Source organism: gamma proteobacterium symbiont of Axiagastus rosmarus (assembly GCF_059730925.1).
On the sequence record NZ_AP035926.1, the window covers coordinates 515,171 to 570,702 of the forward strand.

55 protein-coding genes, 1 pseudogene and 1 riboswitch (2 of these 57 running past the window's edge) are annotated in these 55,532 nt (G+C 59.6%); of the genes and pseudogenes, 17 read left to right on the forward strand and 39 right to left on the reverse strand.

The features are described from left to right. From AC6I8F_RS21730 to AC6I8F_RS21745, 4 genes are all read right to left on the reverse strand, one after another. Nucleotides 1-536 carry the 5' portion of an LLM class flavin-dependent oxidoreductase gene (locus AC6I8F_RS21730; protein ID WP_498028868.1) on the reverse strand. Its footprint begins 826 nt before the window's first position, so the window shows 536 of its 1,362 coding nt (coding positions 1-536); the start codon lies at nt 534-536; its stop codon lies off the left edge, out of view. Next, nucleotides 533-1,735: an SfnB family sulfur acquisition oxidoreductase gene (locus AC6I8F_RS21735; RefSeq protein WP_498028869.1), complete on the reverse strand. Its 1,203-nt coding sequence runs from the start codon at nt 1,733-1,735 to the stop codon at nt 533-535. Before AC6I8F_RS21735 ends, AC6I8F_RS21730 begins: the two co-directional genes overlap by 4 nt. 9 nt (nt 1,736-1,744) lie before the next feature. Beyond that, complete coding sequence (locus tag AC6I8F_RS21740; RefSeq protein ID WP_058776055.1) at nt 1,745-2,950, reverse strand: SfnB family sulfur acquisition oxidoreductase; 1,206 nt, start codon at nt 2,948-2,950, stop codon at nt 1,745-1,747. Nucleotides 2,951-3,290: 340 nt separating this feature from the next. Then, a complete protein-coding gene (locus tag AC6I8F_RS21745; RefSeq protein ID WP_104093393.1) occupies nt 3,291-4,715 on the reverse strand; it encodes a hypothetical protein in 1,425 nt (474 codons plus the stop codon). Nucleotides 4,716-4,899: 184 nt separating this feature from the next. Between AC6I8F_RS21745 and AC6I8F_RS21750 the strand changes: the two genes are divergently transcribed. Next, a complete protein-coding gene (locus AC6I8F_RS21750) occupies nt 4,900-5,787 on the forward strand; it encodes an alpha/beta hydrolase (RefSeq protein ID WP_282995495.1) in 888 nt (295 codons plus the stop codon). An 8-nt stretch (nt 5,788-5,795) separates the two neighbouring features. On the opposite strand, the gene AC6I8F_RS21755 is transcribed toward AC6I8F_RS21750, so the two are convergent. Then, nucleotides 5,796-6,998 (reverse strand): lactonase family protein, encoded by a 1,203-nt coding sequence (locus AC6I8F_RS21755; RefSeq protein WP_420799935.1) that lies wholly within the window; start codon nt 6,996-6,998, stop codon nt 5,796-5,798. Nucleotides 6,999-7,278: 280 nt separating this feature from the next. Between AC6I8F_RS21755 and AC6I8F_RS21760 the strand changes: the two genes are divergently transcribed. Beyond that, complete coding sequence (locus AC6I8F_RS21760; protein ID WP_058770305.1) at nt 7,279-7,917, forward strand: LysE family translocator; 639 nt, start codon at nt 7,279-7,281, stop codon at nt 7,915-7,917. A 114-nt stretch (nt 7,918-8,031) separates the two neighbouring features. Here the strand turns inward: AC6I8F_RS21760 and AC6I8F_RS21765 are convergent, their stop codons facing one another. The 4 genes from AC6I8F_RS21765 to AC6I8F_RS21780 all read right to left on the reverse strand — a co-directional run bounded on the left by AC6I8F_RS21765 (nt 8,032) and on the right by AC6I8F_RS21780 (nt 13,245). Next, nucleotides 8,032-8,832 carry an inositol monophosphatase family protein gene (locus tag AC6I8F_RS21765; protein WP_021508951.1) on the reverse strand — a complete coding sequence of 267 codons (801 nt, stop codon included), beginning with the start codon at nt 8,830-8,832 and terminating at the stop codon, nt 8,032-8,034. A 14-nt stretch (nt 8,833-8,846) separates the two neighbouring features. Beyond that, nucleotides 8,847-9,908 (reverse strand): ABC transporter ATP-binding protein, encoded by a 1,062-nt coding sequence (locus AC6I8F_RS21770; protein ID WP_498028870.1) that lies wholly within the window; start codon nt 9,906-9,908, stop codon nt 8,847-8,849. Next, a complete protein-coding gene (locus AC6I8F_RS21775; protein WP_058781082.1) occupies nt 9,905-12,127 on the reverse strand; it encodes an ABC transporter permease in 2,223 nt (740 codons plus the stop codon). Before AC6I8F_RS21775 ends, AC6I8F_RS21770 begins: the two co-directional genes overlap by 4 nt. 89 nt (nt 12,128-12,216) lie before the next feature. Continuing rightward, nucleotides 12,217-13,245 carry an ABC transporter substrate-binding protein gene (locus AC6I8F_RS21780; protein WP_058759035.1) on the reverse strand — a complete coding sequence of 343 codons (1,029 nt, stop codon included), beginning with the start codon at nt 13,243-13,245 and terminating at the stop codon, nt 12,217-12,219. Between the two features lie 217 nt (nt 13,246-13,462). Here AC6I8F_RS21780 and AC6I8F_RS21785 point away from each other — a divergent pair, with 217 nt between their 5' ends. Further along, nucleotides 13,463-14,497, forward strand: coding sequence for a LacI family DNA-binding transcriptional regulator (locus AC6I8F_RS21785; protein ID WP_125310855.1), 1,035 nt, complete (start codon nt 13,463-13,465; stop codon nt 14,495-14,497). Between the two features lies 1 nt (nt 14,498). Here the strand turns inward: AC6I8F_RS21785 and AC6I8F_RS21790 are convergent, their stop codons facing one another. Further along, nucleotides 14,499-15,401 carry a LysR family transcriptional regulator gene (locus AC6I8F_RS21790; protein ID WP_278427236.1) on the reverse strand — a complete coding sequence of 301 codons (903 nt, stop codon included), beginning with the start codon at nt 15,399-15,401 and terminating at the stop codon, nt 14,499-14,501. 131 nt (nt 15,402-15,532) lie between these two features. Between AC6I8F_RS21790 and AC6I8F_RS21795 the strand changes: the two genes are divergently transcribed. Beyond that, entirely contained in the window at nt 15,533-16,225 is a 693-nt protein-coding gene (locus tag AC6I8F_RS21795) for an SDR family NAD(P)-dependent oxidoreductase (RefSeq protein WP_125310858.1), read from the forward strand. Between the two features lie 5 nt (nt 16,226-16,230). Here the strand turns inward: AC6I8F_RS21795 and AC6I8F_RS21800 are convergent, their stop codons facing one another. Beyond that, nucleotides 16,231-17,136: a LysR family transcriptional regulator gene (locus tag AC6I8F_RS21800; protein ID WP_275029481.1), complete on the reverse strand. Its 906-nt coding sequence runs from the start codon at nt 17,134-17,136 to the stop codon at nt 16,231-16,233. Nucleotides 17,137-17,240: 104 nt separating this feature from the next. On the opposite strand from AC6I8F_RS21800, the gene AC6I8F_RS21805 reads away from it, so the two are divergent. Then, on the forward strand, nt 17,241-18,062 hold the full coding sequence (locus tag AC6I8F_RS21805) for an MBL fold metallo-hydrolase (RefSeq protein ID WP_127834988.1): 822 nt from the start codon (nt 17,241-17,243) through the stop codon (nt 18,060-18,062). 3 nt (nt 18,063-18,065) lie between these two features. Beyond that, nucleotides 18,066-19,427, forward strand: a complete 1,362-nt coding sequence (locus AC6I8F_RS21810; RefSeq protein WP_104187535.1) for an amidase — start codon at nt 18,066-18,068, stop codon at nt 19,425-19,427. Here AC6I8F_RS21810 and AC6I8F_RS21815 read toward each other — a convergent pair. The 4 genes from AC6I8F_RS21815 to AC6I8F_RS21830 all read right to left on the reverse strand — a co-directional run bounded on the left by AC6I8F_RS21815 (nt 19,402) and on the right by AC6I8F_RS21830 (nt 23,017). Then, complete coding sequence (locus tag AC6I8F_RS21815; protein WP_058770312.1) at nt 19,402-19,809, reverse strand: DUF2000 family protein; 408 nt, start codon at nt 19,807-19,809, stop codon at nt 19,402-19,404. The genes AC6I8F_RS21810 and AC6I8F_RS21815 overlap by 26 nt on opposite strands. Nucleotides 19,810-19,844: 35 nt before the next feature. Continuing rightward, nucleotides 19,845-20,702 carry an AraC family transcriptional regulator gene (locus tag AC6I8F_RS21820; RefSeq protein ID WP_104187537.1) on the reverse strand — a complete coding sequence of 286 codons (858 nt, stop codon included), beginning with the start codon at nt 20,700-20,702 and terminating at the stop codon, nt 19,845-19,847. A gap of 27 nt (nt 20,703-20,729) precedes the next feature. After that, nucleotides 20,730-22,025: an SLC13 family permease gene (locus tag AC6I8F_RS21825; protein WP_498028871.1), complete on the reverse strand. Its 1,296-nt coding sequence runs from the start codon at nt 22,023-22,025 to the stop codon at nt 20,730-20,732. A gap of 92 nt (nt 22,026-22,117) precedes the next feature. Continuing rightward, complete coding sequence (locus AC6I8F_RS21830) at nt 22,118-23,017, reverse strand: LysR substrate-binding domain-containing protein (protein WP_498028872.1); 900 nt, start codon at nt 23,015-23,017, stop codon at nt 22,118-22,120. A 97-nt stretch (nt 23,018-23,114) separates the two neighbouring features. On the opposite strand from AC6I8F_RS21830, the gene AC6I8F_RS21835 reads away from it, so the two are divergent. Next, nucleotides 23,115-23,885 (forward strand): HalD/BesD family halogenase, encoded by a 771-nt coding sequence (locus AC6I8F_RS21835; protein ID WP_498028873.1) that lies wholly within the window; start codon nt 23,115-23,117, stop codon nt 23,883-23,885. On the opposite strand, the gene AC6I8F_RS21840 is transcribed toward AC6I8F_RS21835, so the two are convergent. Then, nucleotides 23,870-24,952 (reverse strand): DUF2817 domain-containing protein, encoded by a 1,083-nt coding sequence (locus AC6I8F_RS21840; protein ID WP_498028874.1) that lies wholly within the window; start codon nt 24,950-24,952, stop codon nt 23,870-23,872. The genes AC6I8F_RS21835 and AC6I8F_RS21840 overlap by 16 nt on opposite strands. Before the next feature lie 38 nt (nt 24,953-24,990). Beyond that, a complete protein-coding gene (locus AC6I8F_RS21845) occupies nt 24,991-25,761 on the reverse strand; it encodes a transporter substrate-binding domain-containing protein (RefSeq protein ID WP_021508935.1) in 771 nt (256 codons plus the stop codon). Between the two features lie 267 nt (nt 25,762-26,028). Between AC6I8F_RS21845 and AC6I8F_RS21850 the strand changes: the two genes are divergently transcribed. Both AC6I8F_RS21850 and AC6I8F_RS21855 read left to right on the forward strand, forming a co-directional pair. Beyond that, on the forward strand, nt 26,029-26,703 hold the full coding sequence (locus AC6I8F_RS21850) for a heavy metal response regulator transcription factor (RefSeq protein WP_059009258.1): 675 nt from the start codon (nt 26,029-26,031) through the stop codon (nt 26,701-26,703). Beyond that, complete coding sequence (locus AC6I8F_RS21855) at nt 26,700-28,079, forward strand: heavy metal sensor histidine kinase (RefSeq protein WP_498028875.1); 1,380 nt, start codon at nt 26,700-26,702, stop codon at nt 28,077-28,079. Before AC6I8F_RS21850 ends, AC6I8F_RS21855 begins: the two co-directional genes overlap by 4 nt. Nucleotides 28,080-28,116: 37 nt before the next feature. Here the strand turns inward: AC6I8F_RS21855 and nfsB are convergent, their stop codons facing one another. Together nfsB and AC6I8F_RS21865 are read right to left on the reverse strand one after the other, a co-directional pair. After that, entirely contained in the window at nt 28,117-28,770 is a 654-nt protein-coding gene (gene nfsB / locus AC6I8F_RS21860) for an oxygen-insensitive NAD(P)H nitroreductase (RefSeq protein WP_021508932.1), read from the reverse strand. Nucleotides 28,771-28,874: 104 nt separating this feature from the next. After that, nucleotides 28,875-29,876, reverse strand: a complete 1,002-nt coding sequence (locus AC6I8F_RS21865) for a zinc-binding alcohol dehydrogenase family protein (protein WP_166710514.1) — start codon at nt 29,874-29,876, stop codon at nt 28,875-28,877. A 136-nt stretch (nt 29,877-30,012) separates the two neighbouring features. Here AC6I8F_RS21865 and AC6I8F_RS21870 point away from each other — a divergent pair, with 136 nt between their 5' ends. From AC6I8F_RS21870 to AC6I8F_RS21880, 3 genes are all read left to right on the forward strand, one after another. Further along, nucleotides 30,013-30,930 (forward strand): LysR family transcriptional regulator, encoded by a 918-nt coding sequence (locus tag AC6I8F_RS21870; protein WP_021508930.1) that lies wholly within the window; start codon nt 30,013-30,015, stop codon nt 30,928-30,930. Between the two features lie 500 nt (nt 30,931-31,430). Further along, nucleotides 31,431-31,802, forward strand: a complete 372-nt coding sequence (locus AC6I8F_RS21875) for a type II toxin-antitoxin system RelE/ParE family toxin (protein ID WP_498028876.1) — start codon at nt 31,431-31,433, stop codon at nt 31,800-31,802. After that, complete coding sequence (locus tag AC6I8F_RS21880) at nt 31,786-32,085, forward strand: helix-turn-helix domain-containing protein (RefSeq protein ID WP_498028877.1); 300 nt, start codon at nt 31,786-31,788, stop codon at nt 32,083-32,085. Before AC6I8F_RS21875 ends, AC6I8F_RS21880 begins: the two co-directional genes overlap by 17 nt. 77 nt (nt 32,086-32,162) lie before the next feature. On the opposite strand, the gene AC6I8F_RS21885 is transcribed toward AC6I8F_RS21880, so the two are convergent. From AC6I8F_RS21885 to AC6I8F_RS21920, 8 genes and pseudogenes are all read right to left on the reverse strand, one after another. Continuing rightward, nucleotides 32,163-32,630 carry a hypothetical protein gene (locus AC6I8F_RS21885; protein WP_021508925.1) on the reverse strand — a complete coding sequence of 156 codons (468 nt, stop codon included), beginning with the start codon at nt 32,628-32,630 and terminating at the stop codon, nt 32,163-32,165. Nucleotides 32,631-32,815: 185 nt separating this feature from the next. After that, complete coding sequence (locus AC6I8F_RS21890) at nt 32,816-33,745, reverse strand: ABC transporter substrate-binding protein (protein ID WP_498028878.1); 930 nt, start codon at nt 33,743-33,745, stop codon at nt 32,816-32,818. A 9-nt stretch (nt 33,746-33,754) separates the two neighbouring features. Further along, on the reverse strand, nt 33,755-34,489 hold the full coding sequence (locus AC6I8F_RS21895) for an ABC transporter permease (protein WP_498028879.1): 735 nt from the start codon (nt 34,487-34,489) through the stop codon (nt 33,755-33,757). Next, nucleotides 34,473-35,108: pseudogene (locus AC6I8F_RS21900) on the reverse strand (ABC transporter ATP-binding protein); the annotation flags it as partial. The pseudogene AC6I8F_RS21900 and the gene AC6I8F_RS21895, both read right to left, overlap by 17 nt. A 77-nt stretch (nt 35,109-35,185) precedes the next feature. After that, the gene (locus AC6I8F_RS21905; protein WP_498028880.1) at nt 35,186-36,154 is read right to left on the reverse strand and encodes a HesA/MoeB/ThiF family protein; all 969 of its coding nucleotides are present in this window, start codon (nt 36,152-36,154) and stop codon (nt 35,186-35,188) included. Between the two features lie 10 nt (nt 36,155-36,164). Beyond that, entirely contained in the window at nt 36,165-36,923 is a 759-nt protein-coding gene (locus AC6I8F_RS21910) for a thiazole synthase (RefSeq protein ID WP_498028881.1), read from the reverse strand. A gap of 3 nt (nt 36,924-36,926) precedes the next feature. Then, a complete protein-coding gene (thiS, locus tag AC6I8F_RS21915; protein ID WP_010615679.1) occupies nt 36,927-37,124 on the reverse strand; it encodes a sulfur carrier protein ThiS in 198 nt (65 codons plus the stop codon). Then, a complete protein-coding gene (locus AC6I8F_RS21920; RefSeq protein ID WP_125310227.1) occupies nt 37,108-38,052 on the reverse strand; it encodes an FAD-dependent oxidoreductase in 945 nt (314 codons plus the stop codon). Before AC6I8F_RS21920 ends, thiS begins: the two co-directional genes overlap by 17 nt. Before the next feature lie 127 nt (nt 38,053-38,179). After that, nucleotides 38,180-38,299, reverse strand: a riboswitch (TPP riboswitch). A 165-nt stretch (nt 38,300-38,464) separates the two neighbouring features. Between AC6I8F_RS21920 and AC6I8F_RS21925 the strand changes: the two genes are divergently transcribed. Beyond that, the gene (locus AC6I8F_RS21925; protein WP_088517394.1) at nt 38,465-38,902 is read left to right on the forward strand and encodes a 6,7-dimethyl-8-ribityllumazine synthase; all 438 of its coding nucleotides are present in this window, start codon (nt 38,465-38,467) and stop codon (nt 38,900-38,902) included. Between the two features lie 155 nt (nt 38,903-39,057). On the opposite strand, the gene AC6I8F_RS21930 is transcribed toward AC6I8F_RS21925, so the two are convergent. Together AC6I8F_RS21930 and AC6I8F_RS21935 are read right to left on the reverse strand one after the other, a co-directional pair. Then, complete coding sequence (locus tag AC6I8F_RS21930) at nt 39,058-39,267, reverse strand: YMGG-like glycine zipper-containing protein (RefSeq protein WP_031279978.1); 210 nt, start codon at nt 39,265-39,267, stop codon at nt 39,058-39,060. 253 nt (nt 39,268-39,520) lie between these two features. Continuing rightward, entirely contained in the window at nt 39,521-40,246 is a 726-nt protein-coding gene (locus AC6I8F_RS21935; protein ID WP_021508917.1) for a pirin family protein, read from the reverse strand. Between the two features lie 123 nt (nt 40,247-40,369). On the opposite strand from AC6I8F_RS21935, the gene AC6I8F_RS21940 reads away from it, so the two are divergent. Continuing rightward, complete coding sequence (locus AC6I8F_RS21940; RefSeq protein WP_278427230.1) at nt 40,370-41,251, forward strand: LysR family transcriptional regulator; 882 nt, start codon at nt 40,370-40,372, stop codon at nt 41,249-41,251. A gap of 1 nt (nt 41,252) precedes the next feature. On the opposite strand, the gene AC6I8F_RS21945 is transcribed toward AC6I8F_RS21940, so the two are convergent. From AC6I8F_RS21945 to AC6I8F_RS21985, 9 genes are all read right to left on the reverse strand, one after another. Then, nucleotides 41,253-42,002, reverse strand: a complete 750-nt coding sequence (locus tag AC6I8F_RS21945; RefSeq protein WP_104093413.1) for an anti-sigma factor family protein — start codon at nt 42,000-42,002, stop codon at nt 41,253-41,255. Further along, on the reverse strand, nt 41,999-42,502 hold the full coding sequence (locus tag AC6I8F_RS21950) for a sigma-70 family RNA polymerase sigma factor (protein ID WP_058781060.1): 504 nt from the start codon (nt 42,500-42,502) through the stop codon (nt 41,999-42,001). The genes AC6I8F_RS21945 and AC6I8F_RS21950 overlap by 4 nt, the downstream gene beginning before the upstream one ends. After that, entirely contained in the window at nt 42,502-43,056 is a 555-nt protein-coding gene (locus AC6I8F_RS21955; protein WP_058781059.1) for a cytochrome b, read from the reverse strand. Before AC6I8F_RS21955 ends, AC6I8F_RS21950 begins: the two co-directional genes overlap by 1 nt. Beyond that, nucleotides 43,053-44,102, reverse strand: coding sequence for a catalase family peroxidase (locus AC6I8F_RS21960; RefSeq protein ID WP_288423539.1), 1,050 nt, complete (start codon nt 44,100-44,102; stop codon nt 43,053-43,055). Before AC6I8F_RS21960 ends, AC6I8F_RS21955 begins: the two co-directional genes overlap by 4 nt. A gap of 71 nt (nt 44,103-44,173) precedes the next feature. Beyond that, nucleotides 44,174-45,397, reverse strand: coding sequence for an MFS transporter (locus tag AC6I8F_RS21965; RefSeq protein WP_498028882.1), 1,224 nt, complete (start codon nt 45,395-45,397; stop codon nt 44,174-44,176). 186 nt (nt 45,398-45,583) lie between these two features. Continuing rightward, entirely contained in the window at nt 45,584-46,531 is a 948-nt protein-coding gene (locus AC6I8F_RS21970) for an ROK family protein (protein ID WP_498028883.1), read from the reverse strand. Further along, the gene (locus AC6I8F_RS21975; RefSeq protein WP_021508909.1) at nt 46,528-47,394 is read right to left on the reverse strand and encodes an ABC transporter permease; all 867 of its coding nucleotides are present in this window, start codon (nt 47,392-47,394) and stop codon (nt 46,528-46,530) included. Before AC6I8F_RS21975 ends, AC6I8F_RS21970 begins: the two co-directional genes overlap by 4 nt. Continuing rightward, on the reverse strand, nt 47,394-48,314 hold the full coding sequence (locus AC6I8F_RS21980; protein WP_021508908.1) for an ABC transporter permease: 921 nt from the start codon (nt 48,312-48,314) through the stop codon (nt 47,394-47,396). Before AC6I8F_RS21980 ends, AC6I8F_RS21975 begins: the two co-directional genes overlap by 1 nt. An 18-nt stretch (nt 48,315-48,332) precedes the next feature. Next, nucleotides 48,333-49,868 (reverse strand): ABC transporter substrate-binding protein, encoded by a 1,536-nt coding sequence (locus AC6I8F_RS21985; RefSeq protein WP_059009281.1) that lies wholly within the window; start codon nt 49,866-49,868, stop codon nt 48,333-48,335. Between the two features lie 285 nt (nt 49,869-50,153). On the opposite strand from AC6I8F_RS21985, the gene AC6I8F_RS21990 reads away from it, so the two are divergent. From AC6I8F_RS21990 to AC6I8F_RS22000, 3 genes are read left to right on the forward strand one after another with little or no spacing between them, the layout of a single operon-like run. Next, on the forward strand, nt 50,154-51,287 hold the full coding sequence (locus AC6I8F_RS21990) for an ROK family transcriptional regulator (RefSeq protein WP_136545479.1): 1,134 nt from the start codon (nt 50,154-50,156) through the stop codon (nt 51,285-51,287). 11 nt (nt 51,288-51,298) lie between these two features. Next, on the forward strand, nt 51,299-52,741 hold the full coding sequence (locus AC6I8F_RS21995; protein WP_264444184.1) for a M81 family metallopeptidase: 1,443 nt from the start codon (nt 51,299-51,301) through the stop codon (nt 52,739-52,741). Next, the gene (locus AC6I8F_RS22000) at nt 52,738-54,534 is read left to right on the forward strand and encodes an ABC transporter ATP-binding protein (RefSeq protein WP_498028884.1); all 1,797 of its coding nucleotides are present in this window, start codon (nt 52,738-52,740) and stop codon (nt 54,532-54,534) included. The genes AC6I8F_RS21995 and AC6I8F_RS22000 overlap by 4 nt, the downstream gene beginning before the upstream one ends. Before the next feature lie 17 nt (nt 54,535-54,551). Here the strand turns inward: AC6I8F_RS22000 and AC6I8F_RS22005 are convergent, their stop codons facing one another. Next, nucleotides 54,552-55,532, reverse strand: partial view of an ROK family transcriptional regulator gene (locus tag AC6I8F_RS22005; protein WP_349844637.1) — the 3' portion only. The gene runs 189 nt beyond the window's last position; only the last 981 of its 1,170 coding nucleotides appear in the window; its start codon lies off the right edge, out of view; the stop codon is at nt 54,552-54,554.

Below are 55,532 nucleotides of genomic sequence, written 5' to 3' on the forward strand. Positions count from 1 at the left end.
TCCTGCCAACTGCCTTCCCACAGCTGATAAGTGACATCGAGAAATTCATCGGCCTGGTCGTAGCGCCGATCGTGCGCCAGCAGTTGCTGCTGCCCCATGGCGCGCGCCGCGCTGTCGAGATAGCCGGTCACGATGTTCCAGCCGATGCGGCCATTGGTCAGATGGTCGAGCGTCGACAGGCGGCGGGCAAAAGGATAAGGGGCTTCGTAGCTGAGATTGGCGGTCACGCCAAAGCCCAGATGCTGCGTCACACTTGCCATGCCGGAAATCAGCATCAGCGGATCGTTCACCGGCAGCTGAATGGACTCGCGCGCCGTCAGGCCGATACCCTGCTGATACACATCGTAAACGCCGAGAATATCGGCAATGAACAGTCCGTCGAACAGGCCACGCTCCAGCAGACGCGCTAAATCCAGCCAGTACGCCAGCGAATTGAACTCCACCGAGCGGTCCTGCGGATGGGTCCACATGCCATGGTGAATATGCCCCACGCAGTTCATGTTAAAAGCATTGAGCAGAATCTGTTTGCGGCTCATAGCGTTCCCCGTCGCGGCGGCAGCACGCCGTTAAGCAAATAGTTGCCGATGACCGGATATTTCCAGCGTACCGGGTCATGCAGCGTGTGGGTACGCGCGTTGCGCCAGTGGCGATCGAGATTGTGCTCGCGCAGGCTGGCGCGCGATCCGCCCAGCTCAAACAGCAGGTTGCCGGCTTCCAGCGCCACCTCAGTGGTCCAGGCACGCGCTTTCGCCACTTCAACCGATGCCAGCGCGACGTGTTCAGCGCTCGGGTTGCGTTGGGCGATATCGACCGCCTCCCCGGCGACATCCAGCAACGCATCACCGGCGCTGAGTCGTGCGGCAAGCCGCCCGGCGCGATCCAGCGTCAGCGGATCGTCACAGGCTCGCTTAACGCCGCTGTCCGGCCACGGTCGCGCGCGCTGCTGCACAAAGGCCAGCATGTCGTTGAAGGCCGCGCGGGCAATGCCCTGGTCGATGGCCGCATGCATAATCTGGGCAAACGGTCCGACGGTGGTCGGCCGCTCAAACGCGCTGTGAAACGGCACCACATCGTCCGGCGCGATCGCCACATCACGAAACTGCACGCTGCCGCTGCCGGTGGTGCGCTGGCCGAAACCGCTCCAGTCATCAATCACCGTCACGCCCGGCTGATGGCGCGGCACAAACACCAGCTGTTCTTTGCCGTCATCGGCGATGGCCAGCGTCGGGATGCGGTCGGCAAACAGCGCCCCGGTGCAGTAAAATTTGTCGCCGTTGAGGCGCAGCCCGCTGGCGGTCTGGCTGAAGGCGGTGGTGCGCTGATGCGCCGCCGCAGAGCCGAACTCCGCCAGCGCGTTGCCATAGTGAACGCCCGCCAGCACTTCGTTGTACAGCCGCTGTTGCTGGGCATCGCTGCCGTTAACGCGCAGCACTTCCAGCGCGTAGAAGTGGTTTTGTGGCACCTGACCGATCGATGCATCGGCAGCGCTGAGCATGACAAAAATCTGCGCCAGTTCTGCGCTGGAAATCTCAATACCGCCCCACGCACGCGGCACGGTAATGGCGCCCAGGCCAGACTGGAAATAGTGCTGAAGTTCAGCATGTGGCAGCTCACGCTGCCGATCGCGCTGCGCTGCGCCGCTGCGAAAGCGTTCAGCCAGCTCTTCTGCCACCTGCAGGGCCTGCTGCGCACTGCGGATGCGTGCTGCCGGCTTTTTAGCGAAAACCTGCGTCATTATCGCTCCTTAAATCCACGCATGACGCGCGGGCAGAACATCATTGAGGTAATAGTTGCCGATGGCGTGCGTTTTCCAGCGCACCGGATCGTGCAGCGTATGGGTGCGCGCGTTGCGCCAGTGGCGATCCAGCCCATGCTTCAGCAATGTGCCGCGGCTGCCGCTCCACTCCAGCAGCTTTTCGCTGGCTTTCAGCGCAATTTCGGTGGTCAGCACTTTGGCTTCTGCAACCGCGATGGAGGCGCGCGCGCAGTGCGCAGCGGTAAGCGCGTGCGGGTCAATGCTGTCCAGTACGCGCGCCGCCCGCACCAGCAGCGCGTTGGCGGCGCTCAGTTCGGTGCTGATACGCCCGACATCGGCGAGAATGTAAGGATCGTCTGCGTTGCGGCTCACGCCCGCGTCCACCCACGGACGCGAGCTGCTGTGAATAAACGCCAGCGCCTCATCCAGCGCGCCCTGGGCGATCCCGGCGTCAATCGCGGCCTGGATCAGCTGCGATACGGCACCGCGCAGCGTTGGCTTATCGGGCGACGGTAGCGCGATGGTCAAACCGGCATCGACCGCCACCTGCTGGAGCTTCACCGTGCCGCTGGCGGTGGTGCGCTGACCGATACCCGACCAGTCATCGATAATCTCAACGCCCGCTGCCGGCAGCGGAATGAACGCCATTACCGGCTGGCCCTCCTGCTGCGCGGTGGTCACCAGAATGTCGGCAAACAGTGCACCGGTGGAATAGAACTTTTCACCGCTGAGCCGTAACCCCTCCGGGCCTGACACCAGCTGCGCCTGCATATCACGCGTGTGTTTGCTGTTCTTTTCCGGACCGCCGTTGCCCAGCCGCTGGCCCTGTACCACCGCGCTGAGCAGGCGCTGCTGCTGTTGCGCGCTGCCTTCCCCCAGGATGAACTGGATCAGCCCGAAGTGGTTTTGCGGAATCTGGCCAAGCGACGGATCGCTGGCGGAGATCAGGCGGAACACCTCCGCCACGGTACCAAACGACAAACCGCCGCCGCCAAACTGGCGCGGCACGCTGATACTGCCCAGCCCCAGCTGGGTGAACTGATCGAGCAGTTCACGCGGATAGATACGCTGTTGGTCGCGTTCGGCTGCCCCGGCTTTCGCCTGTTCCGCCAGGTGGCGGGCGGCGTCGATTGCCGCCGCGTCAGACGTAATCACCGCCGCGCGCTGAAGTTGTTGAGCCCTGATTTGCGTCATCGCTGGATTCACTTTTTATTTTGCTGTGATTCACAGGCTCATTCTGCCAGGGCAGAGAGCCGTAATTTAATAACAGATTGAGCGCGATGATAATCAGCGGGAATAACAGCGGTAAAGAGCACGGTTATGCTATATCCGGCAAACGGCATGCAGAAAGAGAATAAAGAATTTATCAGGGATAAGAAGGCGTTAGCGGGCGCGGAGATGCAGGGTTATTACGCTGAGTGACACGGGCGAATTATCTTAAGTATTAATTCCGCTATCGATAGTGATAAATGACATTATTGTTTTATTGCGCCATGGGCTGGCGCAATAGAGTGGGCATTACGTTATCCCGGTATTACGCCTGCGCCAGATACATCGCCGGGGAATAGTGGCGCGTCGATTCACTCTTCTCACTGTGCGGTGTGCTGGTACTGTCGATCAGCTTCGCCAGCTGATAAGTCTTCACCGTTTCCTGCTGCGTCAGCTGCTGGGCGAAACGGGCGGTGAGGTTACCCTGCGCATCCTGCGTCACCTCAGTGGTGCTGCGCGTTTCATCGTGAATCTGGTGGTAGTGATAGTTTTGTGACTCTTTGGTTTCATTGAGCGCCAGCGGCGAACTGGCGCTTAGCGCGGTATGAAAACTGGCGTTTAGCTTAAACAGGGTTTCCTGCGTCATGCGCTGCGTATCGCCGTTCTTCTGCTGGCTGCTGCGCTGCGCCACATCCAGAGCGAAAGTATCTTCTTCTTCCGGCTTCAGCGGATTGCTGGAGCGCGCCGTCTGGTGATAGCTGGCCGAGAAATCCGCCAGGCCGCTGATGGCACCGGCCTGCGCCGCATGCGCGCCTACGGTGATCGCCTGCGGGGTGCGCATCGCCACGCCGGCCGCCGCGCTGGTGCTGTTTAAGGTCTCGAAACCCTGCTTAAACAGTGCCAGCGCCGCGCGATCGCCGTGACCGCGCGAAGCGGCCTGATCAAATTTCGCGCTCCACTGCGCCAGGGCGCTCTGCTGCTGACCGGCGTTGCTGGCCTGCGCCAGGCTGCGCATGTCCGTCGTCAGTTTGAAACTGGCGTCGGCATTATGGAAACCCAGCCAGCGTGAACCCGGGTCGGCATGCAGATTCAGCGACTGCATCACTTCGCCGCTGCGACGCAGGTCGGTTTTCAGATCAACGCTGGCCAGCTGGTTACTGTCAAAACTGAGCAGGTCACCGACATCCAGTTTACCGTTGCCGTTATCCAGCCCGCTCAGGGTTTTCTCCAGCGCGCCAGAAAGTTTGGCAATTGCCGCAGCTTCGTCATCGCTCAGCTTACCGTGAGTGGTTTTCAGTGCCACCGCTACGCCATCCTGCTGCCGCGTCATCTGCAGAGTCAGGCTCACGCCGGACTGAGTGGTAATCTCCAGTGCCACCGCGCTCTGCGTGTCAGTTTGCGCGCCGCCGCTGGCCGGTACGCTGATGGTGACATCGTCACGCTGCTGCGTCAGTGCGCTCAGCAGCGCGCTGCCAATACCGTTCATGCTGACGCCCGAGCTGCGCAGCGCACCCATCGCCTGCGTCTGCATATCAGGCGAAAGAGGCGTGCTGGCGGTGACGCGCGCCGGCGTCATTTGGTACACCGCAGAGATGGCGTCGGTGGCTTCGCTAAAGGTGACTTTCGCTGAGGCGTCTGCCGTCAGACTATTTTGCCGGGTCGCATTGCTTGCCGTGCTGCTGGTCACGCGTGCGCTGGCGCTGCTGAGATGGAGCGGTGAGAAACTACCCGGTCCGATACCGTTAATCATCCTGACTATCCTCGCTGGTATTATACCGCTACGTTATCGGCGATCCTGACGAAATCTTTACACTTCCGCACGGCGCATGACGGTGCAAAATGGTTGTTGAAATTAATAATCATTATCACTAATCTGTCTGGCGCTTTCGCTGTGACACGGAAGTAATTGACTCGCCAGCTAGTAAGGAAGCGCCATGATTTATCGCTTTATCATTCCGCTGTTCACCCTGCTGAACCTGCTGCTCAGCCCCGCTGTCGGTTTCGCCCGGCCTGATATGACGCCGCTCGGACCCAATATTGCCGACAAAGGCTCTGCCTGGTATCGCTTCACTGTTAACACGTTTGATTCCGCTGACGGCCAGCGCCACTACAAGGTGTGGACGGCGGTGCCACGTAAACCGGCACCGGCCACAGGTTACGCGGCGCTGTATATGCTGGATGGCAACGCGGTGATGAACCATCTCAGCGAAGCACTGTTGCAGAAGCTGGCAGCAGGCAACCCGCCGGTGCTGGTGGCGGTAGGCTATCAGACCCCGCTGCCGTTCGATCTCGCTGCGCGCACGCTGGATTACACCCCGCCGCAGCAGGTGCAGGATCGTCGCGGCCGGCCAGCCGGCGGCAGTGCCGCATTCCGCCAGCTGCTGGAACAGACTATCGCGCCGCGTGCCGAACAGCATCTGCCGATCAATGCGCAGCAGCGTGCGCTGTGGGGCCACTCTTACGGCGGGCTGTTTGTGCTGGACAGCTACTTGACCTCCGGATTTTTCCAGCGCTATTTTGCCGCCAGTCCTTCCCTGCGCGGCGACGCAACGCTGTTGCAGCAAATGGCAGCGGTGACGCCCGCATCGTTTAAGCAGAAGCAGCTGGTGCTGATGGAAGGCAACGGCGAATCACGTCCCGGCGTCATCGATGTGCTGAGCCGGATTAGCACCACTCTCGACGGCATGCATGAAAAAGGCCTGGCGGCTCGCTTCCAGCTGTTTCCCGGGCTCAGTCACGGCCAGATGTTTCCGGCTTCGCTGGAAAGCGCGCTGTCGGCTATGGCGGAAGACGGTGCGCCGTCACGCGCACCGGATGAGTGAAAGGGCAGCTAGTTAAAGAATTTGATGTCGGTTGGCGTTGCCAGCTTCGCCGCCACACCGCGCGCGCTCAGCTTGCCGCTGTGCGCATCAAAATCAAACAGCGTAATGGTGTTGGTAAACACGTTGGTGACATAGAGGTGTTTACCGCTGTTATCAAACGCCAGCGCGCGCGGCTCAATACCGTCGGCGGCATAGCGCTGTGGATCTGTCAGGCTGCCATCGGCGGCAATCTTAAACACCAGCAGATGATTGTCAGATCCGCGGTTAGCGGCAATCAGGAATTTACCCTGCGGGCTGAGAATGATGCCGCCACCGCTTTTATAGGCGGCGCTGCTGTTTTGCGTATTCAGCGCCACCTGTGCCTGCCGTTCCAGCCGGTCATCAGTGACGCGGAACACCACGATTTCGCCCGCCATTTCAGTAATCACATAAGCGTGTTTACCGTCGGCGGAGAACACCATGTGGCGCGGACCCGCACCTGGCGCAAAGCTCACATCACGGCTGGTATCCGCCTGCAGCGGCTCTCGCCGATCCGCGTGGTAGCGATAGGCGTGCAGTTTGTCGTCACCGAGATCGGCCGCATACAGATAGCGGCCATCATGGGTAAAGGTGGTGGAGTGCGCATGGCCGCCATCCTGCCGATCTTTTACCACGCCGCTGCCTTCGCTGAACGCGAAATGCTGGACCTGTTCGCCCAGCTTGCCGTCCGACGCAATCGGGAACACCGTCACCCCTGCTCCGCCTTTCGCCACCGAATAGTTGGCGACAAACAGGAATTTGCCGTCCGGGCTGAGAGTGGCGTGCGTCGGCTGCTCGCCGTGGCTGTCGACCTGATTCAGCACCCGCACTGCGCCCTGTTTATCGATCGCCAGCGCGGTAACGGCACCGGCATTCTCTTCATTGGTGGTATAAGCAAACCGCCCGTCGCGTGATTTAACGATCCACGACGGGCTTTTCATCCTGATCACCTCTAGCGGCTTGAGCGTCCCGTCGCTGTTGACCTGCATGCGATACAAACCTTCACTGGGTCGATCCGGCTTTTGTACCGCAGGGGCATCCGGAATACTGGTCCAGGTGCCGACTAATGCTGTTTGATGATGTTCCGTGTTCTGCGCCATAGCACTCCCCGCCAGCGTCAATAGAGCCAGTGATATTGCCACGGTTAAGTTAGTTGCTAAACCGCCAGTTGCCGGTTTTGGGTATCCACTCATTGTCTTTCCACCATAATCGGAATTTTCACGGGCCTGCGCCCAAACCAGGTTGATTTTTTTGTATTGAAACGGACGTTGTTAACGTCTCGTTAACGACTATAGTGGCATTCGCTGCGCGCAAAGCTGCGCAGGCCGATCAGCTTCACAAATCGGTTTATTTAATTGTGCCTTTGCTAATAGGTCATAGCGTTTGGTTATGGATGGCAGGAAGCAGTGTAAAAAGCCCCGGCACGCATGCTTTAATCTTTCCTTTACCGAACTCAGGGATGGTCACGACGTTATGCTGCCGTTTTCTAATGGTTTTTTATTGAGTTTATCGCTGTGTCTGGATATCGGACTCGCCAACATCGCCATGCTGACGCTGGCGATGCAGCGCGGTTATCTGCACGGTTTCTGGCTGGGCATGGGCACCTGCGTGGGTGATTTAATTTACGCCTTACTGGCGATGGCTGGCATGGCGGTGGTACTGCAGTTTACGCCGGTGCGCTGGTTGCTATGGATTGGCGGCGGCATCTTGCTGCTGTGGTTTGCCGCTAAAATGCTTTACGCCGCGCTGGCCAAAAAAATCGACATTCCCACGGCTGAAACCCAGCCTTATCGTTCACTGCTGCGCGAATTTCGGCGCGGCATCGTGCTGGCGATGTCGTCACCGACGGCGATTCTGTGGTTCGCCAGCGTGGGCGGCGCGCTGATAGCCCGCATCGGCCACAGTGATGCCGGTGCAACTTCGTGGTTTCTCAGCGGGTTTTTCCTCGCCGGGGTGGTGTGGACCTGTGTAATCTGCCTGATCGGCAGCATGGGCGGAAAGCTGTTAGGCGAGCGCCTGCTGAAGTATTCGTATCTCGCCTCAGCGCTGATTTTCTGTTATTTCGCGGTGTATGTGATTTGGTCGGGATACCGCGAGTTCGTGGCGGTTTAAGTCACCACGTAATCGTTTGAAATCATGCGATTATCCAGTTACGACAGCGCAAGCGTAGTAAGGTCGCCATGGATGGCGACCCGGAAAACGCCGCGCGGCCGTGAAATGCACCACTTAAACGCCGGCAATCCGCCTCAGCTCTGCCTGCGCACCCGGCGCCACCGCCAGCACCTGCGCGCCTTTTAACAGCCGATCGCCCTCGGTGTTAAACGGGTGATACCAGCCGCCGGCCTCTTTCACCAGACAGTAACCGGCCAGGCAATCCCACGCGTGCATGTAGGGTTCGAAATAGCCCACCACGCGTCCGGCTGCCACCCACGCCAGCATCAGCGCACCAGATCCGATACGGATAAAGTTGCCACCCGCTGCCAGCAGTGACGCCAGCAGGCGGCCCACCTCTTCCGGGCTGACATAGCTATTAGCGCCAAAGCCGGTAACGTGATTTTGCAGCGTACGTGACGGATCCACCTGTAAACGGCGGCCATTCAGCGTTGCGCCCTGGCCGAGCGCGGCGACGTAGCACTCCTGATAAGTCGGCGCAAAGATCACGCCAATCACCGGTACGCCGTCATGCAGCACCGCAACGGAAACACACCAGTTTGGCATACCGTTGAGGAACGGGCTGGTGCCGTCAATCGGATCGACCACCCAGGTGTAGCCTGACGTGCCCGGCTGCAGGCCGTACTCCTCGCCAAGAAAACCGTCGTCCGGGAAGCTGGCGCGAATCTGCTGGTCGATCATCTGTTCCACCTCGCGGTCAGCGCGTGATACCACATCCTGCAGGTCGTGCTTGGTTTCGACCACCAGCGTGTCACGCTGATTGAAGTAGGCCAGCGCCTTCTCCCCGCCCGCCCGCGCGACGCGTTCGGCCAGCAGCAGACGCGATTGCAGCGCGTCATTTTTCGTATCACTCATGCGTTATCCTTAAATTAACCGGCAATCAGGGCCAGACCCTGAGGTTTAAAATCAATCGCCACCCGGGCGTCCAGCGGCAGCTGCTGCTCCATCTGCGCATCGACGATGAACAGCGAGCCCAGTTCCGTGTTGACCTCGTATTCGATGTGATCGCCCAGCCAGGTGGCGTGCGTCACCTCACCGCGCAGTGCGCCTTCAGCACCGCTGTGCAGGGTAATGAACTGTGGTCTGACCGACAGCTGCGCGGAGCCGGTCGTGACGCCGTTACCACGCACGCGATAGCGCTGCCTGCCGAGTCGCACCAGCGCTTCACTGCCTTCTACCTGTTCGACTTCGCACGGCAGAATATTGGCTTCGCCCATAAAGTCAGCGATGAACACCGAATTGGGCGCGTGATACAGGCTTTCCGGCGCGCCCTGCTGAGCAATATCGCCCTCTTTCATGACAATAATTTTATCCGACACCGCCAGCGCCTCTTCCTGGTCGTGCGTGACATACACCGCCGTGAAGCCCAGCCGCTGCTGCAAATCACGAATATCCGTGCGCACCCGGCGGCGCAGGCGCTCGTCGAGATTGGAGAGCGGCTCATCCAGCAGCAGCACCTGCGGCTCCAGCACCAGCGCGCGCGCCACCGCAATGCGCTGCTGCTGCCCGCCGGAAAGTTCGGACGGCAGCCGCTGCCCCTGACTCTCCAGCCCGACCAGTTTCAGCCCTTCGCGCGCACGATCCTGCGCTTCCTTTTTGCTCATGCCGGACGATTGCAGGCCGTACATGATGTTGTCGAGCGCACTCATATGCGGAAACAGCGCGTAGGATTGAAACACCATCGCCACGTCGCGCTCGTTGGCTGGCAGATGCGTTACGTCTTTGCCACCAATTAAAATACGCCCCGAAGTCGGATGTTCCAGGCCGGCCAGCAGGCGCAGCGTGGTGGTTTTACCGCAGCCGGAAGGCCCCAGTAGCGTCACCAGCGTACCTGGCTCCACCGTCAGCGATAAATCCGGCAGCGCGGTAAAACCGGCAAAGCGTTTTTCGACGTGTTCAAACACCACGGAACCAGCAGTAATCGCGGTCATACGGCACTCTCCTGAGTTAACGAAGGGGAAGCAGGTGGCGCGGCGACGTCCACCGGGCGCGCCACGCGGCGCAGGCGACGTTCGCCCACCAGCCACTGGAACACGCCAATGATCAGCAGCATCACCACAATCAGCACCGTGGAGTAAGCGATGGCGACGCCGTATTCGCCATTCTCTACCAGCCCGACGATGTAGGACGTCGCCATGTTGTACTGAGCGCTGACAAGGAAGATTACCGCGCTGATCGAGGTGATGGCGCGGACAAAGGCGTACACCAGCGCCGCGCTGATTGCCGGTTTCAGCAGTGGCAGCACCACTTTGCGCAGCGTGCGGAAACTGCTGGCACCCAGCGTCAGTGACGCTTCATCAAGGCTTTTATCCAGCTGGCTCATCGCTGCGATACCGCCGCGCACGCCGACTGGCATATTGCGGAACACAAAGCAGGCAATCAGGATCATTGCGGTGCCGGTAATCTCCAGCGGCGGCAGGTTATAGGCCATCACGTAACTGACGCCGATCACCGTGCCGGGAATGGCAAAGCTCAGCATCAGCAGGAACTCAAACGTCTGACGACCGGCAAATTTCTGCCGCACGATGAGCCAGGCGGTCAGCAGGCCCACCACGGCGGTGAGCGGTGCGGCAATCAGGGCAATTTCCAGCGTGGTCCAGAACGAGTTCCACGCCACGCCGCTCCACAGCAGATGACCGTCACTGACGCTGACGCGGAAAGCGCGCACGTAGTGTTCGATGGTCAGCGCATCGTTCAGGCCCCACGACTGCACAAAGCCGCCCACCACAATCATGCCGTAGATCACCAGGGTAAACAGACCCCATGGAATCACCATGCCGTATACGCCGTAGCGCAGCAGACGCGGCAGCTGACCATGTTTGCCGCCGTCGCCCTTGCCGGTCACCGTGGCGAAGTTTTTGCCACCCAGCCACAGCCGCTGCAGCACAAAGGCGGCCAGCGTGAAGCACAGCAAAATCATCGCCAGCACCGCGGCGCGACTCGGATCGTTTTGCGCGCCTACCACCGAGAAGAAAATTTCGGTAGAGAGCACGCCGTGACTGCCGCCCAGCACCATCGGATTACCAAAATCGGCCATGCTTTCGATGAAGCTGATTAAAAAGGCATTAGCCAGACCCGGCGCCATCAGTGGCAGCGAAACGCGGCTGAAGGTGCGCCAGCGGTTAGCGCGCAGCGTTTGCGACGCCTCTTCCAGCGACGGACTGACGCCCTCCACCACGCCAATCAGCACCAGAAAGGCAATCGGCGTGAACGACAGCACCTGAGCAATCCAGATACCGGTCAGGCCATACAGCCAGCGGCCGGGCTCGATGCCAAACAGCGCCGCCAGATGCTCCGTCACCACGCCCGAGCGACCGAACAGCAAAATCAGCGCCAGACCAATCACGAACGGTGGCGTGATGATCGGCAGAATGGTCAGCATGCGCAGCGCTTTTTTGCAGGGCAGCGGCGTGCGCGTTGCCGCCAGGGCAAAGGCCAGACCCAGCAGCGTCGAACCGCTGGCAGTCATCAACGCCAGCCACAGCGTGCGCCACGCGGTGCCGCAGGTGCCGCCTTTCAGACAGGCAAGGCTCCAGATCGACGGATCCTGTAAATTGCTGATCAAACCGTCCGGTTTGAAACTGCCGTCAACGTCCTGCACCGACACCACAAACATGCTGAGCACCGGATAGAGTACGAAGATGCTGACCAGCGCAGTCAGCAGCACCAGCGACGCCACCACAAAGGCATCGCCTTTCAGCACGCCGCGTTCGGCCAGCGCAAACGAGAACAGCAGCAAAAACACGGTCAGCAGCAGGAGCGCGCCAGCGCCCATCGCTGGCTGTCCCTGCGGCAGCGCGCCGAAGCGATTTTCCAGCCATAGCCAGCTCCAGCCGCTGTAACCAATCGCGTGCCCTTCCACAATCAGGAAGATCACGCCCAGCGCGCTGAACAGCAGCAGCAACCGGCTGCGTGCGCTGCCGGGCAGTAAACCACAGGCGGCGCACAGCGCCAGCAGCGCCACGGCGAGCGCCAGCCATGGATGGCTGCCGATCTGCCACAGTGCCGGCGCGCTGGCTTCATCACGCCACAGGTTAAGCAGCCAGCCGCTATCGAAAAAGCCTGCTTCCAGGCTGTACCACGGCAGCAGCAACAGCGCGACGGCGCCCAGCAGCAGCGCGCCCGTCAGACGGCGATTATTTGCGTTCATGTGTTACCTCAATGCGGAATCATCGCGCCATCCTTAGCGCTGTCGGAACCGGCAAGCCGCCGCCAGCGGCAGCGTCCGGCGATGCGGCATTACTGCGCGCTGGCGCCGATCTCTTTATCCCAGCGGCTCAGCAGCGCTTTACGTTTGGCGGAATCGCCGTAGGTTTTGAAGTCATAATCAATTAGTTTGATGTTCTCGAAGCGCGGCGCGTATTCGGAGATCTCAGCACTGCGGTTTGACGGCAGCTGGAAGGATTTGGCCTCTTTCATGTGCGACTGCGCTTCGGCGCTAAGCGCCCAGTCGTACCACACTTTGGCATTGGCCAGATTGCGTGCCCCTTTGACGATCGACATTGAGCCAATCTCATAGCCAGTGCCTTCACAGGGCGCGACGGTTTTGATCGGGAAGCCGTCGACTTCCATCGCCACCGCGTCGTGCATAAATACGATGCCCACGGTGGTTTCGCCCCGCGCCGCTGCCTTCACCGGCGCCGAGCCGGATTTGGTGTACTGGGAAATATTGGCGTTGAGCTTTTTCAGGTAATCGAACGCTTTGTCCTCGCCCATGATCTGCACCAGCGTCGCCAGGGTGTTATAGGCGGTGCCGGACGAGTTCGGATTGGCAATCTGAATTTCGCCTTTGAAGGCCGGATCGAGCAAATCAGCCCAGCAGGCTGGCGCTTTGAGCTTTTTATCCGCCAGCAGTTTGGTGTTGTAGCCCCAGCCGAGCGCACCGGCATAAATCCCTACCGTACGGTAACCTGAGTTTTCCGCCTGCTTCTGCGCCCAGTCCTGCTGCTGGTCGAGCAGCGGCGATTTATACGGCTGCGTCAGCCCCTCTTCCGCCGCCTGCATATGCGGATCGCCGGTGCCGGCCCACCAGATGTCGGTGCGCGGGTTACGCGCTTCGCTGCGCAGGCGGGCATAGGCTTCACCCGCTGACAGGCGCACCATGCTGACTTTAATATCCGGATGTGCCTGGCTGAAAATGCGCGTCATATGTTCGCACACCACCACGTCCGCCGAGCAGACCATATTGAGATTGCCAGCGGCCGTCGCGGCAAACGGCAGCGCGGTGCAACTGAGGGACAGCGCGATGGCCAGTGAGGTGTAGCGCATGATGTTCTCCTTGGTTGGCAGGGTTCCGTGCTTAACAGAGGTTTTTATTTGCACGTGTGTGCAAATTAGTAATGAACAGAAAATAGCCTGTCAAATAGCGCAATCTGCAATTGACAGGCTGTGTCACAAAAATGCAACAAATGTGATCGCAGACAAATTGCACAGCTTTGCAATTTACGGCAGACTGCTTTTCAGCCGTAATTGTGAGGAGTTGAAGATGCAGAATGACAAAGCCGGGGTGAGCGCGCAGGATGTGGCGGATCGCGCGGGCGTGTCGCGTTCGGCGGTGTCGCGCGCCTTTACGCCCGGTGCCAGCGTTTCTGCAGCCACCCGTGCCCGGGTGATGAAAGCGGCGCAGGAGCTGGGCTATCACGTTAACCACCTGGCGCGCGGGCTGGTGCGCAACCGCAGCGGCATCGTCTGCCTGATCGTCTCTGAAATCGCCACGCCTTACCGCGCCACACTGGTGCGCTGGCTGACACAGTTTTTACAGGAAGCGGGCAAAGTGGCGATGCTGATTAATACCGATCGTTCCGACAACAGCGTCTCCGCCGCGCTGCTACAGGCGATTAATTTTCGCGCCGACGCCTCCATCATCCTTTCCGGCATGCCGGATCGCACCATCACCCGCCAGTGCTATCAGCACGGTCAGCGTATCATCCTGATCAACCGCGACGAAGCGCTGCCGGGCTCGCTCAGCATCAACCTCGACGCGCAGGCGGCGGCCGAAACGGCGGTGATGGCGTTTCAGCGCGCCGGCTGCCGTCAGCTGGCGTTCGCCAATTCGCTGGCCGGTACGCCGAGCCTGATCAAACGTGAAGCGGCGTTTATCGCCGTGGCGGAGCGCGCCGGACTGACGGTCAGCGTGGAGCGATTCGGCACCACCTCGTATGAGAGCGGTCAGATCCTGGCGCATCGCCTGCTGACGCGTCATCAGCGCCCGGACGCAGTGTTCTGCGTCACCGACCTGATGGCCTGCGGTTTCATGGATGAAGCGCGCCACCGTTTCCAGCTGCGCGTACCGGAGGATTTGTGCCTGATTGGCTACGACAATATCGCGCAGGCTGGCTGGTCATCTTACAATCTCACCACCTTCGCCCAGCCGGTGGAGCGCTTTGCCCGCGACGCCATCGCCTGGCTGACGCAGACCGAGCAGGCGGAAAGTGGTTTTACGCCGCAGAGTGAGCAGCAGCACGACATGCTACTGTATCAGGCTGATGTGGTATGGCGCGGATCGGTGCGTGGCGGCTGATCTAAGCGCGGCATACCTGCCGTACCGTGTCACGCAACCAGCGGTGTGCGGCATCCTGCTCCAGCCGCGGATGCCATAGCTGTGACACCGTCACCTCTGGCGTGGCAAACGGTAATTCAAACATCGCAAACGCCGGATTATGTTTGATTAGCGGATGGTGCAGGCACAGCGTATGCGGCACCAGCGCCAGCCAGTCGCTGTGCAGCGTGAGCGCGACGGCAGTGGAAAAAGCGGGTACCACGGCCGCCACCTGGCGGGTAAAACCGGCGGCGAGCAGCGCCTCATGCACCGGCCCGCCCAGCTCACCGCGCCTTGACGCCACGATGTGACCATATGCGGCCAGCTGCGCCAACGTCACGTCCGCGAGTAACGGATGCCCTGCGCGCACCACGCCGACGAAGCGATCGCGAAACAGCGCCTGCAGCCGAATCTCCGGTCCCATATTGCCCAGTACGCCAATCTCCAGATCAACGTCGCCGCTGCGCAGCGGTCGATCATTTTTCTCTGCTTTCGGCATGAAGCGCAGCTGCACGCCGGGCGCCTGTGCGCGGACTGCGGCGATCAGCGCGCTGCCAAACGCTTCGACAAAACCTTCGTTGGTACGCAGCGTGAAGTGGCGCTGCAGCTCGGCGGCAGCAAAGCGTTGCGCGGGTGGACTCAGCAGCGCCTGCGTGTCCTGCAAAGTGGCATGCACCTGGCCGCGCAGCGCTTCGGCGTGTGGCGTCAGCACCATCACGCGCCCGGCGCGCACCAGCAGCGCATCGCCGGTGGCAGCACGCAGTCGCCCCAGCGTGCGGCTCATCGCTGACTCGCTCAGCCCCAGACGACGCGCAGCGCCCACTACGCTGCCTTCACTGAGCAGCGCGTCCAGCGCAGGGAGTAAATTCAAATCGACGCTATTCATCGCATTATCCTTATTGATTGAGCGCCATCTGGCAAGGCGTTTGCTGCAGGTTATCTATGCAGATGCTGCGCGTTCCGCCTGTTGTCATGCAAGGGTAGACTTTTCACTCACCCCAAAACCAGGAGAGGGTCATGAACAAGGCTTCCCGTGCTTTATTGATTGGTGCTTCACGCGGCATCGGCTTCGCGCTGGCGGAGAATATGCTGCAGCGTGGCTATCAGGTGGTGGCGACCGGCCGCCAGCACTCCCTTCACGCGCTGCAACAGCTGGCGCAGCGCTACCCGCAGCAGCTGACGGTGGAGAGCGTGGACATCACCGTGCCAGCAGAGGTCAACGCCCTGCATCTGCGGCTAAGCGGCCAGCAGTTCGATCTGCTGCTGGTCAACGCGGGCGTGAAAAATGACGATCGCGAAACCCTTGCCGATGTGTCGACGGAAGAGTTTATTCGCGTAATGGTCACCAACGCGCTGAGCCCGCTGCGCGTGCTGGAAACCTTCAGAAACAACGTCAGCGCGCATGGCACGCTGGCGGTGATGTCCTCCGGCCAGGGCAGTCTCACCAACAACACCCAAGGCAACTACGAGGTGTATCGCGGCAGTAAAGCGGCGCTGAATATGTTTATGCGCAGCTTTGCCGCGCGTCACGACGATGCACGCACGCTACTGCTGCTGGCCCCCGGCTGGGTACGCACCGACATGGGTGGTGCCGGGGCGCGACTGAGCATTGAGGAGAGCATCCCGAATCTGCTCAACACGGTGGAAAGCCAGACCGGACGCGGCGGCCTGCACTATCTCGATTACCTCGGCCGCGTAGTGCCGTGGTAAGCATTTCACGCCAGCTTGCGTTCGATCAGCTGACGCAGCGTGGCGCGCAGCCAGCGGTGCGCCGGGTCTTCGGTCCGGGCGTTATGCCACAGCAGCGAAAGCGCATAATCCGGCATGCCGATCGGCACCGCCGTCGTACTCAGCGCATAGCGCTCTTGCCATGCCTGCACCAGTCCCTGCGGAACGGTCGCGAACAGCGGCAGACGCTGCAACATTAGCGGTAACACCGAGAAGTGCGGCGTGACATAACGCACGCGGCGCGTCAGCCCCTCGCGGGCTAACGCGGCGTCCAGCGCACTTTCACTCACGCCGCGATAGGAGACCAGCGCATGCTGATACTGCACGAACTGCGCCAGCGTCAGCGGTGGTGCAAGGTCAATTTGTCCGCGATGCCATACCGTGCGGAAGCCGGCGCGCGCAATGTGCTCCCGCGTGAGATCGCGGCTGGTTTCCTCTCCGACGGTCACCACCGCGTCAGCCTGCTGCTGCTCCATCAGCGGAATGGCCTGCCACGGATCGGCAGCCACCACCCGGATATCAATATTCGGAGCCGAGTCGGCCAGCTGCAGCAGTAAATCGGGCATCAGCCAGTGCTCGAGCCAGTCGCTCATGCCGAGCGTAAAACTGCGGCTATCGTGCGCGGCATCAAAGCGATCGGCAGTGAAAATAACGCGATGGACGCTCTGTAGCAGGGGTGCGATCTGGCGCACCAGCTGCTCTGCGCGCGGCGTGGGCATCATGCCTTGCGAGGAACGCACGAACAGCGCATCGTCAAACATTGCCCGCAATCTTTTTAATGCCGCGCTGACTGCCGGCTGCCCCAGATAAAGCCGGTGTGCCGCCTGGGTTACGCTACGCACGTCATACATGACCAGCAGCACAATCAATAAGTTAAGGTCAATTCTGCTCAAATCATTTTCATTGATGCCTTTCATGATTTTAATCGATTTAAATAATGATATAGCTCTCAGTATAGTGACCTGTAGTAACAGGCACCACGCTTTAAGGAGGCAATATGACCCTGCACATAGGTGAATGCAGCATTGATAAAGTGATCGAGCAGACCAGCTCACTCCCCTTCGCTGCGCTGTTTCCGGCACACCGCGAGACGATGAGCGACACGCTGGCACAGCAGCCGGCAGAGCTATCCATCCATAGCTGGGTGGTGCGCACCGCTCGCGACACCATCGTGATTGATACCGCAACGGGCAATGGCCGAAACCGCGATAACAAGCCGCTGTTTCACCAGCTGCAAACCGCGTGGCCGCAACGTCTGGCCGAAGCGGGCGTCGACCCTGATGAAGTGACGCTGGTGCTGATGACGCATATCCACACCGATCACGTCGGCTGGAATACCTGCTGGCGCGCTGGCCGCTGGCAACCGATGTTTCATCATGCGCGTTACATCTGTTCAGCGCGTGAACTGGCACAGTGCCGTAGCACGCCGTCGATGCAGGCGCTGTATCACGACAGCCTTGCGCCGCTGCTGGCGAGCGGCCAGCTGGAAACCATTGATGTGCAGCACTCCCCGCTGTTTGCCGGTGTGCTGCGCTATATGCCGACGCCGGGCCACAGCGTCGATCACGCTTCAATTGTGCTGCAAAGCGCCGGTGCCCATGCGGTATTTAGCGGTGATGTGATGCATCATCCAGTTCAGTTTGCACATCCGCAATGGAACTCAGTTTTTTGTGAGGATTTACCGCGCGCCGTAACGTCACGTCAGTTACTGATAGACTGGTGCATCCGCCATCAGGCACTCTGGTGCAGCTCACATTTTGCCGGCAGTTCGTGCGGCCGGGTTTCGCCAGAGCGGCAATGGATTCCTGTGGAGGCCTGAACCATGCAATACGCTGATTACCTCACCGCGTCGCTGGGGGATATGCAACAGGCGCTGGCCCAGCGCCGGGTGAGCGCACGCCAGCTCACCATGTTTGCGCTGCAGCGCATTGCTGACGTGGATCAGCCGCGCTACAACGCCATCAGCTGGCTGTTTGCCGATGACGCGCTGGCTGCGGCCGCTGCCAGCGATGCCGCACGGCAGCAGAATGCGCCAGTTGGCCCACTGGCCGGTATTCCGCTGCTGATTAAAGACAACATTGAAGTCAAAGGCTGGCCGACCAGTGCCGGTTCGGCGCTGCTGCGCGATGTGATTGCCAGCGAGGATGCACCGCTGGTTACGGCTCTGCGTCAGGCTGGCGCAATCCTCATCGGCAAAACCACCATGCATGAACTGGCAGCAGGCATCACCGGCGCGTCGTCGCTGAGTGGCTTCACCCATAATGCCTGGCAGCAAGGCCGTTCTCCGGGAGGTTCAAGCAGCGGTTCAGCCGTGGCGGTGGCCGCAGGCTTCGTGCCGCTGGCGATAGGCAGTGATACCGCCGGTTCGGTGCGCATTCCGGCCGCGTTTAATGGCCTGTTCGGCTTACGTATGACGCGCGGTGCACTGAGCAGCGCTGGCATCGTGCCGCTGTCGCCTACCCAGGATATCCCCGGACCGCTGGTGCGCTACGCGGCTGATTTGCGGCTGATCAGTGAAATACTCACGGGCCAGCGTTTTTCCCGTCCCGACCGGCCGTTGCGCATCGGCATCTGGCAGGAAGGATTTGCCGCAGAGGAAACGGAGATTAACCAGGCGGTGCAGGATGCTGTGGCACCGTTTCAGCCGCGCATGCTGAGCTGGCCGCAGCTGGAGACGCTGGCGACGGAAGCCAATATTATTGCCTATGAATTTGCCGACGCGCTGGCCGCCTGGCTGGCGGATAAACCGCAGGCACCGCTGCGCACGCTGGCGGCGATTGCCGCTTCAGGACGCTATCATCCCCAGTTGGAGGCCACCTTCAAAACCCGCGCGCAGCATCCCGGCATGCAGAGTGACGGCTATCGCGAGGTGCAGCTGCGCCAGCAGAGGCTGTATCAGCAGCTGGCGCAGTTTTTTCAGCAGCAGCAGATCGACCTGCTCGCTTATCCGGTAGTCCGCCATCCGCCAGTGAAGCATGGCGAGTTACAGCCTGGCAGCAACGCGCTGATCTCAGCCGTCACCGGCGCACCGGCAATCAGCATTCCGGTCGGCCTGAGTACGGAAGGGTTACCCATCGGCCTGGAGCTTCTGGCGCTGCGCGAGCGGGAAGATGTGCTGTTAATGGCGGCAGAACAGATTGAACAGGCGCACCCGCCGTTCAACCGTGCAGCGCCAGCCCTTTGATGGCTTTATCCACCGCCTTTTTCGGGCCGCGCAGCGCGATGCCCACCAGGTTGAGATTATCGGCGTCTTCGGCCAGAAACACCGCGCGGTTGGCGGCATCGTGGCCGGTGGAAAACATCGCTTCGACGTAGGGAATCAGCGTTAACTCGCGCTCTACGCCCTGGCGATGCGCCCGTTGCAGGCCGGCTAAATCGGCGGCAAACACCAGCATCGGCTGGCCGGCCATGTTGCCGTACTGACGACCGAGCGCGTCGACGTAGGGTTCACCCATCATCTCCGGCGCGGCCGCCGCAATGCCGGTCGCCAGAAAAGCCACCACATTCAGGCGCTGCCAGGTGGCTAAATCATCACGTACGATTAGGGCAATTTTGGTATCAAACATCTGTCAGAACTCTCCGGTGAGGATTAAAAATCCCATCATCGGATAGCCGGCATAGAGCGGTATAGAACGTTTGTGCACTGGCGCTGATAGGCGGCGGGCGTGAGACGATAAGCGCGCTGGAACCAGCGGCCAAGATGGCTTTGGTCGGCAAAGCCCACCTGCGCTGCGACCTGCACTGGCTCAACGCCCTGTGCCAGCAGCGCACGCGCGCTACGCAGCCGCAGCCGCACCAGATAGGCGTGCGGCGACTGGCCAAACGCCTGCTTAAACTGGCGCGTCAGGCGGAAACGATCGATGCCGGACAAGCGCGACAGATCGTCCAGCCCGATATCCTGCGCCATAAAATCGTGCAGATAGTCACGCAGCAGATGCATCTGCCGCTGAGCGTCACTGAGTTGCATGCCTGGTTTATTTTCCAGATGCCGGGACAGCAGCGTGAGCAGATGATCCAGGCTCTGATCGCGCGCCAGCCGCCCTTCCCGCTGATGCACCGCAAACCATGCCTGCTGAATCGCACTGGCCAGCTGCGCATCATCGGTGAGCGTGGAGCGAAATGCCCCCTGAATATTCGCCACATCGCCCAGCCCGCGGCGCTGCATCATCTCCGCCACCCAGGGTTGCGGCAGATAAAGCATCACATAGGTAAAACCGGCGGCATCGGGCGCGTGACCATCGTGTACCGCGCCCGGCTCAATCAGAATAGCGCGGCCCGGCGTGCTGGTGTGTAGCGCGCGGTGACAGTTAAAGCGCTGCAGCCCCTGCTGCGTCACACCGACCAGCAATTCGTCGTGGTCATGCGGATCGTAAGCGTGGCCGCAGAAGTGCGCGTTAACACTTTCGATGCCCGTCTCCTCATCGCGACGGAAATCAACCCAATCGTTAGTAGCTGACATAGCGAATTCGTGACCTCTGACGGCGTATCAGGCATAGCCTAGCAGCCGGAACCACAGATAATCCAGCGGTAACAGCAGCAGCGCGCTCAGCACAAACACCAGCAGGCACAGCTGCAAACCGGCTCTGGCAGGCACATTCCCCAGCCCCATTGCCACCACGATGGGCGACGCCTGATATGGCAGCAGCGGGGTGGCGTAGGCAAAAACCTGCAACATCACCACGCTCAGTAGCGGAAAGCCCGAAGCGGCAGCCAGCTCCTGCGCCATCGGCGTAACCATCGCCGGCACGCCGTTGGCGGTGAGCACAAAATTCAGCAGCGTCACCAGCGCATTGAGCACGGCAAAATTACTGAATGACGGCGAATCATGCAGCGGCAGCAGGTGAAGCAGTGCATTGGCGATGAGCCGCCCCAGGCCAGAGTCCACCACCACCGTGGCGACGCCGAGAATGCCGGCGATATAGATGCAGGTGCGGAAATTGACGCCGCTGGCAAAATCGTCGCCCGAAAGAAAGCCCACGCGCGGTAACAAACACAGACACGCCGCGGCCAGCCCGACCCACGCAGCAGATAAGCCGTGCAGGCTGTCGGTCATCCACAACAGTAACGTGACGGCAAGTAGGCCAATCAGCCGCCATTCGCGCCCGCTTAGCGCCGGCAATGCTTCCCGCGTTGCCACCGGCTGCGGCTGAGCGCGGAACAGCAGCGTAATGCAGGCAACCAGCAGAATACCTTTGCCCAGCCCCACCACCGGCATGTGCAGCAGCCACCACGGCAGCCATTGCAAATGCAGCTGATACGCATTTTCCGCCGCGCCGCTCAGCACCAGGTTTGGCACGTTGGCGGGCAGAATACTGGCAGAGAGTTGAAAGGTGCCGAAGCCCACCGCCAGCGCCAGCCCAATGCTGCCGCGACTGCCCGGCCGGATACCGGCCCGCTCGCCCAGCGCCAGCACCACCGGCATCAGCAGCGCGATGCGTCCCATGTTCGACGGCATCACCAGCGCCAGCAGATAACTCAGCAGCACCGTGCCCGCCACCATCCGCGGCCAGCTCTGGCTGAACGGCACCACCAGCCAGTTGGCCCAGCGTTGGGCAAGGCCCACTTTGCGGATCGCCGCGCCCAGCACAAAACCGCTCAGCACCAGCCAGAACGCTGAGGAGGCAAAACCGCTGAATACGCTGCTGACTGGCGCTATCGACAGCAGCATCGCCGCCGCAAAAAACAGCAGCGCGGTAAGGTATTCCGGCAACCGCGCCAGCGCCCACAGCAAAATTGTGATGCTGACCACCAGCGTGGTCAGCCAGAATGAGGTATCAATCATCGTGCCTGAACTCCCTTTCTTCGCAACTGCGCACAAAGCGCATCAGAATAGGGCAATCCCTGTCGCAGAACGCTGCGGCAGTTAACAGTTTGTTAACTCGCCAGCTGCGTTAGCCACTGAATCAGCGCCTCGCTGCCGGGCTGACTGCGGGAGCGCTGTGGCCAGGCGAGGAAATAGGGTTTGCTCAGCGGCAGGCTGAGCGGATCCACCACCTGTAGCGCGCCGCGCGCCAGTTCGCCGGCAATCAGACGACGCTGTCCCAGCAACACACCGGCCCCGGCTACTGCCGCGTCGATCGCAAGTGAGGTGAGATTAAAGCTGAATGCCGGCTGGGCCGCCGGCTCCATACTGCCTTTGGCCTGAAACCAGCTGCGCCAGTCGGGCAGAAAGCGGCCTTCATTGCCCCAGTCCAGATGGATCAACGGCGCCTTGCTGAGCAACGACTCGCCCGGGTAACGCTGTATCAGCGCCGGACTGGCGACCGGCAGCACCTCGTCACAGAACAGCCGTTGTTTGTCAAGTTGCGGGTAGCGATCCTCACCAAAGCAGATGACAAAATCTGCCGGTGTGGCGCTGAAATCCACCGGCGCATGAGTGCCGTGCAGGCTGAGATCGCAGTCCGGGCAGTGAGCCCGCCAGGCGGTAATATTCGGCAGCAGCCATTTCGACGCCAGCGCCGGCAGTGAATAGAGCGTCAGCTTTGGCATGCTGGCCGCATGGCGCAAATTTTGCTGCCCCAGATGCAGAATGTCGAACGCTTCACTGACGTAGCGCAGATACTCTTTGCCGGTTTCCGTCAGCATCACGCCGCTCTGGGTACGCACAAACAGTGCGCTGCCCAGCTGCGCTTCCAGCTGACGAATTTGCTGGCTGACGGCAGCCGGCGTCAGCGCCAGCTGCGCGGCGGCTTTCGCCAGGCTACCAAGTTCCGCTGCCACTTTAAACGACTGAATCACGCTGATTTTCGGCAAACGCGACGCGGGTGCAGGCATTAAGGTTTCCTTAGCAAGGCGTTAAATATTTATCGTTAGGCATCAACATATCAGGCCGTTAAAGTCTCTACACCTGCCAACTCAGAGAACCACCGCGATGTCTGCTTTGATTCGATTTGATTTGCACCCCCTGGCCGATGCCGACTGGCGTCGGCACTGTCGCCAGCAGCTGGAGCAACACGGCGCGCTGGTGCTGCGTCAGTTTTTGCAACCGGCTGCGCTGCAGGCGATCGTGGCTGACGGGCTGGCCCAGCGCCATCTGGCTTACCACACCGTCAGCAAGCACAACGTCTATCTGCTGAAACCGGACGAGGCGTACCGTGCCGATCATCCGCGCAATCGTGACGTAATCAGCACTAAAGGCTGCATCACCGACGATGTGATTGCAGCGGAATCGCCGCTGCGTCAGCTGTACAATGACGAACTGTTTAAACGCTTTCTGTGTGATGTGCTGGACGAAGACGCGCTGTATCCGTATGCCGACCCGCTGTCGTCGATTAATCTGCATTATGCACCTGACGGCCAGGAACTCGGCTGGCATTTTGACAACTCCTCTTTCGCCATCACGCTGCTGGTGCAAAAACCGCGCGGCGGCGGTGTATTTGAGTATGTGAAAGATTTGCGCGATGCGGATGCCGGCGAGATGAACTACGATGGCGTCGCCGCCGTGCTCGATCAGCGCCAGCCGGTCGAGGCGCTGGATATTGATGCCGGTGACCTGGTGCTGTTTCGCGGGCGTAATTCGCTGCACCGCGTGACGCCCACCGAAGGCGATGTCACGCGTATGCTGGCGGTGCTGGCCTACAACACCCAGCCCGGTATCGCGCTGTCCGAAACCGCGCGCATGACCTTTTACGGCCGGTTGTAAGCCACCAGCGCGCGCCAGCCGCGCAGAAAAATCTGCCGGGTACGAAACGCAGTTAAGGCGCGCCAGTCCTCATCGGCGGGCCAGAACCCCTCCACCAGTTGCTGCTTCAGCGCGCGTCCGGCGTGGCTTGCCGGATCGCCCTGCAGATGCAGCCAGTGATCGTCGCGCACCCGGCGATGCATCTCTTCGCCCGGATAAGTGCCGCACTCCACCACCAGCGGCAGCAGCTGCGTGTCAGGCAGCGACGTCAGCAGAAACTGCGAGACATAGCCCGTTGCCGTGGCGGTCACGCCGGTGTCGCTGTCGCGCCCGGCGCCGGTAAACAGCAGCGTCAGCCACTCATCGTATAACGATTTGCCCCAGTCATGCGCCGGATAGCGCTGTTCAGCAATCGCCAGCAGCATCGGATGGCCCCACGCGCCGGCACCGGTGTGCAGGTCGAAACTCAGGATGACCTGCGCCTGACGCAGATGCTGTTCGACAATGGCGTGCAGCGTGCGGTGCGACCAGGCCGGCTGCTGCCCGCCATAAAACAGGCCATCTGCTGCCTGATATTGGCCCGCTTCCACTACCCGTTTCAGCGCCGGCCAGCCTGACTGCTGCAGTGTCTCCGCCAGCAGCCGATCGGCATGTGCGCGGTCGCCGTGGTACAGATCGTGCCATAGCGCATAGTGCGGATTAGCGGGTGCGGGCTGGCTGAAATCGATGAAATTCCGGTTGAGATCGATATTGTCTTCATTGACGCGCCGCAGATGCGCAGCGCCCCATGGATTCAGCAGATGGACCAGCACAAGGGCGCAGTCGGGCGGTAACGCGGCGACATCGAAGCTATCAAGCCAGGCGATCTGGCTGTCTGAACCGTAATAGCCCTCCACACCATGTGTGCCGGAGAGAATCAGCATGCGTTTGGGAGCCGCCGGATCGCCGATCACCGCGACGTCGGTGTACAGCGCGGCACCATCGGGCGCGGTCAGCGGATGGCGATAGGCAGTCAGCGCGCCGTGCTGGCGCGTGACAGTGGCCAGGAATCGCGCCCGCTGCCGGGTATAATCAGGGAGTAAAGACATGATTTTCCTGTGCGTAATGAAGGCAAATTGCCCTGCGATTAGGGATAAACCTTAACCTTAAAGTACTTCTGCGCCAGCCGGTCGTAGGTGCCGTTGCTGTGCAGCGCGGCCAGCGCATTGTTAATTAAAGTAAGATTGGCCGTATCGCCTTTACGCAGCCCGATACCCACGCCGTTGCCCAATAATGCTTTATCCACCAGCGTGGCTTTATTGACATAGCCCTTGCCTTCCGGCGTGTTGAGAAAGCCCTGCTCGGCCGAAACCGCATTTGCCAGGCTGGCATCGAGTCGACCCGCTACCAGATCCGGATAGATCTCCATCTGATTCGGATACGAGACCACGTTGACGCCCTGCGGTGCCCACTTCGTTTTGGCGTAGGTTTCCTGGATGGTGCCCTGCGCGACGCCGATATTCTTCCCGCGCAGCGTGCTGATATCCGCCGTCAGCGTGCTGTTGGCAGGCGTCAGCAGCGCGCTGGGCGTGATGTATAGCATATCGCTGAACGCCACCTGCTCGCGGCGCTTCTCCGTCATCGACATCGCCGACAGAATGGCGTCAAATTTCTTCGCCTGCAGCGCCGGAATGCTGCCGTCAAAGCCAATCTGCACCCACTGACATTTCACTTTGGCCTGCGCACAGATGGCATTGCCCAGATCAATATCAAAACCCTGCAGCGAGCCATCGCTGGCTTTGGATTCGAACGGTGGAAAAGTGGGATCGACGCCAAAACGCAGCGTCTGCTGCGCCGCAGCCAGTTGGCTGAGGGCGCTGAGTGACAACAGTAAGGCAAAAGACCAACGCTTTTTCATGATGCTCTCCGGCAGGCTATCTCACAGGTTTTAACCTTGTAATAACACGATGCCGCTGACGCCACCATCAAAAGCGCGCAAAAATGCAGAGCAAATTCTTATATATGTTAATGAGTTAGCGAAATTTATCGCGCCATTAAGTTTTACTTAACGCTCTGTCATGATTTTGTCATCAGGGGCTCATGCCGCTGTCAGCCTCGGTTTTCTATGCTAACCCGCGTTATACTGCCCGCCATCAGCAAGCGGCCACCACTGCCGGGAGATCGCATGAAAATATTGGTGATAGAAGATGAAGCCGGGGCGCGTGATTACATGCGCAAAGGATTGACCGAGGCCGGTTTTATCGTCGACGTGGCGGAAAACGGTCAGGATGGCCTGTTTTATGCGCAGGAGCACCATTACGATCTGATTCTGCTGGATGTGATGATGCCCGGCATCAATGGCTGGGAGGTGATGGCGCAGCTGGATAAGCAATTGCACACGCCGGTGATTTTCCTCACCGCCAAAGGCACGGTGGAAGATCGCATCAAAGGGCTGGAACTGGGTGCCGATGACTATCTGGTCAAACCCTTCTCCTTCGCCGAACTGCTGGCGCGCGTGCGCACCCAATTGCGGCGCGGTAGCCAGCAGAAGCTGCCCGACATCCTGACGCTGGCCGATCTGCAGCTGGATATTGCCCGTCGCCGGGTCGAGCGCGCCGGACAGCGCATCGACCTGACCAACAAAGAGTTCAATCTGCTGCATCTGTTTCTGCTGCATCCCGGCGAGGTACTGACGCGCACGGTGATTGCGTCGCGCGTCTGGGATATGAATTTTGACAGCGACACCAACGTAGTGGATGTGGCGGTAAAACGGCTGCGGCAGAAAATTGACGGCCCTTTTACCCGACCATTAATTCATACCGTGCACGGTGTCGGTTATCGCTGCGAAGCTGAAACATGAAACCCCGCTCGCTCGCCGTCCGCCTTTCGCTAATGCTCAGTGCTACGGTGGTGGTCATTTTTACACTCAGCGGCATGGCGCTGTATCACGCACTGGCGAAGCAGATCGGCGTGCGCGATGACGCAGCCCTGCTGACGCGCATCGATCAAATGCGCACGCTGCTGCGCGATGAAGATGCGCTGACGCTGATTCAGCAGAAGCCGCGGCTGTTCGCCAACATGCTGGGCAATACCGAATCGTTGCTGGTGCTGCGCTTTCCCGGCCAGCCGCCGCTGATCGTGATCAACCCCGGCGGGCGTCCGGTGCCAGCCATTACGCCGGTCGCCGCCGATCAGCCGTTAACCCTGCAATCGGTCCACCATCAGCAGGCGGCAGACGGCACGCCGTTTATCGCCGCCGCCGCGTTAACACCAACGCGCGATGGCAGCGGCCAGATCGAAATCATCACCGGTCGCCTGATGAGCGACCGCACGCAGACCCTCACCGGCTATCGCCACCAGATTATCCTGTGCACCGCGCTGGCGGCGCTGCTGGTCGCCGCGATCAGTGTGCTGCTGGTGCGCCGCGGCCTGACGCCGCTGCGCCGGCTGGCAGCGGAAGCCGGGGTAATCGACGTGCGGCGGCTGTCGCATCGCATTGAACTGACCAGTGCGCCAGGCGAGCTGCAACCGCTGCTGGCGGCGCTCAACCAGATGCTGAGCCGGCTGGAGCAAGGTTATCAGCAACTTAGCCAGGTCTCAGCGGACATGGCACACGATCTGCGCACGCCGATTGGCACGCTGCTTGGCCAGACGGAAGTGGCGCTAAACCAGCCGCGCAGCGTCAGCGAGTATCAAACGCTGCTGGGTTCCAATTATGCGGAGCTGGAGCGGCTGGCGAAGATGATTGATAACATGCTGTTTCTCGCCAAAGCCGCAGACGCCAGCCAGGCGCTGGACAGGCAACGCATCGATCTGACCACGCTGGGTGAGCGGTTGAGTGACTATTTTGAGGGCATGGCGGAAGAGCATGGCATGCAGCTTGTCATCTCGCTTCACGGCGAGTTGCACGCCGATCCGCAGTTGTTACAGCGCGCGCTGGCGAATCTGATCGCTAACGCGCTGCATTACGGCACGCGCGACGGCACCATTCACGTCTCCAGCATTCCGCAGCCAGACGCCGTGCTTTTGATGGTGGAAAATCAGGGGCCGACGCTAAGTCAGGCGCAGCAGGCACGCCTGTTTGACCGCTTCTGGCGCGCCGATGCGTCACGCCAGCAGGGCGGCAGCGGACTGGGTCTGTCGATCGTGCGCGGGATCATGCAACTGCATCAGGGCAGTTGCACGGTGAGCAGCGAACACGGCATTACCCGTTTCTGCCTGCGGTTCCCACGTTAAGCGCGCAGGTGCGCAGGTGCGCACCTGGTTAAGTCCCTTAGATAAACGTGAAAATTTCGTCCTGCGACAGACGCGATTTCGGCAGCGTGGCGTTGAAATCTTCCTCACTGCGATAGCCAAGCGAAACCAGCACCACGCTGGTAAAGCCCTGTTCACGCAGGCCCAGCGCCTGGTCAAGTGCGCGCGCATCAAAGCCTTCCATCGGGGTGGCATCAATGCCGAGCATCGCGGCGCCCAGTAACAGTCCGCCCAGCGCCAGATAGACCTGTTTCTCCATCCACTGCGGCACGTCGCGCAGCTCATAACGGTGCATATCCACATAGCTGCGGCGGCTCTTATCCTGACCGGCTTTGGCTTCGGGTTTGGCAAAACGCCCGTCCTTCTCTTCCTGCGCCAGCACATTTTGCAGGTGCGCTTCATCCAGATCGGTGCGCATGCACAGCGCAATCACGTGTGAGGCGTTCAGCACCTTAGGGTTGTTGTAAATGAACGCGCCGCTGGTGGATTGCGCCATCTTTTCCCGCCCTTCTGCAGTCGATGCGACAACAAAGTGCCACGGCTGCGAGTTAACCGATGACGGGCTGTTGCGCAGCAGGTTAAGCAGCGTGTCGATCTCCTGCTGTGGCAGCGTTTTGCCCGCAGAGAAAGCTTTTACGGTGTGACGGCGGGCAACCGCATCATTAAGGGTCATGAGAGTCTCCTGATTGAAGATTGCGCCAGAGCGCAGATAAATAGCAAAGTCGCTACCATAACCGCCCGGGCTGACGGACGGTTAACCTTAAGTGTTTTAATGACTTAAAAGCCGCTGAGGACAATCTTGCCGCGTGCGCGACCGCTTTCAATCAGCGCATGCGCTTTACGCAGGTTGGCCGCGCTGATGCTGCCGTGATGCTCGCCAGCGGTGGTCTGCAGGGTTTGATCGTCAATCAGCTGACTCACCTGCTGCAGAATCTGATGCTGGCGCTGCATATCGGCGGTATGGAACAGCGAGCGGGTAAACATCAGTTCCCAGTGCAACGAGATGGCTTTGCGCTTCAGCGGTACCGCATCCAGTGTTTCCGGATCGTCAATCAGCGCCAGTTTGCCCTGCGGAGCCAGCACATCGATCAACTGCGGATAGTAGCTGTCGGTATGGGTCAGTGAGGCCACGTAGCGCACCTCTTTATGGCCAATCGTTGCCAGCTGCTCGCCCAGCGGACGCTGATGATCGATAACATGATGGGCACCCAGCGAGCGCACCCAGTCGGCGGTTTCCGGGCGAGAGGCGGTACCAATGACCGTCAGTCGGGTCAGTTTGCGCGCCAGCTGCGTCAGCATCGAACCCACGCCGCCGCCCGCGCCGATGATCAGCAATGTGCCTTCGTCGGCAGCATCAATTTCCAGGCGATCGAACAGCAGTTCCCACGCGGTGAGCGACGTCAGCGGCAGCGCGGCGGCATCGGCGTCGCTCAGCGTGCGCGGCTTGAGTCCGGCGATGCGTTCATCCACCAGTCCGTACTCGGCATAGCTGCCAGCGCGTGTGATGTCGCCAGCGTAGTAAACTTCATCGCCGGGCTGAAACAGCGTGACATCGCTGCCCACCGCCTCGACCACGCCCACCGCATCCCAGCCGAGAATGCGCGGCGTGTCTGTCGGGGCGCCAGCACGCACTTTGGTATCAACCGGGTTAACCGCAATCGCGCTGATTTTTACCAGCAGATCGCGTGCGCCTGGCTGCGGTTTCGCCACGTCCAGTTCATACAACGCATTTTCATCTGAAATCGGTAAACCGTTTTGGCTATAAACAATCGCTTTCATGCAACAGGCTCCAGGTGAGTGAATATTTTCAGGGTGTTGACAGCAGCATAGCCAGACATCACGCCGGGAAAAATGCCTGTTGCAGGACAACACTTTCACTCGTAGAGTGAAAATCCCGATAATGGTGAGAACGTCGATGATTCGTTTAGAAGATGTCACCCTGTTTGTGCGCTCTGCCGCGCTGGGCAGTTTTTCCCGCGCAGCGCGCGAAGCCAACCTGCTGCCCGGTCAGGTCAGCGCCGCCATTCAGCGGCTGGAGCGCGATCTCGATCGCCGCCTGTTTGCGCGCTCAACGCGCAGCCTGCGTTTAACGGCGGAAGGTGAAAAGTATCTGCCGTTCGCGCAGGAGATGCTGGCGCTAATGCACGCCGGTGCGGAAAGCCTGCAAAGCCACGACGATGCCCTGAGCGGCGAGCTGAAAATCGCCCTACCATCTGACATCGGCCGCCATATTATTCTGCCGCTGCTGACAGAATTTTGCCGGGCGCATCCGGCGCTCGGGCTGCGTCTCTCGTTTTCCGATCAGGTGAGTGACGTGTTCCGCGATCCGGTGGATATCGCTATTCGCTACGGTAAGCTGGAGGACAGCAGCTATGTCGCGCTACCGCTGGCGGAAGAAAACCGCCGTGTGATGGTCGCCGCACCCGATTATCTCGATCGACATGGCCGTCCGGAAAAACTCGAGGATCTGGCACAGCATCACTGTCTGCCGTTTGTCATGGGCGGCCACGTGTATGATAAATGGACTTTTCCGCAGGAAGGGATGCGGCGGCAAGTCACGGTGAAAAGCCGGCTGCTGTGCGACGACGCTGAAGTGGCGCGCCGCTGGGCAATTGCCGGAATGGGGATTGCTTATAAATCCTGGCTTGATGTCTGCGACGATATCAGGCATGGCCGGCTGGAACGGGTGCTGCCGCAGCTGCCAGGCGAAAGCACGCCGCTGCATTTAATCTGCCCGCATCGCAAACAATTCTCGCCGGCGATTCGCGCTTTACATCAATTACTGCGTGAGCATTTACGCACTCTGACGGCGCAAATCTTACCGGCGATTTAATCTCACCGCTGCGCCTCGACGCCATCAGCCACGCAATCCGGACCAGCCATCAGGCGAATGCCTCTGCGATTTATCTTTAAAATTAAGGACGCGCGGCCGCAAGCGGATGAAATGCTGCGCCTTCTGAACCCGCACATGAGAACGCAGCCGTCCGGCACCTCTGATAACCGTGGCACAGCATAGTAATCTTATTCTTAACAGGTAATATTTAACGTTACTTCACTGTATTCACGTTAATTATTCAGGACTGATGATGTCTCAACCCAAAGCGATGTCCGTTAATGCCCTCACCCACATTATCCTGTTCTTCCTGGTCATCAACGCCATTGATGTCGTGTATGCGTTGATGCACTGATGGCTTATTGCGCTGCGCTTTGCCGCTGTTTTTTGCGAGCCAAACTCGAAAGATGAGATAAATTCCCCGTCACGGATTTTTTAATCCGCGAGCCTTGATAGACTGCAGGCGATAAAATAGACTACAGGCTATCAAGGATGGCATCGTGTGGCAGGTTGAAGCAACAGATCGGTTTTGGAAATGGTTGCAGGTTCAGGATGAAGCGTTGCGTCTCGACGTGCTTGCCGCCATGAAGCTTCTGGCGCAGGACGGTCCGCACCTCGGCCGCCCTTTCGTTGATACCCTGATGTTATCGCGGGTGCCCAATATGAAAGAGATACGCGTGCAAAGTAAAGGTCGTCCCATCCGCAGCTTTTTTGTTTTCGATCCGCGCCGCCATGCGATTGTGCTGTGTGCCGGCAACAAACAGGGTAAAAATCAGAAGCGTTTCTATCAGCAGATGCTTCACATTGCCGAAACCGAATACCATCATCATCTGAACGCAATCGGGGAAACTCATAATGAAAACCTTGGATGAGATGCTGGCGGCGCTGACGCCCGAACAGCAACATCAGGTCGATGAACGCGTCAGCCAGATGCGTCTTGAATACCAGCTTTACCAATTACGTGAGCAGATGCAGCGGACTCAGCGTCAGCAAGCGCAGGCCATGCACATTGCCCAGTCATCTGTGGCGGCGATGGAAGCGCGTGGCGCAGAGTTAAAAATCTCCACGCTGAAGCGCTACATTGAGGCGCTGGGTGGAGAGCTGACGCTGGGTGTAAAGATGCCGGGTGGCAAGCATGTCGACTTAATTATCTGACCGTTCAGGCAGAGCGCATTACGCCCTGCCCCAGACTTCGATCAACGGTGCCGACATCTGGCCCGCACCGCAGTCAATCAGGAGTTGTTTGGCGTGGCAGCGCTTTCGCTGAACTGCGGTTTTTGCCGCGTAACGGAATAGACCACGTTTTTCGGGCCATTGGTGTCTGTGGTGACATCGACCGCAGGAATCGTCACTTTGCCAAAACCAAACAGTGTTTGCACGTAGCCGCCAATCTGGTGTTTACCGGCCGGAACGCGGAGCTCTTTACTCTCGCCCTTTTGCAGCAGTCCGGCTTCCTGGCCATCCACCGTCACGTACACGGATGAGCCATCGTCGGTGCGCGTCACCAGATGGGAGACATTGATGACGGTCGGTCCGCTGGCAAACGGCGAAGCGCTGTCGTTGTTTTCGACCGGAGCGGAAGCGGTAACCGGGGCTTCTGCGGCGGCAGCATCAGCGCTGCTGTCGCTGGCAGCATGACGCGCGCAGCCGGTGAGCAGGAGTGTGGCCGTTAACGTGGCCAGTGTGAAACGCGAAAACATCGTGACGAAAAACCTTCTGCTAAATGAGAAGTATTTATTTTAGCGTTACCCGCGCAGTGATAACAGTCACAGAAATCCAGTATTTTCCGAAAACCGGGGATGCGGGTCTCCGTTTGTCCCCCGGCCGCACGCAATGTCAACGCGCGCCGTTCTCCCGACCCGGAAAAACGACGCAAGCGGACGAATTACAGTGAATAGCGCGCCAGCGGCGCCACGGTGGTGATCAGCCCGTTGGCTTTCATATATTCACCAAATACCTGATAACGCGCCTGATTAAATTCCGCACTGTGCGTTGCAAAATAAGGCAGCGTCGCCTGCCAGGCCTGATGATTGAGCGGTGTATCCAGTTCAGGGTAACGCTTAATGAACGCCTGCCACGCCTGATGCGGGTGAGCGCGCAGCCATGCGATGCCCGCATCCAGCCCACGCAGAAATGCCGGGATGCGAGGATCGTTTGCCGCTGTGTTGCGATTGGCCAGAATGATCAACTCATCGTAGGCCGGCACGCCGTAATCTTCCGGTTTAAACGACACCGGCTTTGCGCCTTTGTCCTGCAAATCCAGCAGCTCGTAGTTACGGAAGATGGTCAGCGCGCCGTCAATTTTATGCGTCAGCAGCGCGGAGACGGCGTCCATATTCAGATTTACCAGTTTCACGCTGTTAACGTCGACGCCCTGCGATTTCAGCATGTTGCGGATAGCCACATCTTCCGCGCCGGGAATCGCATAGCCAATCGATTTACCGGCGAAGTCTTTAATACTGTGAATATCGCCCGATACCGCTGTCAGGGTGTTCAGCGGCTGGTTAATCAAGGTGCCAACCCGAATCACCGGCACCTGCTTGTCCACCAGCGTATAGAGCTGCGGCTGATAGCTAATCGCCAGATCCGCCTTGCCTGCCGCCAGCAACAGCGGTACCGACGCGGAATCCGCCGGTGCGATCATCTCGACATCCAGCCCCTGCTGTTGAAACGCCCCGCTGTACTGAGCGGCAAAGATCGCCGCGTGGTTAGGGTTAATGAACCAGTCGAGCAGCAGCCGCACCTTTTCGGCTGCCTGCGCGTTGATGGTGGCCAGCAGCAGTAACGAAGCGATGGCACGAAGAAGTCTATTCACTCAAGTTCCTTAGTATGATTGCCAGAGAAATTTTTTACGCACCAGCGCCACGACCGCTGAGAGCAGCAGCGCCAGGCTCATTAACAGCAGCAGTGCGGCAAAACTGGTGGCCGTTTCCAGCCGCGCGTTGGATTGCATCATCAGGTAGCCCAACCCTTCGCTGGCACCAACCCACTCGCCGATTACCACCCCAATCGGTGCCAGCACCACCGCCATTTGCAGGCCGGCGAAAAACTGCGGCAGCGCAGCCGGCCAGCGCACGCGCCAGAAAATTCGCCAGCGCGAGGGATACAGCGTTTGCGCCAGCTCCAGCCAGCCGGCAGGCGTACGGCATAAACCGTCGAACAGCGACAGGCACAGCGGGAAAAACAAAATCAGCGCCGCCACCACGACTTTTGACGCGATGCCAAAACCCAGCCACAGCACCAGCAGCGGGGCCAGCGCAAATACCGGGATGGACTGGCTGGCCGTCACCAGCGGAAACAGCACCCGACGCAGTAGCGGGCTGGAAGCCATCAGCACCGCCAGCACCACGCCACCGCCAACGCCCAGCAGTAGCGCCAGCACAATTTCCGCCAGCGTAAACATTGCGTGATGCGCGAGCAGCTGCCGCTTTTGCCACAGAGCCTCCAGCACCGCCTGCGGTGCCGGCAGCAGAAATGCCGGTACACCGTTGTGGCGCGCCAGCAGCCATACGCCCAGCACCACCGCGATCAGGTAGATACCACTACTCACCTTTTTCATAGGAATTCAGTCGGGAAAAGAGTTCGGCCTGCGCCTGCAGCAGTCCGGCATCATTGAGCGCGCGCGGCACCGTACCGTTCGGCACAGGCCAGTGCGTCATCTGCAGCGGCTGGCCGTGCAACAGCAGAATGTCATCGGCCATACGGCAGGCTTCCAGCGGATCGTGGGTCACCAGCAGCACCGTTTTGCCGCGCAGCAGCGTCGCGGTCAGCGTTTGCAGCTGGTGTTTAGTCATCACATCCAGCGTGGCGAACGGCTCATCCATCAGCACCAGCTCGCGCTGCGCATACAGCGTGCGCGCCAGCGCGACCCGCTGCCGCATACCACCCGAGAGCTGTGAGGGCGCGGCTTGCGCCTCGTCTTCCAGTCCCACCTGCGCCAGCAAATGGTGCGCCCGCACGCGGTCCGGCTTCGCACCGCTCAGACGCGCCGTCAACATCACGTTCTCCAGCACCGTCAGCCACGGATAGAGCAGATCCTGCTGCCCCATCCATGCCACGTGCTGCGCAATACCGCTCAGGCTGCCCTGCTGCGGCTGCACTAAGCCGGCCACCAGACGCAGCAGCGTGCTTTTACCAATGCCGCTGCAGCCCAGCAGCACCGTGGTTTTGCCGCCGCGCAGTTGCAAATTGAGCCGATCGCATAGCTGTTTTTCGCCCCAGGCAAAGCTCACCTGGTCAAAGCGGATGTCCTGCGTCATGGCCGGCGCGCCGCCAGAATCGCCAGCTGATTAAAGCCGCGCTCTGCCAGCGCGCTGGCCGCCTGCGCCGCCCGGATGCCGCTGGCGCAGACCAGTACGATGCGGCGATCCGCCGGTGGCTGCCAGGCGTCCAGTTCGTGCGGCAATACGCGCTCAACCCGATCGGCCACGCTGGCAGGCGCCTCTTCGCAGCTGCGCAGCTCCACAATGCAGTCTCCGGGTTGTAACAGGTGAGCATCAATAAACGGCACGCCGGGCTGGGCCGGTTCCTGTGCCGCATCAAAGCGGAACGAACGAAAGTGCCAGCTTACGAAGTCACAGTTGACCATGCAGCCGAGCGGTGAGGGTTGCAGCCCGAGCAGTACGCTGAGCGCCATCTGCGCCTGCATCGCCCCCAGCGCCGCCACGGCCGGGCCCATCACGCCAGCGGTGTTACAGTTAGCCGCGGAAGCAGGCAGCTGCGGAAACAGCGCACGATAGCTCGGCGCGCCGCCGCAAAAACCGCCAGCATAGCCCTGACGACCCAGCACCGAGGCGCTGATCAGCGGTATGCCCGCATGGAAACAGGCATCAGACAGTTGGTAAGTCACCGCGAAGTTATCGGCGTCATCAATCACCAGATCGCACCCCGTCAGCGCCTGCGCGATATTGCTGGCGCTCAGCGCCTCGGGCACCGCTTCGATTTGCACCTCAGGATTGCGCTGCTGCAAAGCCTGCTGCGCCGCCACAGCTTTGCTGCGACCCACATCCTGCAGGGTGAACAGCGTCTGGCGATGCAGGTTATGCAGCGCGACCTGATCATCATCGTACAGACACAGCTGACCGACGCCCGCGCCCGTCAGCTGAGGCAGCAGCGTGGCGGCCAGCCCACCGGCACCGGCTACCAGCACGCGGGCGCGAGCCAGTTTCTGCTGCCCGACGACGCCAATTTCCGGCAGCATCATCTGGCGTTGGTAGCGTTCCATTTCGCGCTCCTTAGTTCAGGTTAGCGAGGCCGAAGATCGGCGTTGAGGCCACGGCCATATCACGCTTCTCCATCAGCCCGGCATCGCGCGCGCCCTGCCCGGCGGCGATCGCCTGGCTGAACGCGCGCGCCATCGCCACCGGATCGCCCGCTTTCGCCACGGCGGTATTGAGCAGGATGGCATCGAAGCCCATCTCCATCGCCTGCGCTGCCTGTGAGGGCGCGCCGATGCCGGCATCAATGATCAGTGGAATATCGCTGAACCAGGCTCGCATCGCCCGCAGCCCGTCAATATTTCGCAATCCCTGGCCGGAGCCGATGGGCGCGCCCCACGGCATCAGCAGTTCACAGCCGGCGGCCAGCAGTTTTTCACCGACAATCAGATCCTCCGTGGTGTAGGGAAACACCTGGAAGCCGTCGGCGCACAGAATGCGTGCCGCTTCGACCAGCGCGAACGGATCGGGCTGCAGCGTGTCGGCATGACCAATCACTTCCAGCTTGATCCACGGCGTGTTAAACAACTCGCGCGCCATGTGCGCGGTAGTGACGGCCTCTTTGACCGTGTGGCAGCCAGCGGTATTGGGCAGCACGCGCACATTCAGGCCTGTCAGCAGCTCGCGAAAAGTCGCGCCCGCCGTGCCTTCGCGGCGCAAGCTGACAGTGATAATTTCACTGCCGGATGTGGCGATCGCCTGCTGCAAAATCGCCGGTGAAGGGTAGCCTGCGGTGCCGAGCAGCAACCGTGACTGCGGTGTAAAATCGTAAAACATCGCTCAGCCTCCCTGCATCGGTGACAGGACTTCCAGCTGCCAGCCTTCCTGTAACTGCAGGCTGGCATACTGACTTTTCGGCACAAAATCGCCATTGCAGGCAGTGGCAACACAGGCCGCGTCAATTTGCTGTTCGATCAGCAATTCGCTGAGGCTGGTGGCCTCAGTGCTGATGGTGCGGCCGTTAAGCTGAATATTCATCGCTAACCTCCCCGGACAGGCGCTGCATCAGCTGTTCTGCCATCATTGGTGCCAGCAGAAAACCGTGACGATACATGCCGTTAAGATAAAAAATACCGTTGTGATAGTGGATTTCCGGCAGATTAGCCGGCCATGCCGGACGCAGACCGCTGCCGCTTTCGATGACGCGCGCTTCCGCCAGCGCCGGATGCAGGGTGTAGGCCGCGCTGAGCAGTTCCATCATGGCGCGCGCGCTGATAGCGCTGGCATCGTCGCTTTCGATCATGGTGGCACCGAGCATGAAGTGGCCGTCGCGACGCGGCACCAGATAACAGGGAAAACGCGGATGGAGCAGACGAATCGGCCGGGAAAATGACACCTCATGACTCTGCAGGATCAGCATTTCCCCGCGCACCGCGCGCAGGCCGGAGAGTTGCGCTCTGGCATGGATACCGCGACAGTCAATGATCCGGCCCGAGGGCTGGCGCGCATCAAAGCGGACGCCACGCTGCAGCAGTTTGTCACGCAGCTCAGACAGCGCGCGGCGCGGATCGAGATGTGCCTCGCGCGGGAAAAACAGTCCGCGCGCAAACCGGTTTTCCAGCGCCGGTTCAAGCGACGCCGGATCAACCCATTGATGCGCCGTCGTCATGCGCGCGAAGCGGTTTAACTCCGGGTTATCACGCGGCGGTGCCAGCACTAACGTACCCTGATGCACCACGCTGCTGACGCGCGTTTGCCACCAGGCCGCAGCATGCTGGCCGAGGGTAATCACCTCCGCTGGCGCGCTTTCTGCTTCACACCACGGCGCCAGCATGCCACCGGCAAACCACGAGGCAGGCTGACGCGCTTCATCATCAATGACCTCGACGGTTTCGCCGCGCTCAGCCAATAGCGTGGCAACACAAAGCCCGGACACGCCGCTACCGAGCACGCTCCAGCGGCTCATGAACAACGTTCCGGTAAATAATCTGGGAAATTCACATCGGCCTCTCAGTGATAACTGAGACCCGCAGATACAGGTGAAGGGAATCGACGCCAGCGATCGGGCTCGCCTTTGCGCCAGACGGCTTTGCACATGAAGCCGTCAGTCTTCCTACGCCAGTATCAACTGGGTCAGGTTCAAAGGGTCGCTAAGCCGCGCAGTGCGCTATTAGCCTCTCAGTCTCTCAGGCGAGACTCCCCCGACGCGTCTATTTGTATTGCAGGCGCTGGCTGGCGTCAAGCAGCACGTTAACCGCGCTGCCCGCGTTGTGGATCAAAATTGCAACATATGGTATACCAGACGGATAGCGGGCAGATGATAAAAAAGACTTTTTTATTATTCACTTATAAATTTTTCAGCTAATCATGGAAGCATTATGAATAAGTTTCGTGTGGCTTTTATTAAAGCAGGATGGCATCAGGCGATCGTGAACAACGCGCTGGTAGGATTTGAGCAGGAACTGGCAGAACAAGGCGTCGAAAATACTTTAAAAAGCTATGACGTACCCGGCGCGTTTGAAATGCCGCTGCTGGCCAAACGCCTGGCCGAAACCGGCAAATTTGATGCGATTGTCTGCGCCGCGCTGGTGGTCGACGGTGGCATCTATCGCCATGACTTTGTCGCGCAGGCCGTTGTCGATGGCCTGATGAATGTGCAGCTGGCCACCAATGTTCCGGTGTTTTCGGTATCACTCACTCCGCACAATTTTCAGCCGGTCGATGCGATTGAAGCGTTTTATACCGAACATTTTATTAAAAAAGGCAAAGAAGCCGCACGCGCCGCTCTGATGATTCATCAGCTACAGATCGATTAATATTTTTTAAGCGGTAGCGGTAATAATTGATGGCCGGATTAAATAAAGAAATTTCTGGCCGATGAATATTTCAACGCGGGGCTATTGACGGCAGGTTATGAAGTGAAATGATTTCGCCAGCATTCCGGCTGGCGAAATCCTGAGTAACGGTGAAATTAACGGCTGACTTCGTGACCAATCAGGCCGCCGATAGCCGCGCCGCCGAGGGTACCGAAGGTGCTGCCGCCGGTCAGAACGGCGCCGCCGACCGCACCCACACCGGCGCCAATGGCGGTGTTACGGCCACGATGAGACATGCCACAAGCCGTTACAGAAAAGGCTAAAACCAATACCACTGCGATATTAAAGCTGCGTTTTAAAACCATCAAAATCCTCATTACCATTAATTCTAATGGAATGTAATAGTGTTAACTTTGTTTGTTGTTTAGCCGCCAAATACCTGGCGTAGCGTGCTTATCCTGGAGGCAAATTTAAGGGGCTTTGCATTTTTGTGGAAGGTAAAAATTCCTATTTTATGCCGGACCTGTCAGGCGCTGGTTATTATTCGTACCTTAAGCCAAATAAAAAGGCATGGAGTGAAGGTTCACGCCATGCCTCGCTGACTTACCGCGCAATGAATTAACGCTGCGGGTGATTAACTTCGACTGGTCGTAAATCAAACACCAGCACTTCAGCATTGTTACCGTTAGCGAACTGCAGCGCCGTCTCATTGCGTACGCGCGCGCCGTCGCCGGCTTTAAAACTCACGCCATTCACTTCAATGCTGCCCCGCGCCACATGAATATAAGCATAACGATCGTTAGCCAGTTCCAGCGTCTGCTGCTCGGCACCGTCAAACAGTCCCGCGTAAATACGCATATCCTGACGTACGCGCAGCGAGCCGTTGTCGCCTTGTGGCGAAACAATCAGGCGCAGCTGGCCGCGTTTGTCGGCCTCTGCCACTGACACCTGCTGGTAACCTGGCTCGGTACCGCGTTCTGCCGGCACAATCCAGATCTGCAGGAAGTGCACATTGTCCTGTTTCGAATGGTTAAACTCGCTGTGCGTCACGCCGCTGCCGGCGCTCATCAGCTGCACGTCACCGGGCACGATAACCGAACCGGTACCCATGGAATCTTTATGCTCCAGCGCGCCTTCCAGCACGTAGGAGATAATCTCCATGTTGTTATGCGGATGTGCACCGAAACCGCGACCCGGTGCTACCTGATCATCGTTAATCACCAGCAGATCGGAGAAACCGGTCTGTTGAGGGTCCCAGTAGCTGGCAAACGAAAAGGTATGGCGTGAATGCAGCCAGCCGTGATCGCCTAAGCCACGTTGTTCGGACAGTCGTTGTTCAATCATGGTCTGCTCCTTAAATTTTTAGCTGGAGGGCGAAGGCCCTTCCCGTTGCTGACCAGTATACGTAAACTGATTTGCCCAACAATGCACCTGTATGACAATGACTGTCACAGATAAGTGGACAATATGCAGATTGAAGATCTCCGGATTTACGTCGCCGTAATCAAAGCGGGCAACTTTACCGCTGCGGCTGAACAGCTGATGCTCTCCAAGCAGTACGTCAGCCGACGCATCGCCGCGCTGGAAGAGTCACTCGGGGCGCGTTTGCTGAATCGCAATACGCGCAAACTGTCCGTTACCGACAACGGTCAGCTGTTTGCCCAGCATGCGCAGCGCATTCTGGATGATGTGCAGGAAGCCGAACTGGCGATGTCTGGTCGTCGTCAGGTGCTGCGCGGCAGTTTTCGTCTCAGCGTGCCGATGTCGTTCGGCATCAGCCATCTCTCCCCTTATATCGCCGAATTCCTGAGCCAGCATCCCGGTATCCAGTTCCAGGTGGAACTGGCCGATCGGCATGTGGATATGGTGGGTGAAGGTTTTGATATGGCGATCCGCATCGGCACGCTGCCGGACTCCAGCCTGATCGCCAAACGGCTGGGGGAATTCCGCCGCGTAATCTGTGCCAGCCCGACCTACCTGCAGGGTGCCGGCGCACCGCGTGAGCCGGAGGATCTACTGCAACATCTCTGTCTGCGCTATGGACGTGAAAGCCAGACCGGCTGGGAGCTGTTTCAGGGCGACACGCGTAAAGTGCTGGCGGTCCAGGGACCGATGGTCAGCAATAACGGAGAAATGCTGCGTGATGCGGCCGTCGCCGGGTTGGGGCTGATCCTGCTGCCGGAGTTTATCGTGGCTCCGGCGCTGGCGCGTGGTGAGCTGGTAACGGTGCTGGATGACTGGCATCCGGCCTCGCTGCACCTGAATGCGCTTTATCCGCAGCATCGCCAGCGCAGCGAGATCAATCGGGTATTTATGACGTTCCTGCAGGCCAAGCTGGCAGGCAAATGAATCAGCCCACTTCGCTGCCTATCGCAGCACGCAGCGCCGGTGCGGCTTCGCCGCTCATCGGGCTCACCAGCGCATAGTTATAGTGGCGATCGCTCCAGTATTGCGCCACCAGGTTGTCCGCCTGGCGCGACCCCTTTTCCAGCCGCACGGTCTGCGGGCGGATGTACCAGCCAACGCGCGTGCCGCTGGCGGTCTGATACAGCACCAGCGCCGAGGCGCCATGCTCATTCGCCATCAGGCGCGCGCCGATGAGCTGATAGCCAAAGCGCTCCAGATTGGGCGGCAGCGTACCGTTGATAAAATAGCGGCCCAGCCAGCTGGCCAGCTGTGTCGTCTGATGGGTGCTAATGTCCATCGTCGCCTGCTGCGCGCCATCGCCGAATAACCGGTAAGCCTGTACCGCATCCTCCATCGGTAACGGATGATTCTGTAAGCGTTCAGTCATCTGCCAGCCGGACAGACTGCCGATCCCCAACGCCAGCACCAGCGAGCAGGCCAGCGCCAGCCGCTGATAACGCTGTCGCGCACGCCGCTGGCGCAGCTGTGCTGGCTGCAGTGGCGTAAAGGCGTTTCGCGCCATGTTGCGTTGCAGGCTTTGTTGCAAGCGCAGCTTGTCCTGACGCCAGCCCTCAACCTGGGCGGCGACGTCAGGATGCTGCGCCAGCCAGTCGCTGACGGCCTGATGGCTGGCGCTATCCAGTTCACCATCCAGCCAGGCGTGCAGCTGGTTCTCATCGGGCGGGATATTCATTTTAATCTCCTCAACGTCACCGGGGCCGGCAGGCCTTCGGTCATGTGCTGCAACTGTTTTCGCGCCCGCGACAACCGTGACATCACGGTGCCCAGCGGAATGTCCAGCGTGTCAGCCGCTTCCTGATAACGCATGCCTTCCACGTTAACCAGGAGCAGCAATGCGCGACTGTCAGCCGGCAGACGGGCGAACAGCGCCAGCATCTCATCGGCGATGGCGTGATGCTCAGCCGACTCGGCAAAGGGTTCGGCGCGGCTGAACAGCGTCATAATCGCCTGCCAGCGCTTGCGGCGCCGTTCGCCATCAATGAACTGATGCCAGAGAATGGAAAACAGCCAGGCACGCAGACTGCGCGTGTCATCGCGCGCCGCGTCCAGTGCTTTGACCAGCGTGTTTTGTACCAGATCCTCAGCGGCCATGCGCTCACGCGTCAGCCCCAGCGCAAAACGCTGCAAATGCGGCAGTAATGCGCGGATTTCGTCATCGCTCAATGCAGACATTATTTTTGCTCTCGCACCCGGCGCAGGCCGGTCATGCTACTCAGCACGCCATCCCGTAAAATCAGACCATGCAGCAGCGCGGCGGCCAGATGGGCCAGGATCAGCGCGAACAGACTAAACGCCAGCAGCGAGTGTAACGGACGCAGCACGGCATAACTTTCCACGCTAACCGGCAGCAGCGGCGGCAGCACCAGACCTTCGCCAATCGTCACCGGAAACCCGCCTGCCGACAGCATCGCCCAGCCTACCAGCGGTTGCGCCAGCATCAGTAAATAGAGCGCCAGATGGGTCAAATGAGCCACCGTTTGCTGCCAGCCCGGCACCGACGCGGGCATGGCGGGCACACCATAGTAACGCCGCAGCCCGATACGCACGACCACCAGCAACGCGATCGCCACGCCGAGTGGTTTGTGTATCGCCAGCAGCAGTGAATGGGCAGCCGAGATATCCGCCACCATCGCCACACCGATAAATAGCATGGTCAGCACGGCCAGCGCCATCAACCAGTGTACGATGCGCAGCAGCGGATGAAACAGGGTTGTCTGGTGACTCATGATTTTTTCTCCTGCTGGTGCGCCTGTTCAGCCGTGCGCAGATTGAAAGATTTTGCGTAAGCGGCAGAGCGCGCGTTGAGCAGCGGATCGTCCGAGCCGCTGATGCCCTGCGGCAGAATCAGCGGATCGTAATTGATGTCATTGCAGCTGCCGCCCTGTTGCGGGCTGCTGTCGCGCAGCGTCAGCGTACCGGCAACAACCTGTTGCCGATCGGCTGGCCACACCTTGCTGGCATCGTTCACCGCATCACCGGGCTGAGCCACGCTGATCACCAGATCCCACTTTAGCGGTGCGGCCGCCAGCCGGTTGTGCAGGTCGCTCTGCAGATAATCCGGCTGCTGCTGCTGTGCCGCACTGATCGGCTGCCATGGCGTACGCGGCACCAGACTCCAGCGCACAAAGCGCGTTTCCCCCTGCGCATTGGTAAAGCGGAAGGCATTCAGGCTGTTGTACTGCTCCTGTGCCCAGCTGGCGGCCAGTACATGGGTTTTCACCCAGGCAAAGAACGGTTTAACTTCGGGATGGGCAACGGTAAACGCCATCAGCTTTTGCGCATCAGGTTTGCCAGTCTGCGGCAGCGGTCGACTGGCCTGCTGCTGATCGTAAAAAGCCTGCGGCGTACTGACCGGGAAAAACGGCAGCGCGTTCATGCCGGTACGCCACTGCTCGCCGTGCGCCAGCTGAAATTCCAGCGCCAGGCTGCGCACCGGCACGCCATAGTCCGGCGCGTGCGGATTACCGCCGGCAATGGCAAAGCGGCCAATCACCGGCACCGTACCCGGCTGGAAAACGCTGGCGCGTGACAGAAACGCCGCGTTGCCGCTGGAGGTAAAATCACCGGTAACGCACACGCCCTTGGCATGATTGCGCCGGTATCCCGGATGCACACCGCTGTTTTGCTGCAGCGACTGCACCAGACTTTGCGCACTGAGGTGCTGCGGCGTCAGCCAACCGCCTGCAGCAAGAAACAGCACCAGCAGTAATCCGGGAATAATGACCACCAGCAGTAACAACGGCAGATGTCTGACCGTAGGTTTGAAGTTCATCTTAGCCAACTCAGTAAGGAAAAGTGGGCATAAGACGAACCAGCGCGGCGTTTATTCCCGCGCGGTAAAAATTATTTTATGACCAGCGCCGGCGTCCGGCGCGCATCGCGCACCGCAATGGCATGAATCAGCAGCCCCAGCACGGACAGAATGGCCCCAACCCAGCCGGTGGACTGCCAGCCCAGCCCGGCGGAAATGGTGATGCCGCCGAGCCACGCCCCCAGCGCGTTAGCAATGTTGAACGCCGAGTGATTAAGCGCTGCCGCGAGGGTTTGTGCATCACCGGCCACATCCATCAGGCGGATCTGTAGCACGCTTCCCAGCGCCACCATGGTACCGACCAGCATCACGTTAAGCGCGCCCGCCAGCGCATAATGCGCGGCAAAAACAAATGCGCTCAATACCAGCAGCGACCACACCAGTATAATGCGGATGGTTTTCTCCAGCCCGCGATCGGCCAGACGTCCCCCGACAAGGTTGCCGATAATCATGCCAAGACCAAACAGCGCCAGTATCGCCGGTACCAGATTTTCCGGCAGGTGGGCCAGTTCCATCATGGTGGGTTTAACGTAACTGAATACCGAGAACATGCCGCCGCTGCCAATCGCGCCAATCGCCAGCGTCAGCAAGACCTGCTTGCGCGTCAGCGCCGAGAGTTCGCGCAGTGGACTGGCCTGCTTATCACCGGCCATATTGGGTACCCAAAGCCATACCAGTAGCAGCGTCAGCAGCGCCAGTCCGCCAACAATGGCAAACGCATCACGCCAGCCAAACCACTGGCCGATGGCGGTAACGGCAGGTACGCCAATCAGATTGGCGATGGTTAATCCCAGCAGCACCATCGACACCGCCTGCGCGCGCCGCGCGCGCTCCACCAGTCCTGCCGCCACCAGCGCCGCCACGCCAAAGAAGGTGCCGTGGGGAAAGCCCGCCAGAAAGCGGGCCACCAGCATCGCAGGGTAGCCCGGCACGACAGCGCTCAGCAGATTACCCAGCGCAAACAGGCCCATCAGCGTCATCAGGAAATTACGCCGTGAAGCCCGCGCGCCGAGAATAGCCAGCAGCGGCGCGCCAATCACTACGCCGAGGGCATAAATGCTGATGAGATGGCCAGCTTCAGGAATGGTGACGTTCAGGCCTTTCGCCGCATCGGGCAGCAGGCCCATGATGACAAATTCACCGGTGCCGATGGCAAATCCGCCGGTGCCCAGCGCGAACAGCGCTTTTGGCACGCTGTGACGCGGCAGCGAGGCCTCGTCCGGGAGCTGAGAGAGTTGAGGTTGTACTGATGACATGTTTTTATCCGTACCGCAGGTGAAAAAAACAGCAAAGAGGCTGGCGACAGTGTCTGTTCACCAGCCTCTTTGCTGCGGGTTTTAGCGCGTCAAGCTTAGCGCATTTAAGGTTGAATCGGATTCAACGAAGTCTTGAGCGCAACACGGTAACCGAAAAGCGCCAGCAACGGCCGAAAGGGCAAAAACTCAGGACGCGCTGAGCGCCTGCCGCGCCAGCAGCGCCGCGCCCACCATGCCGCCCTGATGGGCAAACTCGCCCGGCACCACCAGCGCATGCGCTGTGCTGCGCAACACGCAGCGCTGCACCGCATCATTAAGCGCAGTAATCAGCGGGGTGACCGAAGCCAGGCCGCCGCCTACCGCCACCCGCGACGCGCCGGTAATGTTAATGGTGTAGGCGAGCGGCTCGCTCACCAGTTGCAGCCAGGCTTCTATCGTCTGCTGCGCCCGCGCTTCTGCCTGCTGCCAGCGGGCAATGATTTCCACGCTGCTGGCGCTTTCAGCGTGCAATACCTGATGCAGCGTTTCCAGTCCGCGCGCGCCGCCATAGGTGTCCAGACACCCTGTCTGGCCGCACGGGCACGCCTGGCGCGGCACGCGCACGCGACGATGCGCCAGCGTCACTTCCGTGAGGGTAATCGGCCCGTGGCCCCATTCGCCGGTCAGGCCGTTTTGTCCGGTAATAATGCGGCCGTCCGCCACCAGACCACCGCCCACGCCGGAACCGAGAATCGCGCCAAACACCACTTTGTGCCCTTTGCCGCTGCCGGCCAGCGCCTCGGCCAGGGCAAAGCAGTCGGCGTCGTTGTGTGCGATCACTGGCCGCTGCAGCACCTCACCCAGTTCCCGCGCCAGATTACGCCGGTGAAAAGCCGGGATGTTGCTGGCAAACATTTCGCCGGTTTGCGGTGCCACAATGCCCGCCGTAGAGATGGCGACAGCCGCCTGGCTGCTGAAATGGTTATGCTGCCCGGCGATCATCTCGCTGACTCTGGCGCAAAATGCCTGCCAGTCCGTCGCCGGGATTTTTTGCTGATCGAGCAGCGTTAGCCGATCCTGTGCATCCATCATGCCAAGCTTAATAAAGGAGCCGCCCAAATCGAGGCAGATCACGGTTGAGTGCGGATGAGTCATAAACGTTTATCCATTACATCGCGCAGGCCGTCGCCCAGCACATTAAAACCGAGCACGGTAATCAAAATCGCCAGTCCGGGAAATAGGGAGACGTAAATATTTAGCCCGAGAAAGTTGCGGCCATCGCTCATCATGGTGCCCCACTCCGGCATCGGCGGCTGCACGCCGAGCCCGAGAAACGACAGACTGGCGGCAGAAAGCACCACCGCACCAGCCGTTAGCGTCGACTGCACAATCAGCGGGCCAATGGCGTTGCGCAGAATATAGTGCGTGATAATGCGCGGGTATCGCACGCCAAGCATATGCGCCGCTTCGATATACTCCATGTTTTTCAGTCCCAGCGTCAGGTTGCGACTCAGACGTGCATACACCGGGATCGAGAACAACGAAATGGCGATCAGCATGTTTGTCAGCCCCTCGCCAAGCACGCTGACAATCAGAATCGCCAGTACGATGCCGGGGAAGGCGAAAATAATATCCATCAGCCACATGATCAGCGCATCAATTTTGCGTCCGGCCAGCCCCGAGATGATGCCCAGAGGAATGCCGATCGCCATTGAGATGGCCACGCTGAGACTCACCTCAAATAGCGTGATGCGCGCGCCATAAATGACGCGGGCAAAAATATCGCGGCCGTAATCATCGGTGCCGAACCAGTGGGCAACGGAAGGTGCCTGCAACGTGTTCAACAGATCCTGCTCGATGGGATCCCAGTGAGTGATCAGCGGTGCGAAAAGGGCAGCCAGCACCACCAGCAGCACCAGCCCGCCTCCGGTCGTGATGGAAGGGTTGCCAAGCAAAAACCTCACGATCTGGCGGCGGCGCGCGGGCGGCGGCTGGAGAGACGTGTCGAAACTGTTCATCAGTCGAACCTTATTTTCGGGTTGAGCAAGCCAATCACTATCTCACCGACCAGATTCATCAACACCACGCCGGTTACCGCCACTAACGTTACGCCCTGAATCACCGGATAGTCGCGGTATTTCACCGAATCCACCAGCAGGCGGCCAATACCCGGCCAGTTAAACACCGACTCTGTCACCACTGCACCTCCGATCAGGCTGCCAAAATTCAGCGCGACGATGGTGACAATCGGTATCAGCGCATTGCGCAGCGCGTGTTTCCAGTTAACGCTGGCCGACGATAACCCTTTGGCTCTGGCGGTACGGATGTAATCCTGACTGAGCACATCCAGCATGCTGGAGCGCGTCATCCGCGCAATCATCGCCATCGGGAGAATCGCCAGCGTAACGGTCGGCATCACATAGTTGCGCCACGAATCAGCACCGAGTAGCGGCAGCCAGCCGAGCTGTACCGCAAAGTAGTTCATCGCCAGCAACGCCAGCCAGAAGTTCGCAATCGAGGCACCGGCAATGGTCAGTACCATGACGATCTGATCGGGAATGCGCTGCCGGTAAATGGCCCCGGTCATGCCCGCCGGCACGCCGATGGCAATCGCCAGCAGGTACGCCAGCGCCGCCAGCGACAGCGTGTACGGCAGGCGTTCGCTGATTTCGGTCATCACCGGACGCTGCGACTGCAGCGACAGCCCGAGATTGCCATGCAGCGCTTCACCGGCAAACCTGACGTATTGCAGCGGCAAAGGCTGATCCAGCCCGAGGCGCACGCGCATACTGTCCACCGCTTCCTGCGGCGCTTCCGGGCCGGCCATCAGGCGTGCCGGATCGCCCGGCAACGCGCGGATGGCGATAAACACGATGATCGACACACCGAAGATAATCAACGGCAGCGAGAGCACCTTTTTTGCGACATACGCTTTCATATCAATCAGCCATCAGCACTATTTCTTCACGGCATCACGGACCACAATCTGGCCGCCCGGTTGCATTGTCACGCCACTGATATTTTTGCGCGTCGCATACAGATCGTCCTGATAGTAGAGCAGCACCTGCGGGGCGAGTCCGCTGATCCGCTGCTGTGCCTGGAAATAGAGCGCTTTGCGCTGGGCATCGTCGAGCGTGGAGGCGGCGCTATCGATTAGCTCATCGGTACGTTTGTCGCTGAAGAAGCCGAGGTTAGCCCCGCCGGGCGCAAAGCTGCTGCTGTGATACAGCGGACGCAACTGCAGATCCGAGCCGTACAGCCCCGAGGACCAGGACGCCAGCACCGCGTCCGTACCCTGCGCGGCTTTCTCTTTGGCATCGGCAAACGCCGCTTTGGCCCATACGCCGCTCTCCATCTGGCGCACGCTGAGTTTGACGCCAATTTTGCTCCACATACCCTGCAGAACCTGCGCGGTACGTGCGTCAGGTGCCTGCACGGCAATCGACATGGCGAAGCCGTCGGCATAGCCCGCTGCCTTAAGCAGATCTTTGGCTTTCTGCACATCATATGGATAGTCATGCAACGCTTTGTCGTAGTTGGCATCGACCGGCGCCAGTGGGGAATTGGCCGGCTGCGCATAACCAAACATCACCGCTTTTACCAGCGCCTGCTGGTCGGTCGCGAAGTTCAGCGCCTGGCGTACTCTGACATCGCTGAGGGCTTTACTCTGCGTATTGAGATCGATCCAGAATACCGCCGCGCCCGGCGACTGTTTTAACTGCACGCCGGGATTATTTTTTAACATGCCGGCAAATTGCGGCGGCACCGGGTTAATAATATCGACCTGACCGGATTGCAGCGCCATATTCATGACTGACGGCTCACTGCTCCAGGTCCATTTTATTTCGTCCGGCCCGGCAGACTTGCCCCAATAGTCCGGATTCTTCTGCTCCAGGACAAATTCACCGGATTTATACTGCGCCAGTTTATAGGGTCCGGTACCGTCGGCTTTATTATTGATCGTGCCGGCTTTGTCAGCTTGTGGACTCACCATTAATCCCGGACCGGAGGCCAGCACGGTTAAAAACGCCGGATTAATTTTCTTCAGTGTAAAGGTGACGGTTAAGTCATCTTTTTTCTGCACGTCCTGAATAAAGGTGCGAATTTTCCCACTTCCGGCAAGACCGCGCTTCGTATCCAGATGACGCTGAAAGTTTTCAACGACCGCATCGGCATTAAATGGCGTGCCATCGTGGAATTTAACGTTGGGACGCAGCGTAAATTCCCAGTGCAGTCCGCTGTCGTCGGCATGCCAGGAGAGCGCAAGGGCCGGCATGATTTTGCCATCGTCACCGAGCCGCGTCAGGCCTTCATACATCGGGTCCAGCACCGTGCCGGTAAAGGTCGCGGTCTGATTGCCCGGGTCCATGCTGCGCGGCGGTTCGTTTTGCATAATGACCAGCTGAGCAGCCAAAACCGATGCGCTGGAAAACGACGCCAGAATACCCGCGGCAAGTGTCAGTACCCTGAAATGCTTGAGTGTGCTTTGCATGAAGGCCTCAGTGAATCAGTGACAAAGAGTGAAGAGTCATTGCCCGGCAGGCAGCTGACCGTCAATGCGCGCCATCGCCTGCCATACGCTTTGGTTGTGTTAACGGCAGCAGATGAACGGGCTCGACGCTATATAAGGCACACTCTGCAAACAAAAGCCAAGATGTCAGTTCATATATTTTACTTATAATTCGATCTGCATTCAGAAAATAAACTAAATACGCTTGAATTTGTTTTCAAGGCTGATTAATGTCGGCCAAATACAGCCTGTGCCGTGAGAACTCTGATGCTTAATGCTCATCAGCAACAAATTCTGCGTTTATTAATTGCTTCGCATGGCATGAGCCGCACGGCAATTGCGGAAAAAATGAAGCTGAGTAAAGCCGCAATCAGCACTTTAATCAAAGAGATGCTTAGCGCAGGACTGCTTGAAGAGAGCATTCCGGAAAGTAACGGTCAGGGTCGGCCTTCGGTGTTATTAAAAATGCGTGCCGACAGTGCCTATTTTCTCGGTGCGTCGTTGCTCGGTGACGATGTGTATCTGGTGCTGACGGATATGCACGGCCGCATCCTGGCCAGTACCCACATGCCGCTGAATCCCGATCCTGCGCTGCTGGCTGGTGCGCTGGCCGCCGCCATCCCCGGTCTGCTTGCACAAAAAGGCATCTCCGCCGACCAGCTTATCGGGCTGGGCGTCACGCTTTCCGGCTTTGTGGATGAAAACCAGGCGGTGTGCGTTCAGTCTGCCCTGCTGGGCTGGAAAAACGTCCCGCTGGCGGCACTGCTTAACGCGCAAACCGGTCTGGAGGTGTCACTGGAAAACGATGCCAAAGCTCTGGCGGTCAGCGAAAAGATTTTCGGCGTGGCGAAAAAGGCACGGAATTTCACCCTGATTTCCCACGGCGACGGCATTGGCTCCGCGCACTTCTTTCAGGGGCAGCTGCACCGCGGCGCGCACGGTGGGGCCGGTGAAATTGCTCACTGTACCGTAGAGCCCGGCGGGCGTCCGTGCCGCTGCGGCAAGCGCGGCTGCCTCGACACGCTGGCGTCGCTCACCGCGATGCGAGAAAGCATGCGCGAAAAACAACTGCCGTGCACCAGCGTTGCCGGACTGGAAACGCTGGCGGTGAAAGGCAATAGCGCCGCGATCGCCATTCTGCACGAGGCAGGTGACGCACTTGGCCTCGCCATCGCCAATATCATTCAGATGAACGATCCGGAGATGATTGTCATCGCCCATCAGCCGGATGCGTTCGACGGCCTGCTCAGAACCGTGGTGATGCAGGCGGTAGATAGTCACGTGTTGCCTTCAATCATGGGCAAGACGCCCATCGCCAGCATGGCGATTGATCAGTTGAGCTGGGCCCGCGCCGCAGCCAGTGTGGCGGCTTACCGTTTTATCGTTCACTTACCCGACTAGCGGAGTCTGTTATGCGCATTGCCTATGGTGGAATTCATACTGAATGCAGTACCTGGAATCCGGTGCTCAATTACGCCGACGATTTCCGCATCGTGCGGGGTGAAACGATGACGACCAATCCCTATTTCGCTTTTCTGCAGGATTACGCGGCCGAGTTTCTGCCGACCTTTCACGCCCGTGCCATTGCCGGTGGGCCAGTAGCACGTGTGACCTATGATGCCTTCAAACAGGAGTTTCTCCATCGGCTCGAGGCGTATTTGCCCGTGGATGGCGTTTACCTGGCGATGCACGGCGCGGTTTATGTCGAAGGGATGGAAGACGCGGAAGGCGACTGGATTAGCGCGACGCGCGAGCTGGTCGGGCCCGATTGTCCGATTAGCGTCAGCTACGATCTGCACGGCAATGTCTCGCAGCGCATCATCGACGCGATCGATATGTTTTCAACCTACCGCACGGCACCCCATATCGATGTGGAAGAGACCATGCGCCGCTCCGTCTCAATGCTGGTCAATAGCCTGCAAAGCGGCATCCGACCGGGTGTGGTGTGGGCACCGATCCCCGTGGTGCTGCCAGGTGAACGCACCAGCACCGAAGATGAACCCGCCAAAAGTCTGTATGCCAGCCTGCCCGGGATTAACGCACTTGAACATATCTGGGATGCTTCGCTGATGGTTGGCTATGTCTGGGCGGATGAGCCACGCGCCACGGCGGCAGCCATCATGACCGGCACCGATGCCGATGTGCTGTCTGAGCAGGCGGCCAAACTGGCGCTGGCTTACTGGCAGGCGCGTGAGCAATTTGTGTTTGGCTGCGTGACCGGCAGTACTGAAGAGTGCGTACGCATGGCGATTTCCAGTCCTGGCGGACCGGTGATTCTCGCCGACTCCGGTGATAACCCGACTGGCGGCGGCGTGGGCGATCGGGCCGATGTACTGGCCGAACTGCTGCGGCAAAATGCGCAGGATGTCATCGTTGCCGGCATTACTGATAAACCGGCCACGGAGGCGGCATTCGCCGCGGGCGTCGGCGCACGGCTCTCCCTGACTATCGGTGCCACGCTGGATCCTGCCGGCGGCAAAGTCAGCGGCGAGTTTGACGTGCTGCTGCTGAGTGATGATGCCCGTTCGGTTGCCCGTCAGGCGCTGCTGAAGATTGCAGGCATTACCGTGGTAGTTGCCGATCGGCGTCGTCCTTATCACAACCTGGCGGATTTCGCCCTGCTCGGACTCGATCCGCGCCAGGCAAAAATTGTGGTGGTGAAATCCGGTTACCTGTCGCCCGAGCTGGCGCCGATTGCCAATCCCAACCTGATGGCGCTGTCGGAAGGTGTGGTCGATCAGTATGTTGAACGGCTGGTGCGCAAGCGCAAGCAGCAGCCGGCTTATCCGTTCGATACCGATTTTACCTTTGTGCCGGTCAGCACCCGCTCGGCGCGCTTTGTGGCGGCACAATGAATCGCGCTGACCCGCCGATGCTGAGCATCGAAAATCTCACCGTCGCGTTTCGCAGCGATGACCGCTGGCGTGAGGTGGTGAAAAACGTCTCTTTTACCCTCGGGGCCGGTGAAACGCTGGCGATCGTGGGTGAGTCGGGCTCAGGCAAAAGCGTTACCTCGATGGCGATCATGCGTCTGCTGAATAGCCGTCACGCACGTATCAGCGGCAAAGTGCTGCTGAACGGCGTGGACTTGCTCACGCTGAGCGAACGTGCAATGCGCGACATCCGCGGCAATGCCATCGCGATGATATTCCAGGAGCCGATGACCAGCCTTAATCCGTCGTTCACTATTGGTCATCAGATTGCTGAGGCGCTGATCGCACACCGCAAAATCAGCGCACGCGCAGCCCGCGAAGAGACTATCCGGCTGCTGGAGAAAGTGCGTATTCCCAACGCGGCCAAACGCTTCAGTGACTACCCGCACCACTTTTCCGGCGGCATGCGTCAGCGTGTGATGATTGCCATGGCGCTGGCGCTGCGTCCAAAACTGCTGATTGCTGACGAGCCGACCACGGCGCTCGACGTCACGATTCAGGGTCAAATCCTTGACCTGATCAAGACCCTGCAGGAGGAGGAAGGCACCGCCGTGCTGTTCATCACCCACGATATGGGCGTGGTGGCAGAAGTCGCCGACCGAACGCTGGTGATGTATCAGGGCGCGATGGTGGAAACCGGCAGCACCGCCGCGATTTTTTCAGCCCCGGCGGCAGAGTATACCCGCACGCTGATTGCAACCGTGCCGCAGCTGGGTGCCATGCGCGGCATCGATGGACCGCGTAAGTTTGCGCTCAACGGCGAAGCGCCGGTGGCACAGGCGCGGCAGACGCCACAAGGGCAAACGCCGCTGCTGTCGGTGAAGAACCTCAGCACGCGCTTCAGCATTCACGAAGGGCTGTTCAGCCGTAAAACCGGTGCGGTGCACGCCGTGGAGAATATCTCGTTTGATTTGCTGCCGGGTGAAACATTGTCGCTGGTCGGCGAATCCGGCTGTGGTAAATCCACCACCGGCCGCTCGCTAACGCGGCTGGTGCAGCCGGCCTCCGGACAGATTGCTTTTGATGGCAGCGACGTGCTCACCCTCTCCCGACAAGAACTGCGCAAGCTGCGCTGCGCCATGCAGATGATTTTTCAGGATCCGTTTGCCAGCCTTAACCCGCGTATGTCGGTCCTGGAAGCCCTCACCGAACCTTTTTTACAGCATCGGCTGGGCAGTAAGGCCGCCGCACAGAGCAAAGCGGCCGAACTGATGACGCGCGTTGGCCTGCCCGCAACCATGCTGAAACGCTATCCGCACGAATTTTCCGGCGGCCAGCGTCAGCGCATCTGCATTGCCCGTGCGCTGATGCTCGATCCGAAAATGATCATTGCCGACGAGTCGGTTTCCGCCCTTGATGTCACCGTGAAAGCGCAGATCATCAATCTGCTGCTCGATCTGCAACACAGCCTGAATCTGTCGTATCTGTTTATCTCACACGATATGGCGGTAGTAGAGCGTATCAGCCATCGTGTGGCGGTGATGCTGCTGGGAGAGATTGTTGAGATTGGACCGCGCGCGGCTATTTTTGAGAATCCGCAGCACCCATACACACAAAAACTGCTCGCGTCGGTGCCAGTGCCCGATCCGGCGCGCCGCCATTTAAAACGGCACGTTGACGTCAGCGAGCTGAAGAGCCCGGTGCGCGCCAATGGATTTGTGCCGGAAACACGGCATTATCAGGAAGTGAGCGCCGGACACTGGGTGATGCGGTAAAACGCTGGCCGCGTTTTTCACTTCATCAGCACCTGGAACTGCGGATTAAACTCATCAAAAATTGGCAGAGCCGCTGCGCCGAGAGCGGCGGTGTCGCTGCCGGTCATGCCGGTCTTGAGTCGCGTGCCGGTCAGATAGCGGCCGCGCACCGATTGGTAGAGCGGCGGCAGGCGCTGGATAATTTTATCCAGCAACACCGCAGGCATCATGCCGCCTATAATCACGCTCTCGGCATCAAAGATACACTCCAGCATATTAATACCCTGGCGCAGCGGCGTGAGCACAGTATCGATCCAGCGATCAAACAGCGCCGGATCAACCTGCAGTAAATCTTCCGGCAGCGCGCTCATTGGGTCCAGCCCGCAGAATTCGTAAGCGGCCTGCAGCGAAACATAACGCTCCAGGCAGCCGTGATTGCCGCAGTAACACTCACGTCCACCGGGTTCAACCACCACATGCCCTACTTCACCGGCGTTGTGCGCATGGCCGCTGTACACGTGGCCATCCATGATGATGCCCGCGCCCAGGCCCGTGCCAATATACAGATAAATAAAGGAATTAAGATGACGCGCCACGCCGTGAAAGCGTTCGCCAATCGCCGCGACGGTGGCATCATTCTCCAGCGTGACCGGCAGTCCGCTCATCTCAGTAAGACGCGCCGCGATATCGACGTCCTCCCAGCCGTGCAGCGTGGTCGGCCCCATTGACGAGATACCTTCCACACCAAACGGCCCCGGCATCACTACGCCAATACCCAGCACTTTTTGCCAGCGCGGCCCGGTCTGCTGTTTGATCTCCGCCAGCACCCCGGCAATGCGCGCTAATGTGGCATCCGGCTGCGGTTTTTGCACCATAATAAGGCGGCGAAAATGGATTTCACCGGTGAGGTCCACCAGCACAATCAGTAGCGTCTGATGGTCGAGATGGATGCCGATGGAAAACGCACTGGCCGGATTCAGGGTGACCGGAATCGCCGGCTGACCGCGGCCCTGCTTACG

Excerpts from the sequence above, each read along its gene's own strand:
- AC6I8F_RS21845 (WP_021508935.1), bottom strand. The coding sequence starts at position 25,761 with ATGAAAAAGCGTTGGTCTTTTGCCTTACTGTTGTCACTCAGCGCCCTC.
- AC6I8F_RS21930 (WP_031279978.1), bottom strand. The coding sequence starts at position 39,267 with ATGGTTTTAAAACGCAGCTTTAATATCGCAGTGGTATTGGTTTTAGCC.
- AC6I8F_RS21990 (WP_136545479.1), top strand. The coding sequence starts at position 50,154 with ATGCTTAATGCTCATCAGCAACAAATTCTGCGTTTATTAATTGCTTCG.
- AC6I8F_RS21940 (WP_278427230.1), top strand. The coding sequence starts at position 40,370 with ATGCAGATTGAAGATCTCCGGATTTACGTCGCCGTAATCAAAGCGGGC.
- AC6I8F_RS21880 (WP_498028877.1), top strand. The coding sequence starts at position 31,786 with ATGAAAACCTTGGATGAGATGCTGGCGGCGCTGACGCCCGAACAGCAA.
- AC6I8F_RS21960 (WP_288423539.1), bottom strand. The coding sequence starts at position 44,102 with ATGAACTTCAAACCTACGGTCAGACATCTGCCGTTGTTACTGCTGGTG.
- AC6I8F_RS21810 (WP_104187535.1), top strand. The coding sequence starts at position 18,066 with ATGCAATACGCTGATTACCTCACCGCGTCGCTGGGGGATATGCAACAG.
- AC6I8F_RS21745 (WP_104093393.1), bottom strand. The coding sequence starts at position 4,715 with ATGATTAACGGTATCGGACCGGGTAGTTTCTCACCGCTCCATCTCAGC.
- AC6I8F_RS21825 (WP_498028871.1), bottom strand. The coding sequence starts at position 22,025 with ATGATTGATACCTCATTCTGGCTGACCACGCTGGTGGTCAGCATCACA.
- AC6I8F_RS21980 (WP_021508908.1), bottom strand. The coding sequence starts at position 48,314 with ATGAAAGCGTATGTCGCAAAAAAGGTGCTCTCGCTGCCGTTGATTATC.
- AC6I8F_RS21830 (WP_498028872.1), bottom strand. The coding sequence starts at position 23,017 with ATGCCTGCACCCGCGTCGCGTTTGCCGAAAATCAGCGTGATTCAGTCG.
- AC6I8F_RS21910 (WP_498028881.1), bottom strand. The coding sequence starts at position 36,923 with ATGTTTTACGATTTTACACCGCAGTCACGGTTGCTGCTCGGCACCGCA.
- AC6I8F_RS21955 (WP_058781059.1), bottom strand. The coding sequence starts at position 43,056 with ATGAGTCACCAGACAACCCTGTTTCATCCGCTGCTGCGCATCGTACAC.
- AC6I8F_RS21885 (WP_021508925.1), bottom strand. The coding sequence starts at position 32,630 with ATGTTTTCGCGTTTCACACTGGCCACGTTAACGGCCACACTCCTGCTC.
- AC6I8F_RS21805 (WP_127834988.1), top strand. The coding sequence starts at position 17,241 with ATGACCCTGCACATAGGTGAATGCAGCATTGATAAAGTGATCGAGCAG.
- AC6I8F_RS21795 (WP_125310858.1), top strand. The coding sequence starts at position 15,533 with ATGAACAAGGCTTCCCGTGCTTTATTGATTGGTGCTTCACGCGGCATC.
- AC6I8F_RS21780 (WP_058759035.1), bottom strand. The coding sequence starts at position 13,245 with ATGCGCTACACCTCACTGGCCATCGCGCTGTCCCTCAGTTGCACCGCG.
- AC6I8F_RS21895 (WP_498028879.1), bottom strand. The coding sequence starts at position 34,489 with ATGAAAAAGGTGAGTAGTGGTATCTACCTGATCGCGGTGGTGCTGGGC.
- AC6I8F_RS21870 (WP_021508930.1), top strand. The coding sequence starts at position 30,013 with ATGATTCGTTTAGAAGATGTCACCCTGTTTGTGCGCTCTGCCGCGCTG.
- AC6I8F_RS21945 (WP_104093413.1), bottom strand. The coding sequence starts at position 42,002 with ATGAATATCCCGCCCGATGAGAACCAGCTGCACGCCTGGCTGGATGGT.
- AC6I8F_RS21920 (WP_125310227.1), bottom strand. The coding sequence starts at position 38,052 with ATGAGCCGCTGGAGCGTGCTCGGTAGCGGCGTGTCCGGGCTTTGTGTT.
- AC6I8F_RS22000 (WP_498028884.1), top strand. The coding sequence starts at position 52,738 with ATGAATCGCGCTGACCCGCCGATGCTGAGCATCGAAAATCTCACCGTC.
- AC6I8F_RS21735 (WP_498028869.1), bottom strand. The coding sequence starts at position 1,735 with ATGACGCAGGTTTTCGCTAAAAAGCCGGCAGCACGCATCCGCAGTGCG.
- nfsB (WP_021508932.1), bottom strand. The coding sequence starts at position 28,770 with ATGACCCTTAATGATGCGGTTGCCCGCCGTCACACCGTAAAAGCTTTC.
- AC6I8F_RS21755 (WP_420799935.1), bottom strand. The coding sequence starts at position 6,998 with ATGAGTGGATACCCAAAACCGGCAACTGGCGGTTTAGCAACTAACTTA.
- thiS (WP_010615679.1), bottom strand. The coding sequence starts at position 37,124 with ATGAATATTCAGCTTAACGGCCGCACCATCAGCACTGAGGCCACCAGC.
- AC6I8F_RS21995 (WP_264444184.1), top strand. The coding sequence starts at position 51,299 with ATGCGCATTGCCTATGGTGGAATTCATACTGAATGCAGTACCTGGAAT.
- AC6I8F_RS21905 (WP_498028880.1), bottom strand. The coding sequence starts at position 36,154 with ATGGAACGCTACCAACGCCAGATGATGCTGCCGGAAATTGGCGTCGTC.
- AC6I8F_RS21865 (WP_166710514.1), bottom strand. The coding sequence starts at position 29,876 with ATGAAAGCGATTGTTTATAGCCAAAACGGTTTACCGATTTCAGATGAA.
- AC6I8F_RS21935 (WP_021508917.1), bottom strand. The coding sequence starts at position 40,246 with ATGATTGAACAACGACTGTCCGAACAACGTGGCTTAGGCGATCACGGC.
- AC6I8F_RS21850 (WP_059009258.1), top strand. The coding sequence starts at position 26,029 with ATGAAAATATTGGTGATAGAAGATGAAGCCGGGGCGCGTGATTACATG.
- AC6I8F_RS21985 (WP_059009281.1), bottom strand. The coding sequence starts at position 49,868 with ATGCAAAGCACACTCAAGCATTTCAGGGTACTGACACTTGCCGCGGGT.
- AC6I8F_RS21855 (WP_498028875.1), top strand. The coding sequence starts at position 26,700 with ATGAAACCCCGCTCGCTCGCCGTCCGCCTTTCGCTAATGCTCAGTGCT.
- AC6I8F_RS21750 (WP_282995495.1), top strand. The coding sequence starts at position 4,900 with ATGATTTATCGCTTTATCATTCCGCTGTTCACCCTGCTGAACCTGCTG.
- AC6I8F_RS21790 (WP_278427236.1), bottom strand. The coding sequence starts at position 15,401 with ATGAATAGCGTCGATTTGAATTTACTCCCTGCGCTGGACGCGCTGCTC.
- AC6I8F_RS21975 (WP_021508909.1), bottom strand. The coding sequence starts at position 47,394 with ATGAACAGTTTCGACACGTCTCTCCAGCCGCCGCCCGCGCGCCGCCGC.
- AC6I8F_RS21785 (WP_125310855.1), top strand. The coding sequence starts at position 13,463 with ATGCAGAATGACAAAGCCGGGGTGAGCGCGCAGGATGTGGCGGATCGC.
- AC6I8F_RS21815 (WP_058770312.1), bottom strand. The coding sequence starts at position 19,809 with ATGTTTGATACCAAAATTGCCCTAATCGTACGTGATGATTTAGCCACC.
- AC6I8F_RS21840 (WP_498028874.1), bottom strand. The coding sequence starts at position 24,952 with ATGTCTTTACTCCCTGATTATACCCGGCAGCGGGCGCGATTCCTGGCC.
- AC6I8F_RS21765 (WP_021508951.1), bottom strand. The coding sequence starts at position 8,832 with ATGAGTGATACGAAAAATGACGCGCTGCAATCGCGTCTGCTGCTGGCC.
- AC6I8F_RS21820 (WP_104187537.1), bottom strand. The coding sequence starts at position 20,702 with ATGTCAGCTACTAACGATTGGGTTGATTTCCGTCGCGATGAGGAGACG.
- AC6I8F_RS21740 (WP_058776055.1), bottom strand. The coding sequence starts at position 2,950 with ATGACGCAAATCAGGGCTCAACAACTTCAGCGCGCGGCGGTGATTACG.
- AC6I8F_RS21925 (WP_088517394.1), top strand. The coding sequence starts at position 38,465 with ATGAATAAGTTTCGTGTGGCTTTTATTAAAGCAGGATGGCATCAGGCG.
- AC6I8F_RS21950 (WP_058781060.1), bottom strand. The coding sequence starts at position 42,502 with ATGTCTGCATTGAGCGATGACGAAATCCGCGCATTACTGCCGCATTTG.
- AC6I8F_RS21770 (WP_498028870.1), bottom strand. The coding sequence starts at position 9,908 with ATGACCGCGATTACTGCTGGTTCCGTGGTGTTTGAACACGTCGAAAAA.
- AC6I8F_RS21835 (WP_498028873.1), top strand. The coding sequence starts at position 23,115 with ATGTCTGCTTTGATTCGATTTGATTTGCACCCCCTGGCCGATGCCGAC.
- AC6I8F_RS21760 (WP_058770305.1), top strand. The coding sequence starts at position 7,279 with ATGCTGCCGTTTTCTAATGGTTTTTTATTGAGTTTATCGCTGTGTCTG.
- AC6I8F_RS21775 (WP_058781082.1), bottom strand. The coding sequence starts at position 12,127 with ATGAACGCAAATAATCGCCGTCTGACGGGCGCGCTGCTGCTGGGCGCC.
- AC6I8F_RS21965 (WP_498028882.1), bottom strand. The coding sequence starts at position 45,397 with ATGTCATCAGTACAACCTCAACTCTCTCAGCTCCCGGACGAGGCCTCG.
- AC6I8F_RS21970 (WP_498028883.1), bottom strand. The coding sequence starts at position 46,531 with ATGACTCATCCGCACTCAACCGTGATCTGCCTCGATTTGGGCGGCTCC.